Annotated in this window: 38 protein-coding genes and 1 tRNA gene (1 of these 39 running past the window's edge); 18 read left to right on the plus strand and 21 right to left on the minus strand. The window is 56.5% G+C overall.

What is annotated here, in order from left to right:
* Positions 1 to 576, minus strand: partial view of a cytochrome d ubiquinol oxidase subunit II gene (gene cydB / locus JIF53_RS01595; protein WP_014421447.1) — the 5' portion only. The gene continues 426 nt to the left of window position 1, outside the view; only the first 576 of its 1,002 coding nucleotides appear in the window; its start codon is at positions 574 to 576; its stop codon lies off the left edge, out of view.
* Between the two features lie 2 nt (positions 577 to 578).
* Complete coding sequence (locus JIF53_RS01600) at positions 579 to 2,018, minus strand: cytochrome ubiquinol oxidase subunit I (RefSeq protein ID WP_023010183.1); 1,440 nt, start codon at positions 2,016 to 2,018, stop codon at positions 579 to 581.
* Positions 2,019 to 2,202: 184 nt separating this feature from the next.
* Here JIF53_RS01600 and JIF53_RS01605 point away from each other — a divergent pair, with 184 nt between their 5' ends.
* Positions 2,203 to 2,832: a class I SAM-dependent methyltransferase gene (locus JIF53_RS01605; RefSeq protein WP_014421449.1), complete on the plus strand. Its 630-nt coding sequence runs from the start codon at positions 2,203 to 2,205 to the stop codon at positions 2,830 to 2,832.
* A gap of 89 nt (positions 2,833 to 2,921) precedes the next feature.
* Positions 2,922 to 3,008, plus strand: a tRNA-Leu gene (locus JIF53_RS01610).
* Positions 3,009 to 3,115: 107 nt separating this feature from the next.
* Here JIF53_RS01610 and JIF53_RS01615 read toward each other — a convergent pair.
* Positions 3,116 to 3,850 (minus strand): THxN family PEP-CTERM protein, encoded by a 735-nt coding sequence (locus tag JIF53_RS01615; RefSeq protein ID WP_199451686.1) that lies wholly within the window; start codon positions 3,848 to 3,850, stop codon positions 3,116 to 3,118.
* Between the two features lie 196 nt (positions 3,851 to 4,046).
* Complete coding sequence (locus JIF53_RS01620) at positions 4,047 to 4,196, minus strand: hypothetical protein (RefSeq protein ID WP_199451687.1); 150 nt, start codon at positions 4,194 to 4,196, stop codon at positions 4,047 to 4,049.
* A 148-nt stretch (positions 4,197 to 4,344) separates the two neighbouring features.
* Between JIF53_RS01620 and JIF53_RS01625 the strand changes: the two genes are divergently transcribed.
* Positions 4,345 to 5,136, plus strand: a complete 792-nt coding sequence (locus JIF53_RS01625; RefSeq protein ID WP_199451688.1) for an enoyl-CoA hydratase — start codon at positions 4,345 to 4,347, stop codon at positions 5,134 to 5,136.
* Here the strand turns inward: JIF53_RS01625 and JIF53_RS01630 are convergent, their stop codons facing one another.
* Genes JIF53_RS01630 through JIF53_RS01640 form a run of 3 tightly spaced genes read right to left on the minus strand, consistent with a single transcriptional unit; the run spans position 5,137 to position 7,343 of the window.
* Positions 5,137 to 5,631, minus strand: coding sequence for a DUF192 domain-containing protein (locus JIF53_RS01630; RefSeq protein ID WP_199451689.1), 495 nt, complete (start codon positions 5,629 to 5,631; stop codon positions 5,137 to 5,139).
* On the minus strand, positions 5,628 to 6,389 hold the full coding sequence (locus JIF53_RS01635) for an ABC transporter permease (RefSeq protein ID WP_153740053.1): 762 nt from the start codon (positions 6,387 to 6,389) through the stop codon (positions 5,628 to 5,630). Before JIF53_RS01635 ends, JIF53_RS01630 begins: the two co-directional genes overlap by 4 nt.
* A 33-nt stretch (positions 6,390 to 6,422) precedes the next feature.
* The gene (locus JIF53_RS01640) at positions 6,423 to 7,343 is read right to left on the minus strand and encodes an ABC transporter ATP-binding protein (RefSeq protein ID WP_011784939.1); all 921 of its coding nucleotides are present in this window, start codon (positions 7,341 to 7,343) and stop codon (positions 6,423 to 6,425) included.
* A 133-nt stretch (positions 7,344 to 7,476) separates the two neighbouring features.
* On the opposite strand from JIF53_RS01640, the gene JIF53_RS01645 reads away from it, so the two are divergent.
* Complete coding sequence (locus tag JIF53_RS01645) at positions 7,477 to 7,926, plus strand: hypothetical protein (protein WP_199451690.1); 450 nt, start codon at positions 7,477 to 7,479, stop codon at positions 7,924 to 7,926.
* A 40-nt stretch (positions 7,927 to 7,966) separates the two neighbouring features.
* Complete coding sequence (locus JIF53_RS01650) at positions 7,967 to 8,263, plus strand: hypothetical protein (protein WP_199451691.1); 297 nt, start codon at positions 7,967 to 7,969, stop codon at positions 8,261 to 8,263.
* On the opposite strand, the gene JIF53_RS01655 is transcribed toward JIF53_RS01650, so the two are convergent.
* The 4 genes from JIF53_RS01655 to JIF53_RS01670 all read right to left on the minus strand — a co-directional run bounded on the left by JIF53_RS01655 (position 8,256) and on the right by JIF53_RS01670 (position 12,014).
* On the minus strand, positions 8,256 to 8,855 hold the full coding sequence (locus JIF53_RS01655) for a hypothetical protein (RefSeq protein WP_199451692.1): 600 nt from the start codon (positions 8,853 to 8,855) through the stop codon (positions 8,256 to 8,258). The genes JIF53_RS01650 and JIF53_RS01655 overlap by 8 nt on opposite strands.
* A 145-nt stretch (positions 8,856 to 9,000) precedes the next feature.
* Positions 9,001 to 10,467: a PhnE/PtxC family ABC transporter permease gene (locus JIF53_RS01660; protein ID WP_199451693.1), complete on the minus strand. Its 1,467-nt coding sequence runs from the start codon at positions 10,465 to 10,467 to the stop codon at positions 9,001 to 9,003.
* Between the two features lie 18 nt (positions 10,468 to 10,485).
* A complete protein-coding gene (locus JIF53_RS01665) occupies positions 10,486 to 11,136 on the minus strand; it encodes a phosphonate ABC transporter ATP-binding protein (RefSeq protein WP_023010189.1) in 651 nt (216 codons plus the stop codon).
* Positions 11,136 to 12,014, minus strand: a complete 879-nt coding sequence (locus JIF53_RS01670; RefSeq protein ID WP_199451694.1) for a putative selenate ABC transporter substrate-binding protein — start codon at positions 12,012 to 12,014, stop codon at positions 11,136 to 11,138. The genes JIF53_RS01665 and JIF53_RS01670 overlap by 1 nt, the downstream gene beginning before the upstream one ends.
* A 170-nt stretch (positions 12,015 to 12,184) precedes the next feature.
* Here JIF53_RS01670 and senB point away from each other — a divergent pair, with 170 nt between their 5' ends.
* The gene (gene senB, locus JIF53_RS01675) at positions 12,185 to 13,150 is read left to right on the plus strand and encodes a selenoneine biosynthesis selenosugar synthase SenB (protein WP_153740057.1); all 966 of its coding nucleotides are present in this window, start codon (positions 12,185 to 12,187) and stop codon (positions 13,148 to 13,150) included.
* 52 nt (positions 13,151 to 13,202) lie between these two features.
* Here senB and JIF53_RS01680 read toward each other — a convergent pair whose 3' ends face one another.
* The 3 genes from JIF53_RS01680 to JIF53_RS01690 form a co-directional block, all read right to left on the minus strand.
* Positions 13,203 to 13,835 (minus strand): helix-hairpin-helix domain-containing protein, encoded by a 633-nt coding sequence (locus JIF53_RS01680; protein ID WP_199451695.1) that lies wholly within the window; start codon positions 13,833 to 13,835, stop codon positions 13,203 to 13,205.
* Between the two features lie 46 nt (positions 13,836 to 13,881).
* The gene (locus JIF53_RS01685; RefSeq protein ID WP_199451696.1) at positions 13,882 to 14,280 is read right to left on the minus strand and encodes a hypothetical protein; all 399 of its coding nucleotides are present in this window, start codon (positions 14,278 to 14,280) and stop codon (positions 13,882 to 13,884) included.
* A gap of 160 nt (positions 14,281 to 14,440) precedes the next feature.
* Positions 14,441 to 15,961, minus strand: a complete 1,521-nt coding sequence (locus JIF53_RS01690) for a bifunctional GNAT family N-acetyltransferase/carbon-nitrogen hydrolase family protein (protein ID WP_199451697.1) — start codon at positions 15,959 to 15,961, stop codon at positions 14,441 to 14,443.
* A gap of 156 nt (positions 15,962 to 16,117) precedes the next feature.
* On the opposite strand from JIF53_RS01690, the gene JIF53_RS01695 reads away from it, so the two are divergent.
* A complete protein-coding gene (locus JIF53_RS01695; RefSeq protein WP_014421464.1) occupies positions 16,118 to 18,004 on the plus strand; it encodes a methyl-accepting chemotaxis protein in 1,887 nt (628 codons plus the stop codon).
* Positions 18,005 to 18,028: 24 nt separating this feature from the next.
* Here the strand turns inward: JIF53_RS01695 and JIF53_RS01700 are convergent, their stop codons facing one another.
* On the minus strand, positions 18,029 to 18,970 hold the full coding sequence (locus tag JIF53_RS01700; protein ID WP_199451698.1) for a transporter substrate-binding domain-containing protein: 942 nt from the start codon (positions 18,968 to 18,970) through the stop codon (positions 18,029 to 18,031).
* A 198-nt stretch (positions 18,971 to 19,168) separates the two neighbouring features.
* Here JIF53_RS01700 and JIF53_RS01705 point away from each other — a divergent pair, with 198 nt between their 5' ends.
* On the plus strand, positions 19,169 to 19,723 hold the full coding sequence (locus JIF53_RS01705; RefSeq protein ID WP_199451699.1) for a PaaI family thioesterase: 555 nt from the start codon (positions 19,169 to 19,171) through the stop codon (positions 19,721 to 19,723).
* On the opposite strand, the gene recQ is transcribed toward JIF53_RS01705, so the two are convergent.
* Positions 19,707 to 21,584, minus strand: a complete 1,878-nt coding sequence (gene recQ, locus JIF53_RS01710; protein WP_199451700.1) for a DNA helicase RecQ — start codon at positions 21,582 to 21,584, stop codon at positions 19,707 to 19,709. The two genes, JIF53_RS01705 and recQ, sit on opposite strands and share 17 nt — an antisense overlap.
* A gap of 167 nt (positions 21,585 to 21,751) precedes the next feature.
* Here recQ and JIF53_RS01715 point away from each other — a divergent pair, with 167 nt between their 5' ends.
* The gene (locus JIF53_RS01715) at positions 21,752 to 22,957 is read left to right on the plus strand and encodes a 1-acyl-sn-glycerol-3-phosphate acyltransferase (RefSeq protein ID WP_199451701.1); all 1,206 of its coding nucleotides are present in this window, start codon (positions 21,752 to 21,754) and stop codon (positions 22,955 to 22,957) included.
* A gap of 3 nt (positions 22,958 to 22,960) precedes the next feature.
* Here JIF53_RS01715 and glgP (JIF53_RS01720) read toward each other — a convergent pair whose 3' ends face one another.
* The 3 genes from glgP (JIF53_RS01720) to glgB are packed head-to-tail and all read right to left on the minus strand — an operon-like array spanning position 22,961 to position 28,904.
* A complete protein-coding gene (gene glgP, locus JIF53_RS01720) occupies positions 22,961 to 25,513 on the minus strand; it encodes an alpha-glucan family phosphorylase (RefSeq protein WP_199451702.1) in 2,553 nt (850 codons plus the stop codon).
* A 32-nt stretch (positions 25,514 to 25,545) separates the two neighbouring features.
* Positions 25,546 to 27,012, minus strand: a complete 1,467-nt coding sequence (glgA, locus tag JIF53_RS01725) for a glycogen synthase GlgA (protein WP_153740066.1) — start codon at positions 27,010 to 27,012, stop codon at positions 25,546 to 25,548.
* Positions 27,009 to 28,904, minus strand: a complete 1,896-nt coding sequence (gene glgB / locus JIF53_RS01730; protein ID WP_199451703.1) for a 1,4-alpha-glucan branching protein GlgB — start codon at positions 28,902 to 28,904, stop codon at positions 27,009 to 27,011. Before glgB ends, glgA begins: the two co-directional genes overlap by 4 nt.
* A gap of 177 nt (positions 28,905 to 29,081) precedes the next feature.
* On the opposite strand from glgB, the gene glgC reads away from it, so the two are divergent.
* From glgC to glgP (JIF53_RS01760), 6 genes are all read left to right on the plus strand, one after another.
* Entirely contained in the window at positions 29,082 to 30,347 is a 1,266-nt protein-coding gene (gene glgC, locus JIF53_RS01735; protein ID WP_141066963.1) for a glucose-1-phosphate adenylyltransferase, read from the plus strand.
* The gene (locus tag JIF53_RS01740) at positions 30,337 to 32,046 is read left to right on the plus strand and encodes a glycoside hydrolase family 57 protein (RefSeq protein WP_199451704.1); all 1,710 of its coding nucleotides are present in this window, start codon (positions 30,337 to 30,339) and stop codon (positions 32,044 to 32,046) included. The genes glgC and JIF53_RS01740 overlap by 11 nt, the downstream gene beginning before the upstream one ends.
* Positions 32,043 to 33,515, plus strand: coding sequence for a 4-alpha-glucanotransferase (malQ, locus tag JIF53_RS01745; protein WP_199451705.1), 1,473 nt, complete (start codon positions 32,043 to 32,045; stop codon positions 33,513 to 33,515). The genes JIF53_RS01740 and malQ overlap by 4 nt, the downstream gene beginning before the upstream one ends.
* Before the next feature lie 105 nt (positions 33,516 to 33,620).
* The gene (locus tag JIF53_RS01750; protein WP_199451706.1) at positions 33,621 to 33,983 is read left to right on the plus strand and encodes a PilZ domain-containing protein; all 363 of its coding nucleotides are present in this window, start codon (positions 33,621 to 33,623) and stop codon (positions 33,981 to 33,983) included.
* Between the two features lie 42 nt (positions 33,984 to 34,025).
* Entirely contained in the window at positions 34,026 to 34,796 is a 771-nt protein-coding gene (locus JIF53_RS01755; RefSeq protein WP_199451707.1) for an SDR family NAD(P)-dependent oxidoreductase, read from the plus strand.
* Positions 34,797 to 34,809: 13 nt separating this feature from the next.
* Positions 34,810 to 37,314, plus strand: a complete 2,505-nt coding sequence (gene glgP, locus JIF53_RS01760; protein WP_199451708.1) for an alpha-glucan family phosphorylase — start codon at positions 34,810 to 34,812, stop codon at positions 37,312 to 37,314.
* On the opposite strand, the gene JIF53_RS01765 is transcribed toward glgP (JIF53_RS01760), so the two are convergent.
* Positions 37,315 to 38,733: a TrkH family potassium uptake protein gene (locus JIF53_RS01765; RefSeq protein WP_228285433.1), complete on the minus strand. Its 1,419-nt coding sequence runs from the start codon at positions 38,731 to 38,733 to the stop codon at positions 37,315 to 37,317.
* Positions 38,734 to 38,983: 250 nt separating this feature from the next.
* On the opposite strand from JIF53_RS01765, the gene JIF53_RS01770 reads away from it, so the two are divergent.
* On the plus strand, positions 38,984 to 39,523 hold the full coding sequence (locus JIF53_RS01770; RefSeq protein WP_199451710.1) for a porin family protein: 540 nt from the start codon (positions 38,984 to 38,986) through the stop codon (positions 39,521 to 39,523).
* A gap of 49 nt (positions 39,524 to 39,572) precedes the next feature.
* Here JIF53_RS01770 and nhaD read toward each other — a convergent pair whose 3' ends face one another.
* Positions 39,573 to 40,826: a sodium:proton antiporter NhaD gene (gene nhaD, locus JIF53_RS01775; RefSeq protein ID WP_113880063.1), complete on the minus strand. Its 1,254-nt coding sequence runs from the start codon at positions 40,824 to 40,826 to the stop codon at positions 39,573 to 39,575.
* A 171-nt stretch (positions 40,827 to 40,997) separates the two neighbouring features.
* Here nhaD and JIF53_RS01780 point away from each other — a divergent pair, with 171 nt between their 5' ends.
* Both JIF53_RS01780 and JIF53_RS01785 read left to right on the plus strand, forming a co-directional pair.
* Positions 40,998 to 41,525, plus strand: a complete 528-nt coding sequence (locus JIF53_RS01780; protein ID WP_199451711.1) for a hypothetical protein — start codon at positions 40,998 to 41,000, stop codon at positions 41,523 to 41,525.
* Between the two features lie 106 nt (positions 41,526 to 41,631).
* The gene (locus tag JIF53_RS01785) at positions 41,632 to 42,456 is read left to right on the plus strand and encodes a MipA/OmpV family protein (RefSeq protein ID WP_199451712.1); all 825 of its coding nucleotides are present in this window, start codon (positions 41,632 to 41,634) and stop codon (positions 42,454 to 42,456) included.
* Positions 42,457 to 42,704 lie beyond the last annotated feature (248 nt).

Genomic DNA, 42,704 nt, shown 5'->3' on the forward strand with positions numbered 1-42,704 from the left:
GTAGGCCCACTCTTGCAGGCGCCCTTCAGTTTTCATAATCAGCCAGGTAGAACCCAGCAGGGCATAACCGGCCAGCATCCCCAGGCCTGTCAGCACGGTGAACGGGGTCAGCCAGTCCAGCGCGCCGCCAACGTAGGCGCCATTCACGGTATTGAAACCCTGGATGTAAGCCCCGACCACAGCACCCTGAGCGAATGCGGCAATGGTAGAGCCACCGGCAAACGACCAGTTCCACAGGTACCTTGAGGTACGAGCCTTGAATCGGAATTCAAACGCCACACCCCGGAAGATGAGCCCTGCCAGCAGCAGGAACACACCAATGTAGAGTGCTGGCAGGAAGATGGAATACACCATCGGGAAGGCGGCCAACAGGCCGGCTCCGCCCAGCACCAGCCAGGTTTCGTTGCCGTCCCAGACCGGGGCCACCGAGTTCATCATGGTATCCCGGTCCTCTTCCGACGGAGCGAACGGAAACAGGATACCCACGCCCAGGTCGAAGCCGTCCATCAACACATACATGATGATGCCGAAGCCAATAATGAATGCCCAGATGAGGGCGAGATCAAACAGTTCCATGGTCAGTGCCCCCCTTCGTTAGCCGGTTTTGCCTGATGAACGCCGTGTGAGCCGGATTCAATCTCGAACGGCACATGGGCCGCAGAGAGCGGACGGGCAGGGCGATCAGAGGCATGTTCTTCATCGTCAGAATCTTCAAGACCAACGTAAAGCACCCGCATGAGGTAATACACGCCGGCACTGAACACCAGGGCATAGACAACGATATAGCCGATCAACGTGAACAGCGCCATGCCCCCGGTAAGCGAGGGCGTTACCGATTCGGCCTGGGTCATCATGCCGTACACCAGCCAGGGTGCCCGGCCAACCTCGGTCACAAACCAGCCGGTAAGCACGGCAAAGAAGGGCGCGATACTCATAAAGCGCATCCCCTGAAGATACCAGCGGGTCTTGTAAAGCCGGCCACCCGCGCGCAGAAACAGGCCTGCGAGCGCAAACAGAATCATCAGGACACCAATGCCGACCATGATCCGGAAGGACCAGAACACAATCGCCACCGGTGGTTGCTCTTCGACCGCCACTTCATTCAGACCCGGCACTTCGCCATCCCACTCGTGGGTAAGAATCAGGCTGGCCAGGCTGGGAATGCCAATCTCGAAATGGTTGGTCTGGTTTTCCTGGTCGGGAATGGCAAACAGCAACAGCGGCACATTGCGGGAGGTTTCCCAGTTGCCTTCCATAGCCGCGACTTTGGTGGGCTGATGTTCCAGAGTATTCAGGCCATGGAAGTCACCTACAACCGCCTGGGCCGGGGCAATGAACAGCAGCAACCAGAGGCACATGGAGAGTGCCTTGCGATTGGCTTCCACCTCACGCCCCCGCAACAGATACCAGGCACTGACACCCGCCACCACAAATCCACCGGTAAGGAAGGACGCCAGGGCCATGTGCATAAAGCGATACGGGAAGGACGGGTTGAAGATAGCCTCGCTCCAGGAGACCACATGGAACACGCCCTCACGGAATTCGACACCGGCCGGTGTCTGCATCCAGCTGTTGGCTGCGAGAATCCAGAAGGACGAGATAAAGGTGCCGGTGGCGACCATGATGGCGGCGAACAGATGAACGCCGGCGGGTACCTTGTCGCGGCCAAACAGCAGCACCCCCAGGAACGCCGCCTCCAGGAAGAATGCGGTGATCACCTCATAACTCAGGATGGGGCCGAGGAAGTTGGCCGAGGCCTGAGAGAACGCGCTCCAGTTGGTACCGAACTGGAATGACATCACAATGCCCGAGACCACGCCCATGCCAAAGACCACAGCGAAGACCTTGGTCCAGAAGCTCGACAGTTTGGTCCACACCGGATTACGGGTTTTGAAGGCGAGGCCCTCAAGTACCGCGATGTAGGAGGCTAGCCCGATGGTAAACACCGGAAAAATGGCGTGAAATGACACCACAAACGCGAACTGGATTCGCGATAGGATGAGAGGATCTAGTTCCATAGGAACCTCCGGTAACTCGCACAAGTCATAACAAACGGGTCAGCGAACCCGTTCAGCCGCTGCCATAGTTTATTTTGTTATGTTGTTATTACCGGCAGATGATTACGATGCTACGCAAATCGTAGCAGATTTCGATAGGGCAGTTTGTCGCACCCCTTGATATAAAACAATTATGGTGAGCCAGATGAGCTTTTACGAGGAACGAATTCTCCCCCACATCATAGACAAGGCCTGTTCCATGGGCCAGGTGATGAAGCTGCGCAGCCAGGTGGTTCCGCAGGCCCGGGGCCGGGTACTGGAAGTGGGCATGGGCTCTGGCATCAATCTGGAGTTCTACAACCAGGACCAGGTTGAGCTGGTTTACGGCCTGGAACCCTCAGAAGGCATGCGCCGAAAAGCGCTACCCAACCTGCAACGTTCCCCCATAAAAGTAGAGTGGCTGGATCTGCCGGGGGAGAAAATACCCCTGGAGGACAACAGCGTGGACACCGTGCTGCTGACCTTCACCCTATGCACCATCCCTGACTGGCACGCCGCGCTGCAGCAAATGAAACGCGTACTCAGGCCGGGTGGCAATCTGTTGTTCCTGGAGCATGGCGAATCCCCCCACGATGGCACCCGCAAATGGCAACATCGAATCACACCTGGCTGGCGCAAGCTGGCCGGTGGCTGCCACCTGAACCGCCATATAGCGGACCTGATCAGGGAAGCGGGTTTCGAAATCCTGGAGCTGGAAAACCTCTACATCCCCAAAGCGCCCAAAATCGCGGGTTACATCTACAAGGGCAGGGCGATCAAGCCGGTGGCGGCATAGAAAGCGTATTGAAGAGCGGCCGGGAAACAGAATTGCGTTACGCCACCGGCCCTTATACAATCCTGCCCTTCAAGAATCCCCCCTCCGATGCCCGGATGGTGAAATTGGTAGACACAAGAGACTTAAAATCTCTCGGCCGCAAGGCCGTGCCGGTTCGATTCCGGCTCCGGGCACCATTCTTTCGAGCGAAAAACGTAGTTTTAGCACTCGCCTTTTCGGTTCCCCAGAAAGAAGAAAACCGCGCCCGTCTCCAGCCGCGGTTTCTTAATCGTTGGCGTAGCTATCAAGCAGTCTTAGCCATCCGCTTCCTCACACCAAATCCCAGCAGGCCCAGGCCCAGCAAGGCAAGGGTAGAGGGTTCCGGCACGGAAACCGGCCGTGAGGTGATGACGCCTTTGAGTGTGGCCTCATTGTCCATCCGCTCCATGGTCCAGAATTCACTGGCCAGTGCACCGCTGTAGAAGAAACCTAAAATATCTACAAAGTAGTTAACGCCATCAATCAGGAAGGAATCCGAGGCGCCGACGTTGAGCGCAAAGGTCACTCTGTCTGCGCAGCCATTCTCGTTAACGCCTACACCATTTCTGCCGCCGTCTGCACAGGGCTGCTCATTGTTGGGTGTTTCCCAATGTTCGAACTCGAACACGGAATACACGGTTTCCGCCATTCCGTCGATGGTCAGCTTGGTTTCGACGGTTAGCTGGGCGGTATTCAGTGAGGGCTCGTAGATGGGCCAGTTGAAATGGGTGAAGGTCCCCAGGTCAAAGTCTGTGTTTTCAATTATGTTTGCTGGTAGGGGGGTGTAGCCGTCGAAACGGTAACCGCTTTGTTTGTTTTGCTGATTGGCCGGATTGCCCCAACGGATTTCATTGGTTCCACCACCGGATACGGCAGGGCCTCCGGGATTGGTGGCAGTCCAGATTCCGCTAACGCTGGTCAGCTGAATCGTCGCTGCCTGTACAGAGCCGGCGGCAAACAGGGCCACGGCTGCGCTGGCGATCAATAGTTTTTTATTCATGGGTGACACTCCCTGTGGGCTTCGTCATTTATCTATCGTCGCTCGAAGGTCTAATCCCTGAGCTACGAAAGGCAATCAGCAACCGGAATGCCCGATGCCAAAAACTGTCCGTTTAACAATATGAAGCGAGTGTCACCTTTGGTCCTGGCTGTTGTTTGATCAGGCGGATTGTAAAAAAAGCGGACAGGCCAGCAGATTAGCGATCCTGGCTGTCCTGTTCCGGCAGGGGCTCAATGCTGTTGATGTCGCCGGTAGGGGCGGCGGGCTCATCTTTCATAATCACGAAGATGCCGCCAAGAATAATTGCAACACCAACAATGGCTTTCAGCAATGTTGAGCGAGACATGCGTCACCTCCTGTGTCGGGACTGTGTTATTACCCTGAGGGCATTCTGTGGTTTGACAACCATACGCCGAAGGTCGGTTCGACAGGGAAGCCGGTGTTGGGAATACTGACGCAAGGTCATAACAAAACAGAACCAAGGGGAGTGCTGTATGACGGCTGTATCTGATGAACTGGTGCGCGTGCACACTGACAACGGTGTGGCCACGGTCACTCTGAACCAGCCTGAGCGACGTAACAGCCTTTCAATGGCACTGCTGGAAGCGCTTTCAGAGGTGCTTGAGCAGATTGCCGGGGACGGTAATGTGCGCGTGGTGGTACTTTCCGCGGCTGGCAAGGTGTTCTGTGCGGGGCACGATCTTCGGGAAATGCGGGATCAGTTCGACAGTCACGATTTCCAGCTGCGGCTGTTCCAGCAGTGCAGCAAGGTGATGCAGCAGATTGTGAACCTGCCCAAGCCGGTGATTGCCCGGGTTGCCGGTGTGGCGACGGCCGCTGGTTGTCAGCTGGTGGCCAGCTGCGATCTGGCGGTGGCTGAGAAGGGCGCCCGTTTTGCCACGCCCGGCGTGAACATTGGCCTTTTCTGCTCAACGCCTATGGTGGCCCTGTCCCGCAATGTCAGCCGCAAACACGCGATGGAGATGCTGCTGACCGGTGAGTTGATTGATGCGGCTCGAGCGGAACAGATTGGGCTGATTAACCGTGCAGTCGAGCCGGAAGCCCTGGATGAGACGGTGTACGTCATGGCCGCTACCATTGCCGGCAAATCCGGGCATACCCTGAAAATTGGTAAAGAGGCGTTCTACAAACAGCTGGAAATGCCGCTGGCCCAGGCCTATGACTACACGGCCAAGGTGATGGCGGAAAATATGCAGGCGAACGATGCCCAGGAAGGTATTTCTGCGTTTCTGGATAAGCGGGATCCGGACTGGCAGCACAGGTAATCAGCGATTGCAGGAGGTTGGCTGATCCCAGATCAGGCGGTCTCCGGCTTCAATTTGCCGGCTGCTGAAATAACCGGCGTTCATTTCCACGGCGTGCCAGTAGGAGGCGCCAGCGGGGTAGCTGGGACAATCGTTGCTGCGAGAGGATGCACAGGGGTGCATCTGGCGAATGCTGACGATAACGCCCTGGTTGTCCAGAAAGGCAATGTCCAGGGGCAGGAGAGTCTGGTACATCCAGAAGCCTTGCTCCGGGCTGCGCTCATAATCATAGCTGAACAGCATGCCGGCGTTTTCTGCCAGGGCTTCCCGGCCCATCAGGCCTTTCTGGCGGTCCTGGCTGTTGCTGGCCACTTCCAGCACCACCGGGTGTTGCGTTGTATCAGTGACGAAACAGGCCTGGGCCACCGGCAGGTGCGCGGAACCCTTGGCGTCTGCCGAGCCGCAACCTGCAAGCAGGGCGCTTAAAACCAGCAGGGAAAGATAGCGAGCGATCATGAGCGCAGACGGTAGCCGGTTTTGAAAATCCACCAGACGGCGGTCATGCACATGGTCAGGAATACCATGGTCATGCCCACACTGATGCCCACGTGCACATCAGAAACCCCATAGAAGGCCCAGCGGAACCCACTGATCAGGTACACCACCGGGTTGAACAGGCTGATGGTTTGCCAGATCTCGGGCAGCATGTCGATGGAATAGAAGGTGCCGCCCAGAAACACCAGTGGGGTCACAATCATCATCGGCACAATCTGCAGCTTCTCGAAGCCATCGGCCCATATGCCAATAATGAAGCCGAACAGACTGAAGGTCATGGCCGTGAGCACCAGAAACGAGAACATCCAGAACGGATGCAGAATCGAGTAGTCCACAAACAGCTTGGCGGTGGCCAGGATAATCAGGCCCAGTATCACGGCCTTGGTGGTGGCGGCACCCACATAACCCAGCACGATTTCCACGTAGGATACCGGGGCCGACAGCACCTCGTAGATGGTGCCGGAGAATTTCGGCATGTAGATGCCGAAGGAGGCGTTGGAGATGCTTTGCATCAGCAGTGACAGCATCACCAGGCCGGGAATGATGTAGGCGCCATAGCTGATGTTGTCGATGTCGCCCATGCGCGAGCCGATGGCCGAGCCAAACACCACAAAGTACAGGCAGGTGGAGATTACCGGCGAGAGCACGCTTTGCATGATCGTGCGTTTCATGCGCGCCATCTCGAATTTGTAGATTGCTTTTACACCGTAAAGATTCATTGTTCTCTCCGTGAGGACCGTTCGGGCGGGTGGTTACTCGTGCACCAGGCCCACGAATATCTCTTCCAGGGAACTCTCCCGGGTTTGCAGATCACGGTATTCAATGTCCAGATCGCCCAGGGTGCGAAGCAGTCGGGCCACGCCGGCTTGTTGTTGCTGAGAGTCGAAGGTATAGATCAGCTCGTAGCCGTCTTCCGAAAGTTCGATTGGCTCCAGGGTGAGTTCCCCGGGCAGCTTGTCCAGTTTTTGCTGTAGCTGCAGGCGCAGTTCTTTTTTGCCCAGCTTGGACATCAGGCGGTTTTTGTCTTCCACCAGAATGATCTCGCCCTGGCGGATAACGCCGATGCGGTCGGCCATTTCTTCCGCTTCTTCAATGTAGTGGGTGGTCAGAATGATGGTGGTGCCGTTCTCCCGGAGTTTGCGCACCATCTCCCACATATCCCGCCGCAGCTCCACATCCACCCCGGCAGTGGGTTCGTCCAGGAACAGGATGCGCGGTTCGTGGGACAGCGCCTTGGCAATCATCACCCGGCGTTTCATGCCGCCAGACAGCGACATGATCCGGTTGTTGCGCTTGTCCCAGAGGGACAGGTCTTTCAGGACTTTTTCGATATGAGCGGGCTTGGGCGCCTTGCCGAAGAGGCCGCGGCTGAAGGAGACCGCATCCCAGACGGTTTCAAAGGAGTCGGTATTGAGCTCCTGGGGCACCAGGCCGATGGCCTCTCGGGCTTTGCGGTATTGCTTGACGATGTCGTGGCCGGCGGCTTTCACCTCGCCATCGCTTTTGTTCACGATGCCGCAGATGATGGAGATCAGGGTGGTTTTGCCGGCACCGTTGGGGCCGAGCAGCGCGAAGATCTCGCCGGGGTAGATTTCCAGGTTAACGTCTTTGAGGGCCTGGAAGCCGTCTTCGTAGATCTTGTTCAGGTGCTTAACGGATATGTCCGGTTGCACGGGCGTGTCCTGTTCTGTTGGTGGTAGACCAGAAAGCCGCACATTTTCTCATGCTGGCAGCAGTTTAGAAACCTTTGCTATGTCGGGAATTATCCCCATAATGCCGGTTTAAGATCTGGTTGTGAGGCAGGGTATGGTACGAACCATCATGGTTCTGGGTTTAGTGTTGGCTGCAATTGTGGCGTTGGCGTTTGGCCCACAATGGCTGGAAACCGCCGGCACCGCTGAGGAACGGCCAGAATGCGACCTGCTTTCCCGTGCCTGCACCTGGGAGACCGACGAAGGCGCCTGGCGAGTGGAACTCAGCACGCTCGAAGAAGGCGATCAGGGCATGGAATACCGGCTGGCGATTACCGTACCGGAAGCGCCGGACCGCTTTCTGGCGGTACTGAGAGGGCAGTCCATGTATATGGGCGAATATCCGGTGCCCATGGAGCGTCAGGAGCCCCTGAGCTATCAGGCAACCTTTACGGCTCCGTTTTGCACTACGGGCGCGGAGATGATCTGGCGCATTGACCTGCAGGATGGCCAGAAAGTAATGGAAAATGTGCCCTGGGCACTGGTGTTCCGGGCTGAGAAATAGTTAAATCCCGTCAAATTTCGATGATTTCCAGGGAACAGTGATGGATTACGGGGAAAGTGTTCAGAAGGTGCTGTTGCGCAAAATCCGCAAGGCCGAGCAGGATCTCGTTCAGCTCAAGCTGGATTACTGCCGCTTCGTGTTTGGGCTGACCCACCGGGCTACCGTATCTGCCAATGGCCAGTCCTGGGTAGTGCGCGCTGTGGATGTGGAATCCATGGCTTACACCGATGATGGCGAATTCACCAAACCTGTAATTACCGGCACACCTGCCAACGATGAGGCCAGCCGGGAGACCGTTAACCTGGGCAGCGACTGGACTCTGGAAAGCGCTAAATAAACGCGTTACTGGTCACCGCCTCATAGAGGCTCGAGCTGGCAGGCACAAAATGGTTGGCCTGCCAGAATTCCGCACCTTCCAGCCCGGCACGGTAACACGCCATCAGTACGCTGCTACCGGTAAGCGTAGAAATGGCTTGCAGCGCCTCCGACTGCCGAATACCTGTCTTCCGGCTGACAATGCCCGCAACCATACCGGCCAACGCTTCTGAGTGGCGAACGGGTTTCGGGCTCAGGGCACAGCTGGCTCCGTAAAGCCAGGCAGCGGCATAAGTGCGCACCGCTTCTGGCGATTCTGACAGTACCAGCCCTTTCACCCGACAATCCCGCTCCTGCAGGCCAGCCAGTATGTGCAGCTGGGTGAACAGTTCTGTACGATCCGGCGTGCTCATGCCTTTGTAGCGACCGGCATCTTTGCCTGCACTGGCGATCCGGCGCGCCGGACTCCGGGAACTATCCGCTTGCGGATGGGCGCCTGCAGCGCCGGCCGGAACGAAGGATTCTGTCCGGGACAGGGTAATCATCCGTGCGGCTAACAGCGCCAGCAGGGCAATCAGCCCCAGTTCTGTCATTGTGACCAATCCATTGACCATCGTGATGTTCCTCTGAAAACGAAGCGACAAGCTGAGTAATCGGGATGATTGTAACGGTGTGTAACCAGCAGGGCAGCGGGCAAACCCGGAAAATGGCACTAAAGCCCGGTTTAGCTTCGAAAAATGTGATGGCAGTCCCAGGGGATCAGCAGGTGGGCATGGTCTGCAGGGCCAGTTTGCGGCGAATGAACCGGCCCAGGGCGTCGACACCAATGTTCAGCAGAGCGGTAATCAGGATCAGGACCATCGCACGATCAAACTGGATGTTCTGGATGGCGCTGTCGACGTAAAAGCCGAGGGTATAAATGCCAAGGATGCCCAGTATCGCCGTTTCGCGCATGATGATTTCCCAGCGGTAGAACAGGAATGCCAGGAATGAGCGGTAGATGCGAGGCACCAGTTCCCAGCTGTAGCGGGAAAAGCCCACCGGGGCGTCCGGGCGCAGGTGGATGGTGTTGGTCTGCCGGCCAATCAGGTGGCCAATAATGCCACCGTTATGCAGAGCCAGCGCCACCACCGCCGGCAGCATGGAAGGCCCCCACAGCTGCAGCAGAATGTAAGCAAGAATGTATTCCGGTGTGGACCGGGCGATCACCAGGAACACATGGCCGGAGGTGCGCCGCACAGGGCCACCGAAATGATTCGAGATCAGCGGGAACGCCAGCAGTGACAGAATGCCGGTGGCCACCAGCGCAATCTGGGTCAGTACCACCGTGTTCCAGATGCCTGGCAGCGCTTCCGTGACCATCACATCCGACAGCCAGGCCCAGATAGCCGCAAGCCCCTCGCCATCCCGGATGGGTGAAGGGATGATGTCCTGGGTGAAGAAACGCTCCACGTTGCCCCAGACAATGGGCAGGCCATCCCCCAGGAAAAACGGCGCCGCGAGAATGTAGAGCGGCAGCAGTTTCGGGCGAAGCCACAATGGCATGGTGGCGATCAGCACATAGAACAGAATCAGCATGGCGCCGGCATCTGAGTACAGCCCCTGGGAGAACGAGGATTCCAGGTAGAAGCCCAGCGTCGGTAGCCCCACAAAGCCCAGAATGGCAGAGGAACGCAGGCCACACTCCAGTCGGTAGGCCGTGTAGGTGCGCATCTGAACCCAGCAATCAGGGATACGGGCATACAGAAATGCGGCAATGGATGAGGTTCCCGGTGGCAGCAGACGGCCCGGTTCCTGGTCTGCCTCTTCCAGGATTTCCGAATAGACCTTGGCGAAGATGCCGGAATAGGGAATGGCAATGGCCAGCACACCGGTGAGCGGGTGGAAGCCGAAAAACTGAAGGAAGATCAGCGCCCAGAACAGCTCGTGGATGGCGCGGATAAAGGCGCAGAAGATTCGTACCGGCAGAAAACGGTACACCAGCGCCAGCAGGAAGCCGCAGATACTCCCGAGGGTCACGCCTACAAAGGCAAAAGCCACGGTCCGCAGCAGGGCGGTGAGTAAGCCTTCAGTGCTGAAGAAATTCGGTGTGGCGACGCCCAGAAAGAAGCGGCCGAGATCCTGCCAGGGGTTGGCAGTGGTAATGGCAATGTCCGCAACCAACAGCCCGAGCAGCGCAACGGCAAGAAAGATAAAGCTGGCTCGTACGGTCGGGTAGGCGAACATGCTGAGAGTCGGTGCCTGTCAGTAGAGAACGGAAATATCAGCGGCGGTCAGCTCGCTGGCCGGCTGGTCCAGAGCAATCTGGCCATCCTGAATACCGATGATGCGGGTGCAGTGCGCCAGCGCCATTTCGACATCGTGCAGCGCAACAATACTGGTGGTGAATTGATTGGTAAGCATGGTCATCACCTGCTGGGCCATTGGCCCGTCCAGGGCGGAAATGGGCTCATCCGCCAACAGCGTCGGTGCCTGCCGATAAAGCGCCCGCGCAATGGCCACCCGTTGCCGTTGCCCGCCAGACAATGCCGCCGCCGGAATCCAGAGTTTTTCCGGTATGCCCAGCTCGGTCAGTAGCGCCCGGATGGCGTCTTTGTCCCGCCGGAAGGGCCGGATCAGCGTGACGGTGTTGTACCAGGTGCCATGCTGGTCAAGTTGCCCCATAAACACATTGTGGAAGACGGGGAGCGCATTGACCAATCCCAGGCCCTGAGGCACCAGCGAAGCTTTGCCATCGAGCCGATCGTACAGCAGGCGAATTAGAGTGGATTTGCCGGCACCACTCTTGCCCACCAGGCCAACGTGTTCGCCTTCGTTGATTCGGAAGGAGAGCGGGCCGATAACCCGCTCTCCGTCGAAACTGGCAGTCAGGCCATTGAAATCAAAGCCTGACATCAATCGAGAATTCCGATGTTTTCCGCTGTCGCACGAATGGGCTCGTAGTCGTCATTGGATGCCGGAATGAAGCCTGAGCGGGGGAAGCTCTCCAGCAAGGCGGAATCGTCCAGGTTCAGCAGGGCTTCGGTCACCTTTTGCTTGAAGCCATCGCCGAAACGCTCGTCGACATCGCCGCGGATGGTCCACTGGTAATCCGGGTAGGTGGGGGTTTTCCAGATTACCTGAACGGCGTCGGTATCGATGTTGCCGTTTTCCAGTTCTTTTTCCCAAACCTGGAAGTTCAGGGCGCCCACTTCATAGGTTCCGGCCTCGACCAGGCGCAGAGTGCGGGTATGGTTGCCACTGAAGCCAACGCGGGAGAACAGGGAATCCGGCGCTTCGTTGAAGACATCCCGAATGTAGAATTCCGGCATCAGGCGGCCCGAGGTAGAGCCTTTGGAGCCAAAGGTAAAGGTTTTGCCGCGCAGCTCGTCTTCCAGCTCATCCAGGCTGTCGGCCGGCTGGATTCCAGTGCTGGTGTTGGCGATGAAGTAGGTCTCGAAGGCTTCATCTTCAACCCCCTGGGCAATAGCTTCGGAACCCGGAACCAGTCGGCGGGCCTGAACGCCAGACAAACCACCAAACCACGCCAGTTGTACCTGGTTATTGCGGAAGGCGGAGACCGCAGCGGCGTAGGATTTCACCGGAATGTAACGAACCTCAACATCCAGCTGCTCCTGAAGATAGTCAGCCACGCCACGAAAGCGCTCGACCAGTTTGGTTTCATCTTCATCCGGAATGGCGGTGAACACGAAAGTGTCTGCCTGAACGGTGGTTGCGGCTGCCAGGGAGAGCAAGCCCGTCGCCAGCCATTTTCTGAGGTTGCTGATTGCCATAATGAATCATTCCTTTGCGAGGTGGGGTTTGGTGAAAAACGTTGCCATGTACTTGAAAACCCAGTCAGGATACCGTGATTTCTATCAAGTCTGAACCGGTATACGAGGGAAGGCTTTACCTGGCGCAATGCCACATGCAGAATTTTTCAAAATCATAACAAGTGGGTGTCATGCGACTGACCATAGTAACTCCGGCCGGCCCGGACTCGAAAGCGGGCAATCGGGCCACCGCGCTGCGCTGGCAAAATCTTCTGGAATCGGCAGGTCATCAGGTGGAAGTGGTCACGCAATACGAGGGCCAGGAACCAGACTGCCTGATAGCCCTGCACGCCTGGCGAAGCGCTGAAGCCGTTAAGCAGTACCGGCAGGCGTGGCCGGAGAAACCCTTGATTGTGGTGTTGACTGGCACCGATATTTACCGCTTTCAGCACGAGTTTCCAGACATCACTCGGGCCTCCATGGACGCCGCCGATTTGTTGATTGGCCTGCATGACCTGGTGGCGGAGGATATTCCCGAACGCTACCACGACAAATTGCTGTGCCTGCGCCAATCCGCGCCCAAACCGTCAGTCGCTGGCAGTGCCCGGGCAGAGCGGGACCAATTCCACGTTTGCGTGATTGGCCATCTGCGTGATGAAAAGGATTCTTTGCGTGCAGCCTGGGCCTGCTACCACCTGCCGGAGGATTCCCGCGTCGTGGTTTCCTGCGCCGGCAAGGCCCACAATGAGGCCTGGCGAGAAAAGGCACTGGAAGAGAGCCGGTCCAACCCTCGGTTTCATTATCTGGGTGAGCTGGACAAGCCAAAACTGGAACACCTGATGGCCGTAAGCAATCTTATGGTGATCAGTTCAGTTATGGAGGGCGGGGCGAATGTGGTGTCGGAAGCCTGCCGGGCGGGTTTGCCAATTCTGGCGTCGGACATTCCCGGCAACCGTGGTTTGCTGGGCGATGACTATCCTGGCTATTTCCCGGTCAAAGACGATGAGGCTCTGGCGAGGCTGATGTTGCGTGCGGAAACTGACGTGGAATTTCTTGCGGAATTGCGGGCGAAGGTAACCGCTCTTGCGTCTACGTTTACCCCGGAGCGCGAACTGGAAAGCCTGGAACAGGCTCTGGCCAGATGTAAAAAAGGGTAGGCGCCAGGCCTACCCTTATTCTTACTTGGCTGCTTAGCTATCGAGATAGGTTTCAGAGCACCTTTTTCGCTTCGGCAGACAGTTCACTGAACCCTTTCAGGCTCTTGAATGCCTCCAGTTTCTGCTTGTCAGCATCACTGGGATTGGCAATCTGCTCAATGGAGGTAATACCAGCCTCTTTCATTTTCTTCGCGGTTGCCGGGCCAATGCCCTTCACACGAGTAAGATCAGACTTGTCTACCGGCTTGGCCGCTTTCTTCGGAGCTGCGGTTTTGGGCTTGGCGGTGCTCGCTTTCTTCGCGGCGGGCTTGGCAGCGGTGGTTTTCTTCGCCGGAGCTGCTTTTTTGGTGCCACTGGCCTTCTTGGTTGACGCGCTGGGCTTGGAAGCGGACTTGCCACTTTCCTTGGACGCGATACCCAGGCGCTCCAGCAACGCCGACTGCAGTTCATGGAACTCGTTCATGCGGCGTTCAAATTCGTCGTTAAAGCGCTTCATTTCACGATCACGCAGCTCATCCATGTCTTTCAGGAGCTTGCGTACTGGCTCCTGAACCTGGTTCTGCAGGTTGTCGAACTGCTTCAGTGCGTCGTTAATCAGCCCTTCGATCTGGGCGGATGTTTTCTCGAACTCTTTGTTTACTTTCTTGACGATCTTATCAACGCTTGGCTTGGCTTTCTTTGCCATGGAGTGTCTCCTTACGGAAGGGAAGTGCGGGTGAAGTGAACGGGCATCAGGCCATTTGTCGCATACCGGAAGCGGGGCTCGACCCACGCCGGGATTTCAGGCTCTGTTTCTTGAGAACAACTTCTCTTATGCGCCGCAGTTTGTCAGAGAGCGGCGATTCGTCTCGAGCGTTTAGCTCAACAAAATCAAGTGAGTAGAAGAAGTTGCTACAGTGTTTTCTCTTTTCGGTAACCAGGCCGGTCAGGCCTTCGGCACGGATTTCTTCAAACGGCATATCCATAACAAGGTCGACAACCACGGTATCCCCGGGTTCAAACAGCTTGTCCGTTTTCATCACGCAGCCGTAACTGTCGAGTTCATAAAGTCGCGCTTCCACGGTTTCCTTGCGAAAAATGCCGTGTCGGATTCGGAAACGCGCGACCAGGTCCGGTAGTTCTTCGTTCATGGAACGCTTGCTCTGCTATTGAGGTCGGCCAGATATATACTGAACATTAATTAAACAATAGACGGGCCAGAAACTTTTGGCAATGCCGTCAGCTATCTACCGCAGCCCGTTCATGGAAATAATCAGGATTTGGCCCCCTGTGCGGGGCCAAATCTGCCCATTACCGGGTTTTCAGCTCGTAAAGGTCAACACGTCGATCTTTCAGATTGGTGACAGAACCTTCGTTTCTGACCAGTTTGAGCTTTTCCAGATCCATGTCTGAAAACATGATCATTTCGGTGTTCGGTGTAGTTTCTGCCATCACTGCATCATGTGGAAATGCGAAATCCGACGGCGAGAATACCGAAGACTGGGCGTACTGAACATCCAGGTTTTCCACTTTCGGCAGGTTGCCCACGCTGCCGGTAATCACCACGTAGCACTCGTTTTCTATGGCCCGGGCCTGGGCACAATGGCGCACGCGCAAATAGCCGTTCTTGGTATCGGTCCAGAAGGGGACACAGATAATGTCCACATCCTGACTGGCGGCGATACGGCCCAGTTCCGGAAACTCAATGTCGTAGCAGATCATGATGGCGACACGACCGGCATCGGTATCGAATACCTGAAATTTATCACCACCCTCAATAACCCAGTCGCGACGTTCGTGAGGGGTAATGTGGACCTTGCGCTGCTCGTCTACACGACCGTCACGGTGGCACAGGTATGAGACGTTGTAGACCCGGTCATCTTCAATCAGCGGCATGGAGCCGGTGATAATGTTGATGTTGTAACTGACGGCCATTTCCGACATTTCGTTGCGGAACTGTTCGGTAAAGCCGGCGAGGAACCGAATGGCACGGGTCTGATCCATCTGGTCGGTCAGCCCCATCAGCGGCGCGTTGAAAAATTCCGGGAACAGGGCAAAGTCGCTTTTATAATCCGACAGTGCGTCCACGAAGTACTCAACCTGCTTAAGCACTTCCTCCACCGAGGTGAATTCCCGCATCTGCCACTGCACCGCCCCCATGCGCACCTGGGTTTTTTTGACGTTGAGTACCGATGAGGGGGGCGTATAGAGAATGTTTCTCCATTCCAGCAACGTCGCATATCCGAGGGATTTCTGGTCCTCCGGCAGGTATTTGTGCATCAGCCGGGTAACCTGGAAATCGTTGGAAAGCTGGAACGTCAGGATCGGGTCGTAGATTTCCTTGCGATCAACGCGCTGAATGTATTCTTCCGGAGTGTATTGCTCAGCGTACTTGAAGTAGCTTGGAATCCGCCCGCCGGCGAGGATGGCCCGCAGGTTCATGGAACGACAGAGCTCTTTTCGTGCTTCATACAAGCGACGCCCCAGTCGATAGCCCCGGTATTCGGGGTCTATAAACACATCCAGGCCGTAAAGCGAATCGCCGTTGGGGTTGTGCCAGATTTTTTCGTTACGCAGAATCAGGTCGTCGTAGGCGTGAGGGTTGCTGAATCTTTCGTATTTCACGCATACCGTGAGCGCCACCGCCACCAACTGGCCGTTGTCTTCGATACAGATCTGGCCATCCGGGAACTGTTCTACCAGCGCCTTGATGGTGTCTTTTGGCCACGCGCCACCAATGTCGTCGTAAACCCGATCCATCAACTCTTGCAACTGGCCGTAGTCATCAAGGGTCAGGTTACGCAGATTCAGGTGGAGCTCTTCATGGGCCATAGGGTTCTCCCTGTCGTGTCTGGCGAATGTGCTGTGATCTCAGCATTCTAGCAAAGAGTGTTCAAGACTTCGCAGGATCTGCCGTTAGTGAGTATGTTTCGACTACACTAAATGATAAATGCAATTTGTTTTTGACCCTGATTGGAGGCCGTCAGCTTGAACCTATCATTCGCCCAGAAATTGCTGATCGCAATTGGCTCCCTGATCGTGTTGATTATGGGCGCCCTGACAATTTCCAACGATATTCGGCTCCGCTCAACGACTGATCGCTACGTTAGCGCGCTGATGAGCGATGCAGTGGCCCAGAGTACGTCGAGTATTGCCGATTGGCTCAATACGCGCCTGGATATGGCGGAAGCGACGGCGAAGGCGCTGGAACGGACTCGCAACGACGATAACGCCCGCGTTCTTATGGAAGCCATGACCGAAGGTGGCAACATCAAGGACGTGTACGCCGGCACCGAAGATGGCCGCATGCTGATGCGAAGTGCCGAAGTAGAGGCCACGCTTCCACCCGATTATGACCCCCGGGTACGCCCCTGGTACCAGAAAGCCCAGCGTTTGGGGCAGGCGTCGTTTACCGATCCGTACCTGGACGCAACCTCGGACGAGACCATTATTTCCGCCATGGCGCCAATCAAGCGGGGCAATTATGTTGGCGTGGCCGGTATGGATATCAGTCTCAACACAATCGATCAGATGCTATCGACCATTACCCTGGCAGAGACGGGCTATGCGGCGTTAATTAACAATTCCGGCACGGTCCTGTTTCACCCCAACAGCGAGATTGTTGGCAAGAACATCAGCGGCATGATCGGTCAGCAGCCGGTTCTGGACGGTTCTCTGCAGGGATTTGAGAGCGAGGGTGCCGAGTGGAGTGTCAGCTTTCACCCCATCAGCGAAGCCCGGGCCGTGGACTGGTACCTAGCTACGTTCGTGAATGAAAACCTGATCAGTGCTCCCATCGTCGAGGCTCGGACTATGGGCCTGATCATCGCCGGGGTAGGGCTGATTGTTGCGCTTGTCTTGCTCTACTTTGCGATTAGCTTCCTTCTTGCGCCGGTTCGCAGGCTTAATGGCGCCATGTCTCGCATCGCTTCCGGAGATGCGGATCTTACCAAGCGTCTTGATGACTCTGCGTCTGATGAGTTTGGGCAGTTGGCGCGCAGCTTCAATAGCTTTGTTGAGAACATCCAGCAGGTTGTAAAAGAAGTAAAAGAGGGCAGCGACGAACTGGAGGAGAACGTAAAGTCGCTCCGACAGACGTCCAGCGACAGTCGCTCCAGTGTTGAAAACCAGCAGCATGAGATCGATATGATCGCGACGGCAATTAACGAAATGTCCGCGGCGGCGGGTGAGATTGCCCAGAATGCCCAGCAAACTGCGGAAGCCGCAGAGAATGCAGACCAGGAAAGCCGGGGTTCCCTGGAGACCGTCACCGCCTCGCGGGATGCGGTGCAGAAGCTGGTGGGTGAGATAAACGCCGCCGCCGAGGTTATCGACACCCTTGGTAAGGATGTTTCGTCGATTACGACTGTACTTGAAGTCATTCAGGGCATTGCGGAACAAACCAATCTGCTGGCACTGAACGCGGCCATTGAAGCGGCGCGGGCAGGGGATGCGGGACGCGGATTTGCGGTGGTGGCCGATGAGGTTCGGAATCTCGCTCAGCGTACCCAGTCTTCCACCGAAGAAATCAACAACATGATCGAGCGGCTGCAGAAAGGCGCCAACGATGCGGTAGACGTTATGAAAGCCTCTACGGCGGTATCCAACGTGAGTATGGAAAAAGCGCAGGATGCGATGGAGTCTCTGAACCGGATTGTGGAGGCGATTACCGCCATCAGTCAGATGACCTCACAGATCGCCACGGCCTCCGAGGAGCAGACATCGGTGACCGAAGAGTTGAATGCGTCCATCACCCGCATTGCTGACCAGGGCCAGGAAGCGGCCAAGGCGGCCAGCGAGAACGATGTTTACAGTGGCCACATCGAGACTATCGGCAGTGTGCTGAATGACAAGGTAACCCGTTTCCGGGTGTAATTCGTGGCGGCCAGGGATGGCCCGCTAGTCTCCGACACTCAGTAGCTCAACGCGGCGCTCCAGGTTTTCCAGGGTTCGACGCCCGACATATCTGGATTCTTCACTAAGATACGGATTCTCCAACGTGATTACTGTGCGCCGTTCAAGGCCCAGTGATGATACCGCTCTGCCAAACCAGTTTTTCAGATACACCGCGAAGCTGCCGTCCAGGATCGCTCGCTCCAGACCCAGTTGCAGGCGTTGCGCGGTTTCGTGATCGTCCGGGGCCACAAAAAGGTAGGATGGCATGGCGTAGGCCAGCAGGATGTTTGGCTCGATTACCAGGTCGTCGGCTTTGTTATGTTCGAGGTCGAACAGCACTTCGCTCACACCGCGGGCGTAACAGTCGAAGCGTTTATTGCGAAGCATACCAAAGAGTATTTCATAGCGGGTGTGGGTGATCACGGTAATGCCGTTAGCTTCGAGAATCGGGGTGTCTGGCCAGTGTGCGCCCTGGCCAATACGGATATCTCGCTGGCGCAGGTCGTCCAGGCTGGATACCCCCTCAAACAGACTGAGCTGTTCCGGCAACACCAGGCATACCCTGAATCCGAGCAGTCCGCCGTCCACAGGTACCGGAATGGCGTTCAGAAATGTTTCCCGCTCTTCTGATGTCGCCACGTTCGCAATATCCAGAATCCGGCTCTGAGGGTTAGCCAGTTCCCGAAGGGCGCGCCCCTGGCTTATTTCTTCACTGCGGATAATCTGGAACTCACCGTACTCCGAGGTTTTGCGCAATGCGAGTTCAACCAGATTGCGAATCGCCGGGTTATCGTAGTTGCGATACCAGAGTATGTAGTCTCGTGTGGGAGCCGATTTGGATTCGGATTCGGACGCAGCCGTTGGCTGAACGTGAATGCACGCCGCAAGCGCCAGAACGTGAATGCACGCCGCAAGCGCCAGAACTGGCCAGAGGCGCGTTATCATTTTATTGAATGTGTACAACTGCGTGCCCTTTCCCTGTTATCCGGCTGCAAGCAACGGTAACGTTACAGACATTGGCTACAGCTTAGATCAGAAAGCATTATTCGAAACGTACAGGTTTCAAAAAAACTGTAAAAGATTCTTGAAGTAGCCGTATCTGACTGTAAAGATCGCCTTTTCTGTACTTCAGGATATGGCTTTATGGCTCTTATTGATTCTCTGATTGGCACCGCCGGCCAATGGGTAAGCTCCAGTGACCCCAAGGCGACGCTGCTGCAACCGCTGGAATGGCTCAAGAAGACCGGCAGTTATGCCGCGGTTAACCGCATTATTGGTATGGCGATACCGTTCGCGCCACGTAATCACTTCAGCGTTGAGGAGCTTCGCCCGGGCTACGTCAAAGCCCGCGTGCGCCTCAAGGGCAATAAAAACCACTTTGGTAGCCTGTATGCTGGCGCCTATTTCCTGGTGGCGGAGATTCCCGGTGGGGTGTTGACCCTCTTCGACCTTGGCCCTGCCTATACGCCAATTCTGAAGGAAATGACACTGGAGTTTCTGCAGCCGGCCAATTCAGATGTGACCGTGGAATTTGAACTACCACTTGAGGCGGTGGCTGCCATCCTTGCCGATGCAGACGCCACCGGTAGGGCTAAATTTACTCTGGAAGGCATTCTGAGAGATGAAGAAGGCAACCACGTTGCCACCTCCATCGCCCATTACCGGGTGCGCAAGAAGGGGTTCAAGCCTCAGGATTGATAGAGCGTAGCGCCTGCAGGAAAACATCGCCATACTTTTCCAGCTTGGCGGCGCCCACGCCGCTGACCTCGGCCAGCTCCTCCAGGGTGGAAGGGCGGCGTTCAAGCATGTCGAACAGGGTTGTGTCGTGGAAGATCACGTAGGGCGGCACGCCCTGCTTGTCCGCCAGCTCTTTGCGGCAGGCCCGCAACGCATCCCACCCGGCGTGGTCGGTAATCTGGTCCCGCACGTTCTGGCCGCTCCGGCGGCTCGTTGATGACTTACCACCAGCGGTGTTGCGGGCAACCGGGTCTTTCCGGAGTTCAATCGCCTGTGCGCCCTTGAGCAGGGGGCGGCAGCGCTCGGTTAGCTGAAGCGCGCCATAGCCCTCAGGGTCTGCCCGCAGGTAGCCGTTCGCCACCAGTTGCCGGAATACCGACTTCCATTCGTTCGCTGACAGTTCCTGACCGATGCCATAGGTGGTGATCGCCTGGTGGCCGGATTGCAGGATTCGTTCATTCTCTGACCCGCGAAGTACATCAATGACGTAGTTAACGCCAAAACGCTGGCCGGTGCGGTACACGCAGGAGAGGGCCTTCTGCACCGCCACCGTGCCATCCCAGGTTTCCGGAGGGTTCAGGCAGGTATCGCAGTTTCCGCAGGGAGTCTCCAGATTGTCTCCGAAATAATGCAACAACACTTGTCGCCGGCACTGGGTCACTTCGCACAGCCCAAGCATGGCATCCAGTTTCTGTCGCTCAACCCGCTTGAACTGATCGTTACCCTGAGAGGCCTCCAGCATCTGCCGGAGTTTGATGACATCCTGCAGGCCATACACCATCCACGCGGTGGACGGCTTGCCATCCCGGCCCGCCCGGCCCGTTTCCTGGTAATAGGCTTCCAGGCTTTTGGGGAGGTCCATATGGGCGACAAAACGCACATCAGGTTTATCGATGCCCATGCCAAAGGCAATGGTTGCCACCACAATAACGCCGTCTTCCCTGAGAAAGCGCTCCTGATTGCGGGCGCGGTCTTCGGCGCTCAGCCCGGCATGGTAGGGCAGTGCGGTATAGCCCTTGCTGCTCAGTAATCGGGCGGTGGCATCGACCTTGTTTCGGGACAAGCAATAGACAATACCGCAATCACCTTCATGCTCTGCTTTAATAAAATCCAACAACTGTTTGTTTGCGTTGGTCTTTGGTGTAATCCGATACTGAATGTTCGGGCGATCAAAGCCACTGATGAAATGCCGGGCCTTTGTCAGCGACAGCCGTTCAGCAATCTCTTTTCGCGTGCGCTCATCAGCGGTCGCTGTCAGTGCGATACGGGGGATGCCGGGAAATTCCTGGGCCAGCATGCTCAGTTGAAGGTAGTCGGACCGGAAATCGTGCCCCCACTGGGAGACGCAGTGAGCCTCGTCTATGGCAAACAACGACAGGGAGGCGTTATGCAGCAGCTCAATGGTTCGCGGCTGAATCAGCCGTTCCGGCGCGCAATAGAGCAGGTCCAGCTCGCCGGTCGCCAGGGCGTATTCGGTGGCACGGGCCTGTTCGAAATCCATGGTGGAATTCAGGAACGCCGCTCTCACTCCAAGCTCGCGTAGCGCCGCCACCTGATCCTGCATAAGCGCGATCAGCGGTGAGATTACAATGGCGGTGCCGGGCCGGACCAGAGCGGGCACCTGGTAACACAGGGATTTACCGCCCCCGGTGGGCATCAATACAAGGGCATCACCGCCGTTGACCACTTCCCGGACAATATCCCCCTGCAGGGGCCGAAAACTCTCGTAACCAAAGACCTCGTGCAGAACCTGCTCCGGATTTCGGCCCGCAGCGGTGGGTGGTTCAGTGGCGAGTTGGTCGAAGTCCTGGTCCATGTACATTCAGTGGTCGGCCCGTGGCGGAGTGATTAAGCAGCGCGATTCTACCAGATCCTTCCGGATGTTTGGTCAACTGGCCATTCGGGTGGAGGCAAACCGGCAAGAGAAAGGATACAATAGCGCCCCTTTCGTACACTGTGATCAACGCTGCGAACAACAACAGGGCTTGCATGCAGGAATTTGACGCAATCCGTCCCTATTCGGATGAAGAAACCGCGCCAACCATCCAGAGGTTGGTTAACGACCGGGAATTCCTGGATATGGTTGGGCGGTTCAAGTCGCCAACCGTTGCAAAATGGGCGCCGGGCGTTCTGAGGATGTTTGTTCGCCGCTGGCTGGTCGGCCATTTCGGGCATTACACCCGGGTAGATGATATGCAGGCCGGGGTTTCGAAATACGTCGGAGAACTGGTGGAAAATACCACCACCCGCGTCACCCACAGTGGCCTGGAAAATCTCAGCAAGAACAGCGCCCATCTATTTATTTCCAATCACCGGGACATTGTTTTTGACCCGATGGTGGTCAACTACCTGCTGTTCCAGAACGGCTTCCACACAACCCGGATTGCCATTGGCGACAACCTGCTCTCCAATCGGGTGTTTGCGGAAATGATGCGGCTGAACAAGAGTTTTGTGGTGCGCCGTAACATGACCAGCCCAAGGGAAATGCGTGATGCCTACCTCACGCTTTCCGGCTTCATCAATCACAGCATTGATACCAATCACAGCATCTGGATTGCTCAGCGCGAAGGCCGCGCGAAAGACGGCATTGACGCTACCGACCCGGCGATCATCAAGATGTTCTACATGAGCCGGAAAAAATCCGGGCTGGCGTTCGATGAAGCCATGAACCGTCTTCACATCGTGCCGGTATCCATTGCCTACGAATACGACCCCTGCGATGCCGACAAGGCCAAAGAACTGGAAGTGCGGGGCCGGACCGGCGCCTATCAGAAGACGGAAGGCGAAGACACAGACCAGATCGTTAAAGGGCTGACGGGCTTTAAAGGCCACGTTCATGTCCATTTCGGGGCCCCGATTGCCGATTCACCGGACAACCCGAAAGCACTGGCCGCACGCATTGACCATGAAATGCACGCCAATTACCACCTGCACGCCTCCAATCTGGTGGCGTACCAGATGCGGGGAGTTCACCCGGATGCCCATGAGACTCCGGGCAGTGTGAGTGAGAGCGTGGTAACCGCCGAGACCTGGTCTCCGGCCGATATGGACGCTGCCACGGCAGAAATGGAGCGCCGGCTGGAGGCCTGTGACCCGGCGATCCGCCCTTATTTGCTGGATATGTATGCCAACCCGGTGGTCAACGCACTGGCCGCGAATAACCACGAGCAACCGCTGAACCCGACTACCGACTAAGTGTCATGCCCAGAGCATGGCCCCCATCTCCAGCGGGTGGGATAACGCCGTGTGGTGCGGATAGATGCGCAATCGCAGCGTTTGTAACCCCGGGTAGGGAGGCTGGACCCGGGTTTTGAACAGGGTTTTACCGTCTTTCTCTCCGCTGGCTTCCAGCACAAATGCGTCTGGCCCGGGGCCAGTGTGAGTGCCGGTGCATTCAGGCTCAACCAGGCATTCCACCCGTACATCATCGGGCGCCAGACCATTCAGAGCCACCGACACTTTCAGCTCCACGGATTCATCCCAGTGACAGCGATCTGACACGCAGCCGTCCACATGGATGGACACGCCGCTCCAGGCCTCTTGCACCCGGGCTTTCCACTCTGCCAGCTCCTGCGCCAGTGCGGCATTGTTGTCTCTCAACCGCGCGCCCTGCCGGGTGGCTGGCTGATAATAGTTGCGAACATAGTCCATCACCATGCGCTGGGCGTTGAACCGGGGCGTAATGGTTTTCATGGACGCTTTCGAGCGCGTTACCCAGCCCTGCGAGTAGCCCTGGGAGGCTCGGTTGTAATAGAGCGGAATGACTTCCTGCTCCAACAGGTCCAACAGGTCCCGGGCTTCCTCGCGGTTGCGAAACTCCACATCCAGTTCGATGTCCCGCGGCGTAATCGCCCAGCCATTGGTTTCGTCATAGCCTTCACCCCACCAGCCGTCCAGCACGCTCAGATTCAGGGCACCATTAACGGCCGCTTTTTCGCCAGAGGTGCCGCTGGCTTCCTTGGGGTATTCCGGCGTGTTGAGCCAGACATCAACACCGCTCAATAACCGGCGCGCCATGGCCTGATCATAATCCTCCAACAGGATAATGTGCCCCATCAGGTTGGGCTGCATGGAGAGGTCGTGTATGACCTTGATCAGTTGTTGCCCGGGTTTGTCCTGGGGATGGGCCTTGCCAGCAAATACCAGTACAACCGGCTGCTCAGGATTGGTGAGTAGCCGTTCCAGGCGGGCCAGATCGGAGAAAATCAGCGTAGCTCGCTTGTAGGTAGCAAAGCGGCGGGCGAAGCCGACCACCAGTGCGTCATTTTCCGGCGATACCAGCTTGCGGGCCATCCGCTCAGTGACTGAATGGCCCGTGCCATTGCGCTTGTGCTGGCGTTTCAGGCGCCGCACGATGAACTCGGCCATCTGCTGTTTCAGGGCCTTGTGAACGCTCCAGTAATGGTAGTCCGGGATCTTGTCGATGAACTGCCAGAATGTCGGGTTTCTCAGTTCACTTTTCCAGGTCGGTGCCTGGATATCGAACAGACTTGCCCATTCCGGCGCCAGGAACGTTGGTACATGGACACCATTGGTAATGTAGCCAAGAGGGTTCTCGGCCGCCGGTATCTGAGGCCAGATATCGCCTTCCATCCGAGCGGCTACACCGCCGTGAATCCGGCTTACGCCGTTATGAAACCGGGAGCCCCGAAGGCCCAGACTCGTCATGTTGAAGCTTTGATCACCGTTTTTGCTGCCCAGCCCGAAAACCGCATCGAATTCCAGCCCGGAGTGGTCCAGGAAAGGCGACAGGAAGTGCTCCACCAGGTCCCGGGGGAAGATATCGTGGCCCGCCGGCACCGGAGTATGGGTGGTAAACAAGGTGCATCCGGCTACCGACTCGAGGGCGGCACCAAAAGACAGCCCTTCGGCCATGGCCATACGGCACCGTTCCAGTATCTGGAAGGCTGCGTGGCCCTCGTTGATATGCCACACCGTAGGCTGAACACCCAGTGCGGTCAGAACCCGGGTGCCTCCAATGCCCAGCAGCATTTCCTGGCTGATGCGGGTAGCGGAGTCGCCGCCATAAAGCTGTAAGGTAAGTTCCCGGTCTTCATCTGTGTTTTCCGCGGTGTTGGTGTCCAGCAGGTACAGGGAAATATGCCCGACCCTGGCCAGCCAGACCCGTGCATGCACTTCGCGCCCCGGGAAGGGCACAGAGACGGTCAGTGCCTTGTCATCTACCTCTACCGGCGTGATTGGCAGCTCATCGCTGGAGTGGCACTGATAACGGGCAATCTGGTGCCCCTGGGCATCAATGGTCTGAATGAAATAGCCCTGCTGATACAGTAGCCCGACGGCGACAAAGGGTAACCCCAGGTCACTGGCCGCCTTGCAATGGTCACCAGCCAGTATGCCAAGGCCCCCGGAGTAGATCGGGAAACTCTCGTGAAACCCGAACTCGGCGCAAAAGTAGGCCACAAGGCTATCTTCAGGGTTCAGTGCCTCCAGCACTTCGGTGCCGGGTTCGGATTCAAGATAAGCGTCGTAAGCGGATAATACTCGACGGTATTCGGCGAGAAAGGCGCGGTCTTCCGATGCCTGATCGAGCCGGGCCTGGGCCACCCGTCGCAGGAACAGTTTCGGGTTGTGCTCCACTTTTTGCCAGAGACGGAGATCAATCCGCGCGAACAGACTGCGCACGCCATGATCCCAGCTGTAGAAAAGGTCATTGGCCAGCGCATCAAGTCGCTCCAGTGCTTCTGGTAGTCTGGGGCGGGCTTCCAGCCGGAATTCAGTTGCGGTGTGCATGGTGATGACCTCCTTGGGCCAGGGGCACCGTGTCAGTCTTCATATATCCGGTCGTTGACGGTAATGAGGTTCCGGTACAGGGCCGCGTATTCGCCGGCCCGGTTCTTCCAGGAATAGTCGCCTTTCATGCCGTTTTCCTGCAGTTTGCGCCAGGTTTTCCGGTCCTCCCGCGCTGCCAGCGCACGGGTAATGGCGGCATGTAATGCATCTGGCGTCGCCTCACGAAACACAAAACCATTGGCTTGTTCCGGTGTTTCCTCATTGGGGTCAAACACCGTATCGTTAAGGCCGCCGACGCCGTGCACCACCGGTACGGTGCCGTATCTTAGGCTGTACATCTGGTTCAGTCCGCAGGGTTCAAACCGGGAAGGCATCAGGAAAATATCGGCCCCGGCGGTTATCCGGTGCGCCAGGCCTTCGTTGTAACCGAGGGTGAGTGAACATTGCCCGGGCCATTCACGAACCATGGTTTTCAGGCTTTCCTGGTAGTGGTGTTCGCCGGAGCCGAGCAGGGCAAACTGACATCCTCGTTCCAGCAACGGCTTGATGACCCCAAGCAGCCAGTCCAGCCCTTTCTGTTCCACCAGGCGCCCGACGAACCCCAGCAATGGAGCCCCGCAAACCTCCAGCCCGAGTTCCTGCTGCAGCCTTGCCTGGCATTGTGATTTGTTGGCGGGATAGTCCGCGCCATAGTGGAACTCCAGGTGTGGATCCGCTTCCGGGTTCCATTGGCGGGTATCAATGCCATTGAGAATGCCGTGAAGCCTGGATGACTTGTGGCGCAGCAAACCGTCCAGACCGTTACCGAACCAGGGTGTCTGAATTTCATCTGCGTAGCTGGGGCTGACGGTGGTGATGGCATCGCTGAATACCAGTCCGCCTTTGATAAAGGACAGTTGGCCGTGAAACTCCAGGAACTCGTATCGCCAAAGTGAGTCCGGCAGGCCCAGGGCACGAAAGGTTTCGTGGGAAAACAGCCCCTGGTAAGCGAGATTGTGGATGGTGAACACAGTTTTCGGGGCGTCCTGACTATCTGCCAGAAACACCGGGATCAGTGCGGATTGCCAGTCGTTACAGTGCACGATGTCCGGCCGCCAGGCCAGGCCCAGTTGCCCGAGCGCCAACATGGCACCGATTCGTCCGAACAGGTGAAACCGGTGAGCGTTGTCCCACCAGTCCTCGCCTTCTTCGTTCTGATAGGGGCTGTCGCCAGCACGGTCGAACAGGGCTGGGCAATCCACCAGCCAGAGGGTAACGGCGGTGCCCGGCAATCGGGTTTGCCACAGGGATACATCGTACTGGCCGTAGCGAAATCGGGTTTTACGGCGGGATCCGGACTCTCGCGCAGCCTTCAGCGCTGCAGGGTAGCCGGGGAGCAGGATCTGACAGTCGTAGCCCAGGCGGCAGAGAGCTTCAGGAAGGCTTGCCGAAACATCCGCAAGACCTCCGGTTTTTACCAGAGGAAAGACTTCGCTCGTGGCAAACAGTACCCGGGTCATGTCGCTGGCCTCAGCATAACCAGGCCCAGGGGCGGTACCGTAAGCTCCACGGAACACGGGCGGGCCATCCAGGGTGTGGGCTCAGCTTGCAAGAGTAGAGGATTGCCGAGGTTACTGCCGCCATACCAGGTGGAGTCTGAATTAAAAATTTCCTGCCAGTTACCTCCTGTTGGCACGCCAATGCGATAGTGATGCCTGGGTATAGGAGTAAAGTTGGCAACAATCACCAGCGGCCCATGCTCGGGCGTTCCCGGGTTGCGCAGAAAACTGATCACAGACTGGGTGGAATCGTGGCAATCAATCCACTCGAAGCCTTCGCCGGTGAAGCTCTTGCGGTGCAGAGCCGGGTAGCGGCGATAGAGCCCATTGAGATCCTGAACAAGTTTACGCAGCCCCTGGTGCTCGGGGTATTGCAGCAGGTACCAGTCCAGTTCGCGACGTTCGCTCCACTCCTGGCGCTGGCCAAATTCACCACCCATGAACAGCAGCTTCGCACCGGGGTAGGAGAACATGTAACTGAACAATAGGCGCAGGGAGGCTCTTTGTTGCCAGTCATCCCCCGGCATTTTCTGAATCAGGCTGGATTTGCCGTGTACGACTTCGTCGTGGGAGAGCGGCAGCACGAAATTTTCCGAAAAGGCATAAAGCAAACCAAAGGTGAGCTTGTCGTGGTGATACTGGCGATACACGGGGTCCTGTTGCAGGTAGTGCAGGGTGTCGTGCATCCATCCCATGTTCCATTTCAGATTGAATCCAAGACCGCCAATCTCCGGCGGCCGCGTCACCCGGGGCCAGGACGTGGACTCTTCCGCCATCATCAGCACGCCGGGAAACCGGCTCTGGCATACCCGGTTCAGATCCTGAAGGAACCGGATCGCGTCCAGATTCTCATGGCCGCCATGTTCGTTCGGCAGCCATTCTCCCTCATTCCGGGAGTAGTTCAGGTACAGCATGGAAGCAACCGCATCCACCCGCAGCCCGTCCATGTGAAAGGTATCCAGCCAGAAAAGCGCACTGCCTATGAGAAAGTTCCGGACTTCGTGGCGACCGTAGTTGTAGATGAGTGTGCCCCAATCCTGGTGACGCCCGCGGCGGGGATCTTCATGTTCATAGAGTGCCGTGCCATCAAATTCGGCGAGGGCGAAGTCGTCATCGGGGAAATGCCCCGGCACCCAATCGAGAATCACGCCGATGTTGTTCTGATGGCACAGGTCGACCAGATATCTAAGATCATCCGGGCTGCCATAACGGCTGGTGGGGGCGTAATAGCCGGTAGTCTGGTAACCCCAGGATTCGTCCAGCGGGTGCTCGGTAATCGGGAGCAGCTCAATATGCGTAAAGCCGGTTTCCAACACGTAGGGCACCAACTGATCGGCCAGCTCCCGATAGGTCAGCCAGCGCCCGGAACCGTGATGGCGCCAGGAGCCCGGATGCACCTCATAGACAGAAATCGGGCTCCGCTGCCAGTCGAACCGGTTTCTGCACTCAAGCCAGTCTCCGTCGCTCCAGGCGTATTGCCCCCGCTCGGTCACCACTGCGGCATTGGAAGGCCGGTGCTCAAAGGCCTGCCCATACGGATCGGTTTTGGTGATGTGGTGGCCGTTTCGGGTTGTGATGGCAAACTTGTAAAGGTCTCCCGGCTTTACTCCCCCAATGAATACCGACCAGACACCATAATCTTTGTTAACCGCCATGGGATGACGGCCGCTGTCCCAGTCGTTGAAGTCGCCGATCACACTCACGGCCTGGGCATTGGGTGCCCAAACGGCAAAACGGGCGCCTTCGATACCTCGGCGATTCCCAAGGTGGGCACCCAGAACATTATAGATATGCCAGTGCCTGCCTTCGGCAAACAGGTGCAGGTCGAACTCACTCAGGGCGGGGCTTTCCATAGACCACAGATTCCTGAATAAAAGTGGAAACCAGAGGTTAGACCATCAATCGTTTTTGCGTTTGTACAAAATATGACCTAAGACAATTGTACGTCATAATTCAATGATAGTGTTTTTCTACAAGAGCAAACGTCAAATTTGTGTCGGCGCGTATCCGGTTTAAACAGGGAAGCTGCTATGCAAACCGCCAAGCGTTTCGTCAGTCGTCTTACTCGTCAAACCCTGGCCCTGGTGCTGGCTGGCGGCAGGGGCTCACGGCTTCACGACCTCACAAAATGGCGAGCCAAGCCCGCCGTTCCCTTCGGGGGTAAGTTCAGGATTATCGATTTCCCGTTGTCCAACTGCATCAACTCCGGCATTGGCCAGGTAGGCGTCATCACCCAGTACAAATCCCACTCACTGATACGTCACATTCAGCGCGGCTGGGGATTCCTGAGGGGGGAGCTGGATGAATTTGTGGAACTGTTGCCAGCCCAGCAGCGCATTGAAACCTCCTGGTACGAGGGCACAGCCGATGCGGTGCTACAGAACCTGGACATTATTCGCAGCCACCGGCCGGAGTACGTGCTGATTCTGGCCGGGGACCACGTCTACAAAATGGATTACGGCACCATGCTGGCAGCCCATGTGGAGCAGGAGGCGGATATTACCGTGGGCTGTATTGAGGTACCCCTTGAAGAAGCCTCGGCATTCGGGGTGATGTCGGTGGATGAAGATTTCCGCATTACCGAGTTTGAGGAAAAGCCGGCCAATCCCAAGGCTATGCCGGGCAAACCCGGTACAGCATTGGTCTCGATGGGTATTTACGTATTCAGCACGGCGGTTCTGTTTGACGAGCTGCTGCGGGATCATAAGATGGACGGCAATTCCTCCCACGACTTCGGCAAGGATATTATTCCCTCGGTAATCAAGCGCCACCGGGTTGCTGCTTTCCCATTCCGGGATCCGATCAACAACAAGGTTGCTTACTGGCGCGATGTCGGCACCATCGACTCTCTGTGGCAGGCAAATCTGGAGCTGATCGACATCAGCCCGGAACTGAACCTTTACGATTCGGACTGGCCTATCTGGACTTATCAGGAGCAGCTGCCTCCTGCCAAATTTGTCTTCGACGACGACAATCGCCGGGGCACAGCGGTGGATTCCATGGTGGCCGGCGGTTGCATCGTTTCCGGCGCCCGCGTTCGCCACTCGTTGTTATTCTCCCAGGTCAGGGTGCATTCATTCAGCGATATCCAGGATACGGTGGTTTTTCCGGATGTAGACATCGGTCGGGATTGCCATATTCGAAAAGCAGTGATTGATCGCGGATGCCGTATTCCGGAAGGCACCCGGATCGGCTTCGACCGGAAGGCAGACGAGAAACGCTTTCACGTGTCGTCAAAAGGTGTAGTGCTGGTTACCCCCGAGATGCTCGGGCAGGATTATCCCCATGGCCTCTGACAACCGTACGCCGGTGGTGCTGTGCTGGCACATGCACCAACCGGATTATCAGGATCACAGCAACGGGCAATTTCTTTTTCCCTGGGTCTACCTCCACTGCATTAAGGATTACGTGGACATGGCCGCGCACCTGGAAGCCCACCCTGATGCCAGGGCGGTGGTAAACTTCGCGCCGGTGCTGCTGGAGCAGATTGAGACCTATCTGTACCACATTGAGCGATGGCGCCATGGCGGGCAAACCATCGGCGATCCTCTGCTTGCGGCTCTGGTTAATCCGGCGCTGCCGGAACCCGGCTCACCGGCATTCCTGGATTTGATGGAGAAGTGCCTGAGAGCCAATGCCGAACGCATCATCAAACGTTTTCCTGCCTACGCCCGGTTGGCGGAAGTAGCCGATCTTTACCGAACCCGGCCAGACATTCAGCGCTATCTTTCCACCCAGTTCCTGGCAGACCTGCTGGTGTGGTACCACCTGGGCTGGATGGCGGAAACCGTGCGCCGCAAGCATGGAGTGGTGCGAAGCCTTCAGGAAAAGGCCCATCAGTACACACTGGACGATCGCAAGGCATTGCTGGATGTGATTGCCGAATTGATGGCCAGTATTGGCCCGCGTTACCGGCACCTGGCTCAGACCGGGCAGGTGGAGCTGGCCATGAGCCCCTGGGCCCATCCCATCGTGCCCCTGTTGCTGGATTTCGGTTCTGCCAGAGAGGCGATGCCAGAGATCGCGCTTCCGGAGCATGGCCACTATCCTGGCGGGAAAGAGCGGGCCATCTGGCATCTGGCCGAAGGCAGGCGCTCCTTTAAGCGGTTCTTTGGCACTGAACCGGGAGGTTGCTGGTCCTCTGAAGGCGGGTTGAGCCAGGCGACACTCGTGTTGCTTGGCGAACAAGGTTTTCGGTGGACCGCTTCCGGCGATTCTGTCATCAACAACAGTATTAACAAGGCCAGGGCGAACAAATCCTTGCCGGAAGGCGCCACCATTCATCAGCCGTACCGATTTAACGATACCGGAGTAACGGCCTTTTTTCGGGATGATGGCTTGTCGGATCTGATCGGATTCACCTATGCCGACTGGCACGCCAAGGATGCGGTGGGCGACCTGGTGCACCATATGGAGAACATTGCCAGAGCAGGGAAGCCCGTAATTTCGGTAATCCTGGACGGCGAGAATGCCTGGGAATATTACCCGGAGAATGGTTTCCATTTTCTCGATGAGCTTTACCGGGTACTCGAGAAACACCCGAAACTTCGGCTGACCACCTATTCAACCCTTCAGGACGAGCATTACACAGAGCCAGTGCATCTACCGGAACTGGTGGCCGGAAGCTGGATCTACGGAACCTTTTCCACCTGGATTGGCGACCCCGACAAAAACCGCGCCTGGGATTTGCTGTGCGAGGCCAAGCAGCATTTTGACCGGGCAATGGATAATGGCTCCCTCAGCACCGACCAGAAAACGGCGGCCACACACCAGCTCGGATTATGTGAAGGCTCGGACTGGTTCTGGTGGTTTGGCGATTACAACCCGGCGTCTGTGGTTCGGGATTTCGAGCAGCTGTATCGCCGGCACCTGGCCAACCTGTATGAGCGTATTGGCTACCCGGCGCCGTCCAGCCTGTTCCAGCCGCTGAGCCAGGGTGGTGGAGAACCCGCCAAGGGCGGTGCCATGCGGCCGGGACATGAGGCCGGCTCATGACTGTGGATATGCCACCCAATCCGGTTTTGGCAAGGCGTCGTGCCGGTGTGTTATTGCACCCGACCGCACTACCCGGTGCCTCCGGCAAGCTGGGCGCTGCCGCCAGGCAGTTTGTGGATGTTCTTGCAGAGGCGGGCATCACGGTGTGGCAAACCCTGCCGCTGGGCCCCACCCATGCAGACCTGTCACCGTATCAGTCGCTCTCGGCCCATGCCGGCAGTCCGGCACTGATCGATCTGGCGGAACTGGTGGCCCCCGGGCTGCTTGATAGTCAGGAACTCGCTACGTTCACCCGTACCGAGGCCCTGGAACATGCCAGCCAGCGATTCCACGCCGGCCGTTATCGTGAGTCTGAAATCTTCAATCCACAGGCCTATCAGAATTTTCTGGAACACCATCAATGGCTGGATGATTTCGCCCTGTTCATGACTGCCAGAGAAGCATTTCCGGGCGTGAACTGGCTGGACTGGCCGGAAGACCTGCGCGATCACAAACCGACCGCCCTGGAAGCCCTGAGAGAATCCCACCAAAGCACACTGGAACGGGTTTGCCTGGAGCAGTACCTGTTTTTCGAACAGTGGACAGCGTTGCGCCATTATGCGGCCGAGCGGAGAATCTGGTTGTTTGGGGACATTCCCATCTTTGTGGCCCACGACAGCGCCGATGTCTGGGCTGCTCCCCATCTCTACAAGCTTGATAGTGAAGGTAAGCCCAGGGTAATCGCCGGGGTACCCCCGGATTATTTCTCTCCAGAGGGTCAGCACTGGGGGAACCCGCTATTCGACTGGAAGCGAATGGCGGAGGATGGATACCGTTGGTGGGTGCAGCGCCTGGCAAGCCAGCAGGAACGGTTCGATCTGCTGAGAATTGACCATTTCCGGGGACTGCAGGCGTATTGGGAGATTCCGGCGGACGACCCGCGCCCGGCCCACGGCTACTGGGTACCGGGCCCGGCCGATGATTTTCTGGAAACCTGCTTCCGGGAATTACCTCGCTTGCCGCTGATTGCCGAGAACCTGGGCATTATTGGCGAGGACGTGGAAGCCCTGCGACACCGTTTCCGGTTACCGGGTATGACGGTGATGCAATTCGGTTTTGATGGCAGTGCCACCAACCCCCATCTTTTGCACAACCACAAGGAATGGGACCTGGTCTATACCGGCACCCACGACAACGACACGACGCTGGGCTGGTACCAGAGCCTGGATGAACGAACGCGAGAGCATGTTAACCGGTATCTGAGATTAAGCAGCCCGGATATGCCATGGCCGGTGATACAGGCTGCCATGGGGTCGGTATCACGAATGGTGATCGTGCCGATACAGGATCTTCTGGCCCTTGGCTCAGAGGCGCGCTTCAACACGCCCGGCACGATTCAGGGGAACTGGATATGGACCTTGCCCGAGGATTATCGAGCCAGGATCGACATACCGGGGCTGAGAACTATTGTGAATTTATACGGTCGATAGCCGAGTGGTCACCCTCTTGATCAGAATCAAGATGATCACTATTTGATCAGGTGTAGAGTGGAAGAGTAGCAATATCCACTCGGCGAGCTGACAGGAGGAAACGGCATGGAACATCGGCTAAGCCAACGGGTAGAAGGCGGGTTGCTCATTCTGGTCTACAAACGCGGCATGCCAGTAGCGACAGGCATGATCCGGGACGCATCTAGGCGTGGACTGTTTATAGCCACCGATTATTCGGATGTGCGGCTGAACCAGACCATTGAACTGGCGTTTCGCTTTCCGGAGCGGTCCACAAAAGGCCATTGCACTCTGAGCGCTCACGTTGTGCGCACTGACGATGGCGGACTAGGTGTGGATTTTGAAGGTGTCGACAACGATGGACTGACCATTGCCGAATTGGTTGCTTGCCTGCAGGAACAGGCTTCGACTGATTTCCTGGCGGGGCGTTTTCGCGAACACACGCATTGATAACAACTCCAAGAAACACTCACTCTGGAAAGGAAAACTGGGATGGCACGACTCGAAGGAAAGGTAGCTGCAGTAACCGGGGGCGCACTGGGCATTGGTAAGGCGACGGTGGAGCGAATGGCAGAAGAGGGCGCCGCAGTCGGCATTCTTGATTGCCTGGATAGTGAAGGTGAGGCGCTAGCCAAGAGTCTTACTGAAAAAGGCTTCAGAGTTGGGTATTGGCATTGTGATGTTACCAGCGAACAGCAAGTGAAAGCGGCGCTGGACGGCGTGGCCAAACAATTTGGAAAACTGAACGTTCTAGTGAGTAATGCTGGTATTGCAGGGGCTAACAAACCTACTCATGAACTGACTGAAGAAGAATGGGATAAAGTTCAGGCGGTTAACGTAAAAGGCGTTTTCTTCTGCACCAAACATGCCATCCCCCACATGAGAAAGGCTGGTGGTGGCAGTGTAGTTAATCTGTCATCCATTTATGGCTTGGTCAGTGCGCCCGACATACCGCCCTATCATGCCTCCAAGGGTGCCGTTCGGTTGATGACCAAAACGGACGCGATGCTCTATGCCAGCGATAAAATTCGCTTTAATTCCGTCCACCCCGGCTTTATTTGGACCCCTTTGGTGGAAACCCACCTGCAAACCACCGGCCTGGATCTGGAAGCCGCAAAACAGGCGACAGATTCCTTACATCCTCTTGGCCATATGGGCGAACCGGACGACATTGCCTGGGGCATTGTCTTCCTCGCATCCGATGAATCCAAATTCATGACCGGGAGCGAACTGGTTATCGACGGCGGTTATACCGCGCATTAACGGCTGACGCCCCATGACTCTGGCCGCGTATACCATGAGGGCCCTGCCAGCACAGCTGTCAGGGCTGATGGCCATTGCACTGGATTTGCAGTGGAGCTGGCACCATGGATGTGATCAGTTGTGGCGACAGCTGGATGAAGAAATCTGGGAGGCAACGCATAATGCCTGGCTGGTGTTGAACAGCGCCTCGGCAGAACGGCTGCAACAACTGGCCGAAGACCCGGAGTTTCTGACCCAATACCAGCAGCAGCTGAACCGCCATGAGGCATTCAACCAGTGCCCGACCTGGTATTCCGAAAATTGCAACAACCAGCTGGCCGGCGGCGTCGCCTGGTTTTGCATGGAGTACGGGGTGTCGGAATCCCTGCCGCTATACAGCGGCGGCCTGGGGGTGCTGGCCGGAGACTTCCTCAAAGCTTCCAGCGACCTTGGCGTACCTGTCACCGCCGTGGGTTTGCTCTACCAACAGGGTTATTTCCGCCAGGCCTTGAATGCCGAGGGCGAACAACTGGAATTTCACCCCTATAACGATCCGACCATGCTGCCGGTTACCCCGCTACGGGACAACGCTGGAGAATGGGCGAGGGTAAACGTGCCGTTTCCCGGCCGCACGGTTCGCCTGAGAGCCTGGAAAGGCCAGGTCGGGCGCTGTGAATTGTTGCTGCTCGACAGCAACGACCCCCGTAATGAGCCCGGAGACAGGGGTATTACCAGTGAACTCTACAGCGGCGACCCGGAAAAGCGCCTGCAACAGGAAATGGTGCTTGGAATCGGCGGCTGGCGCCTGCTGGAACTGTTGGGGCGCGAACCTGCTCTATGCCATATCAATGAAGGCCACAGTGCGTTGGCGCTGGTTGAGCGTGCTGTACACTGGCAACACCAGAATCAGACCAGCTTTGAGGTGGCGCGGCTGGCAACCCGGGCTACCAACCTGTTCACCACCCACACTTCTGTAGCTGCTGGCTTTGACCGATTCCCGACCAAACTCGCGCGTCTGTATCTGGAACCCTGGCTACAGGAAATTGGCCACTCTCTGGAGACAATACTGAGCGTTGCCAATGGTGGCGAATGCGATCTGAACATGTCTGGCCTTGCGTTGGGCATGAGCGGGCGTTTCAACGGGGTCAGCCAGATTCACAAACAGGTTACCCAATCGATTTTCCAACCGTGGTTCGGGCGCTGGCCGGCCGCTGATGTGCCAGCGGAATACGTGACCAACGGCGTGCATACCCCCAGTTGGGACTCCCCGGAAGCGGACGAATTATGGACGTCGGCTTGTGGCCAGGACCGGTGGCGACAGCCCATGACGGACCTGTGCCCACTGCGAGATACCAAGGACCACGATCTCTGGCAGATGCGCAGAAACCAGAGGCATCGGCTGGTTTATTACCTGCGAGAGCGACTGCAGAGCCAGCACTGCGAACACAACTACGGCAACAGCCGGGAAGCAGCCTGTGGCTTACTGCTGGATACAGAATCCCTGACCCTGGGCTTTGCCCGCCGCTTTACGGATTACAAACGCCCGGACTTGCTGCTGACAGATCCGGAACGACTGATTCGACTCCTCAGCAACCGGGACCGGCCGCTGCAGATTGTATTGGCGGGCAAGGCCCACCCCCACGACAGCGAAGGCAAGGCCATCATCAAGCGTTGGAAGCAGTTCACCCGGTTGCCAGAGGTGGAAGGGCGAGTGGTGTTCATTGAAGACTACGATATGGCCGTTGCCAGTGAACTTATTCAGGGCGTGGATGTGTGGCTGAATTGCCCGCGCCATCCCTGGGAAGCCTGCGGTACCAGCGGCATGAAGGTGCTGGTTAATGGTGGTTTGAACCTGTCGCAATACGATGGCTGGTGGGCCGAAGCCTGGCAGCCGGAGCTGGGGTGGGCCATTCGGCCGGGCGCCACTTTTGAGGAATTGAGCCAGACGGATAAACACGACGAGGCGGATGCCGAAGAACTCTATCAGTTGCTGGAAAATCAGGTTGTACCGGAGTTCTACCAGCGCAATGAACAGGGATTACCGGCCAACTGGCTGGCGAGAATCCGAGCCAGCATGAACGAATTAACCGCACAATACTCAGCCAATCGCATGGTGAGGGAGTATGTCACGGAATTCTATCTGCCCATGGTAGCCCAGGGCGCTGAGCGCACCGCGGAAGGGGCCGGCAAACTTGTATCAGTGAAAGAAACCATAGCCCGACACTGGCCTCGCCTGAGATTTGGTGCAATGGACGCCCGGGAGGAAGGGCAAGAGCTGCGTGTTGATCTGGATGTGTATCTGGATGGCCTGAGCCCGGAACTGGTTGCCGTGGAACTGGTGGCAGAGGCCTCAACCTTCGGCCCACGCCTGGTGCAGCCTATGGCACTTACCGGGCCGCTACCGGAAGCCGAACAGACTTACCGTTACTACTGCTCTGTGCCAGCGCGCCCCCGTGAACACTACACACCTCGCATCCGCAGTCAGGAGCCAAGGCTGAACCTGCCCCTGGAAGACGCTCACATTCTCTGGCTGCGCTGATCAGCCACGCCAGAAGCCCGGTGAGAGCACAATCACCACGCTCAGGATTTCCAGTCGACCCATCAACATGCCTACGGACAGAATCCACTTGGCGGCATCGGGCAATGGGCCGAAGTTTCCGGCAGGACCAATAATATCGCCGAGCCCCGGTCCGACGTTGGTCAACGCCGTCAGAGCACCTGATAGTGAGGTGACAAAGTCCAATTGGAGCGAAGCCAACAGAACAGTAATGACCAGCAGAGACAAAAGGAAAATGAAGGTGTAGGCAATCATTGACGAGATGATTTCGTCGCTGACGGCACGGCCGTTGTAATTACGGGTGAAAACAGCCCGAGGGTGCAACAGCCGCATCAACTGCTCGCGCAGGATAATCAACGAAAGCTGGAATCGGAAAATCTTCATGCCTCCCGCTGTGGAACCCGAACAGCCACCCACAAACATCAAAAAGAAAAACACCACAAAGGCCAGTGGGCCCCAGGCGGAATAGTCTTCAGATGCATAACCTGAGGTACTCACAACCGACGTAACGTTGAACAGGGTGGCAGCATAATTGTGGAGCGGATCGAACGGAACCGGCGATACCCACCAACGATACAAGGTCAGCAATGCGGGAACGAAAAGGAGCAGTGCCAGAAACAGTCGTACCTGTTGATCCCGAAACAGAACCCCGCGCTGGCCGTGCATCTCTCTGACAAAAAGAAAGAAGGGAAGACTGCCAAGAATCATGAACAGAGAGGCTTCCATCAATATAAGATCGCTGAACTTGCCCATCGACTGATCTGACGTTGAGAAGCCCCCGGTAGCGATACTGGTCAACCCGTGATTAAAGGCATCGAATAACGACATACCGGATAGCCAATAGGTCACGACCGCCGTAACGGAAAACACTAAATAAACGAAGAGCAGGCCACGGCTCAAGGTTTTCATCCTTGGGAGGGCTTTGTCAGTCCATTCAGACGATTCCGTGGCGAACAGTCTCATCCCGCCCACTCGCAGGAAAGGCAGTACGGCAACGAACATGCCGATAATCCCGATACCGCCCAGCCACTGAAGGATCGAGCGCCAGAGCAGCAGATCCTTGTCCATCGTGTCCAGGCCGGTGAACACCGTCGCCCCCGTGGTGGTGATGCCAGAGGTGCCTTCAAAAAACGCATCGGCCGCCGAGATGTCGTTATCGCTCAGGTAAAAGGGAAGGGCCGACAGAAGGGCGATGACAAACCAGCTGGAGACCGTGAGCACGAACATATAGCGAGGTTTCAGTTCGCGGGGTTCACGGTAGGTCAGCAGCAGGCCCAGGACGCCAAGCACGCAGACAATGGCCGCCGATTCGGCAAACGCAATGGCATTGGGTGCACCGGAAGGGGTGGCAGCCAACAGTAGTACCGGTAACGTCATGAAAACACTCAAAAGTATAAACATGACGCTGACAATAAAAACGACAGGGGCTAGGTTTCTCAAGGCACGCTCAAGCCAGCTGACAAAAGACGGCGTCAGCATACCCGCGGGCTTTCTCAACCGCAAGGAAACAGGCCCCGGACAGAAGTATTAACCCGGAATTAAATCGACGTAAAAAACGGGTAAATACGGAACGCACCTATGGCAGTAATCGTCGGACTGGTGCACGTTTACTGTCAGGCCGTGCAGGCCTGTATGAACAGGGAGAAAGATTATGAAGACCACAAGAAAGGTTCTTATTATCGCAACAGCCACAGCCGGGCTGACCCTTGGCGGGCTGGCATCTGCCCAGGACATGTATAAATCCGGTGTTGGCGGGCTCTACGCCGGCCTGAATTACACCTTTATGGAAACCGATTTCGATGGCCTGGCAGAAGCCGACACCGGCACCTTGTCTGGCAAGGTCGGCGTTATGGCTACGGACTATTTCGGTGTTGAGGCCCGAGCGGGCTTTGGTGTGGATGACGATCGGATTGCCGGCGTTGACGTTAAAATCGACAACTTCTTCGGTGGTTACGGCACGGTGAACGTGGTGAACGAGAGCCCGGTAACACCCTACGCTGTTTTCGGTTTCACTCGTATTGAAGCTGAGGCAGGCTCAGTGGAAGACGATGATTCCGATTTCTCGTACGGTGCCGGCCTGAACGTGAAGTTCGCCAAGAACCTGTCAGGCAACCTCGAATACATGCGTTACTACGATGACGATGATATTACCGTAGATGGCATCGGCCTGGGCGTTCAGGTCAACTTCTGACGATGAGATAACCAATGCCTGCGGGGCGGGACCTCGCAGGCATTCGACGTTAGCCGTTCATCACAGAGCCAAGCAGAATGACCCCGGCATAGCCCACTGTGTACGCGGCCAGAAGGTGTAGCGCGTACTTCAGGTAAGCCACAAACGTGAGCCCCTCAATTTTGCTCATGGCTACAATTCCCGCCGCAGAACCGATTACCAGCAACGAACCACCGACGCCAACGGCATAGGTTAGCCCCATCCATTCCCCGGGGCTCATGTCGATACCGGACTTCAGCAGTGCGGCCGTTAAAGGCACGTTATCGATGACCGCGGAGAAAATGCCCATCAGATAGTTGGCGTACACCGGGGGCATGACATCATAGATTGCCACCAGTGAATCCAGAGCATGAATTTCTTTTAGCATACCCACCAGAAGCAGGATCCCCAGGAAGAACAGCAGGGTTTCAAACTCGATAACCCGGATGTATTCGAGAATCGGGTCCAGATCCGAGTCGTCGCTCATGAAGCGGGACACCAGGAACATGATGGAAAGACCAAAAAGGAAGGTCAGCACTGGCGGAATACTGAATAACGCGTTGCCAGTAATGGTGGCAATGATTGTAACCAGAAACAGGCCCGCGATTACCGCGTCTACGGTTCGGACTTCATTGGAACTGGCTTTCAGGGTAACGGTGCCGGACAGACCGCCAGAAAGAAGCACGGCCAGCAAAAACACCGTGATTGAAGCGGGAATGGCCAGTGTCAGCAGCGTCAGGATTTCCACTTTGTCTGCCAGGAAGATCATCAGCGTGGTGACATCGCCGGTGATCAGTGAAACGCCGCCGGAGTTCACTGCAAATACAACCAAAACAATAAATTGTAACCGCTTCTTCAGATCCAGGTTTAAAGAGAGAATCAGGGAGCAGGAAACCAGTGTTGCTGTGATGTTATCGGCCAGGGAAGAAAACACGAAGCAGAACAGACCGGTCAGAAACAGCAATCGCCGCTCGGTGACCTGACGAGGCATGATCAGGTAGATCATGTTTTCGATCATGCCTTTCTTGTTCAGGTAGGCCACAAATGTCATCGCCGCCACCAGAAATAGCCATAACCCGGCGATCTCGGCAATGCTTTCCGAAAGGCCAGAGGAAACTGCAGCGGTTTCGTCTACACCGGAACTGAACAGAAACAGGAGAACCCAGCTGAGCGTGCCAAAGAACAGTGTGGTTTTCGCCTTGTTGACGTGAATGACTTCTTCAAAGATGACGCCGAGCAGCGCCAAGATGGCAACAGCAATCAGAACAGCTTCAAGAATCGGCATTTTGGAACCCTGAACACCGGGGGAGATAAGGCAGCGATTCTAAACCCATTAGTCGCAGCCTCCAAGGTTAGTAAACTACTGGGCACTGGCTATACTCAAATCTGACGCACATCAAAAGGGCATTCGCTCTTTCTGTTATTGATGGAAAGGTCACAACGGGGAGAGAAAGTCATGAAACACAGTTTGAGAACGCTGGTCTGTGCCACCCTGATTTCGCTGCCACTCGCTACCTTTGCCCAGGGTGGATCCGGGCAGGGCAGTCAGGCAGGAATGATCAACCAGGAACGGATTCAGCAAATGCAGCAGAACATGGATCGAATGAACCAGACCATGCAGCAGATGCAGAATGCGACGACCAGAGAAGAACGCCAACGCATGCGGCTGGAACATATGGAGCACATGCAGGAACACCTGCAGATTATGCGAGAGTCCGGAATGGGTCCAGGCATGATGGGCCAGGGCGCGGGAATGATGGGGCAAGGCATGGGAATGAACGGCCAGGGCCCCGGCATGGGCAACCGAAATCCTGGTCAGGGCCAGATGAAGAATCAGGGGCCCGGCAACAGCGGTCAGGGAATGCGGCAAGGCAACCCGGCCATGAGCGAAGATCAGCGGCTGCAGCGCATGGAACAACGGATGGACCAGATGCAGTTGATGATGGAACAAATGCTTCAGAATCAGCGCCAGGGAAACCAGTAACGCCGAAAACCAATCAAACCGGGCCTTCTTCCTCTTGGTCGCTGCACAATCATCCATTGCGATGAGTAAGTCGTAATATTGATGACTGTTTGATAGAGGAAGAAGCATGAAGAAAGCAGCCCTTCAAGTCGCCACCGTTTTTGGCGCTTTCACGTTTCTCGGTGTCGCTAATGCGACAGAGATCAGAACTCCTCTCGTTCCACTTCCTTCTATCGACGATTTCACCAATGGTGACGGCTGGGGCTTTGGTCTTGGGCTGGCCGTTGAATATGAGACCGCTTACGAGGGCTCGGATGAGTACGAGTTTGAAGCAGACCCAGCTGGTGGTGTTCAGTGGCGAACCGGAGAAAACATTTTTTTCTGGGCGGGCGAAGCCGTTGGGTGGCGAACGCTGGTGAAGGATTCCTGGTTATTTCAGACATCTATAGGGTATGAGGAAGGCCGGGAAGAGAGTGACTCTGAAGATGGAAGGCTGGATGGTTTAGGTGAGTCGGATTCCGGCGTAGCAGTACTGCTGGAAGCACGTTACGCGCTTACAGACGACTGGCGTTACTTTTTGGATGGGCGCGTATCAGCAGGAGAAATTGGTACGCTCGGAATTTTCGGCGCAGGAACGTGCTTGGCGTGCCAGGCTGATGGTACTGGCTGGGAAGTGGGTGCTGCCGTGACTTTCCACGATAGTAAGCTCGCAAACCGGGACTTTGGCGTAACCACACAACAATCCATCGATTCGGGGCTGCCGGAAACTGATGTTGATAGTGGGTATAGATCAACAGGGGTTAATGTCAGCTACCGCAATTACCTGGGCCAGAACTGGCAGATCTTCGGAGAAGCTCTGTACGAAGCGTTCGGGAGTGATGTATCCGACAGCCCAATCACTCGAAATGATTATGAGGCGGAAATAGGCGTTGGCTTCATTTATGTTTTTTAGGTTTGGCTGGCGCACGCAGGGATGCGCACAACGTCTGTACCGAAGAGGTGGGAGTGACAGCTTCCATAACGTGAGCTCTACGCATCAGAGCATTCGATTTAACATAATATACATTATGCGCACTTGTGGATAACTGCGCAGGGGGCGTGCTGGGCTTGCGTCCGGTCAATCTGTCGCCTTATTTTACTCTTTTTTACTACTTTCATTCATAACGGCAATTACCTTTCCCGCTGTTCAGTTCTAAAAAC

Source organism: Marinobacter sp. bablab_jr008 (genome assembly GCF_016464145.1).
Lineage (GTDB): Bacteria > Pseudomonadota > Gammaproteobacteria > Pseudomonadales > Oleiphilaceae > Marinobacter > Marinobacter nauticus.

Excerpts from the sequence above, each read along its gene's own strand:
- JIF53_RS01660 (WP_199451693.1), bottom strand. The coding sequence starts at position 10,467 with ATGTTCGCCTACCCGACCGTACGAGCCAGCTTTATCTTTCTTGCCGTT.
- JIF53_RS01650 (WP_199451691.1), top strand. The coding sequence starts at position 7,967 with ATGGATTACGGGGAAAGTGTTCAGAAGGTGCTGTTGCGCAAAATCCGC.
- JIF53_RS01670 (WP_199451694.1), bottom strand. The coding sequence starts at position 12,014 with ATGGCAATCAGCAACCTCAGAAAATGGCTGGCGACGGGCTTGCTCTCC.
- JIF53_RS01685 (WP_199451696.1), bottom strand. The coding sequence starts at position 14,280 with ATGAACGAAGAACTACCGGACCTGGTCGCGCGTTTCCGAATCCGACAC.
- senB (WP_153740057.1), top strand. The coding sequence starts at position 12,185 with ATGCGACTGACCATAGTAACTCCGGCCGGCCCGGACTCGAAAGCGGGC.
- glgP (WP_199451708.1), top strand. The coding sequence starts at position 34,810 with ATGACTCTGGCCGCGTATACCATGAGGGCCCTGCCAGCACAGCTGTCA.
- JIF53_RS01770 (WP_199451710.1), top strand. The coding sequence starts at position 38,984 with ATGAAGACCACAAGAAAGGTTCTTATTATCGCAACAGCCACAGCCGGG.
- JIF53_RS01715 (WP_199451701.1), top strand. The coding sequence starts at position 21,752 with ATGCAGGAATTTGACGCAATCCGTCCCTATTCGGATGAAGAAACCGCG.
- JIF53_RS01645 (WP_199451690.1), top strand. The coding sequence starts at position 7,477 with ATGGTACGAACCATCATGGTTCTGGGTTTAGTGTTGGCTGCAATTGTG.
- malQ (WP_199451705.1), top strand. The coding sequence starts at position 32,043 with ATGACTGTGGATATGCCACCCAATCCGGTTTTGGCAAGGCGTCGTGCC.
- JIF53_RS01605 (WP_014421449.1), top strand. The coding sequence starts at position 2,203 with ATGAGCTTTTACGAGGAACGAATTCTCCCCCACATCATAGACAAGGCC.
- nhaD (WP_113880063.1), bottom strand. The coding sequence starts at position 40,826 with ATGCCGATTCTTGAAGCTGTTCTGATTGCTGTTGCCATCTTGGCGCTG.
- JIF53_RS01615 (WP_199451686.1), bottom strand. The coding sequence starts at position 3,850 with ATGAATAAAAAACTATTGATCGCCAGCGCAGCCGTGGCCCTGTTTGCC.
- JIF53_RS01655 (WP_199451692.1), bottom strand. The coding sequence starts at position 8,855 with ATGGTCAATGGATTGGTCACAATGACAGAACTGGGGCTGATTGCCCTG.
- JIF53_RS01635 (WP_153740053.1), bottom strand. The coding sequence starts at position 6,389 with ATGAATCTTTACGGTGTAAAAGCAATCTACAAATTCGAGATGGCGCGC.
- JIF53_RS01625 (WP_199451688.1), top strand. The coding sequence starts at position 4,345 with ATGACGGCTGTATCTGATGAACTGGTGCGCGTGCACACTGACAACGGT.
- JIF53_RS01740 (WP_199451704.1), top strand. The coding sequence starts at position 30,337 with ATGGCCTCTGACAACCGTACGCCGGTGGTGCTGTGCTGGCACATGCAC.
- JIF53_RS01780 (WP_199451711.1), top strand. The coding sequence starts at position 40,998 with ATGAAACACAGTTTGAGAACGCTGGTCTGTGCCACCCTGATTTCGCTG.
- glgC (WP_141066963.1), top strand. The coding sequence starts at position 29,082 with ATGCAAACCGCCAAGCGTTTCGTCAGTCGTCTTACTCGTCAAACCCTG.
- JIF53_RS01785 (WP_199451712.1), top strand. The coding sequence starts at position 41,632 with ATGAAGAAAGCAGCCCTTCAAGTCGCCACCGTTTTTGGCGCTTTCACG.
- JIF53_RS01765 (WP_228285433.1), bottom strand. The coding sequence starts at position 38,733 with ATGTTTATACTTTTGAGTGTTTTCATGACGTTACCGGTACTACTGTTG.
- JIF53_RS01755 (WP_199451707.1), top strand. The coding sequence starts at position 34,026 with ATGGCACGACTCGAAGGAAAGGTAGCTGCAGTAACCGGGGGCGCACTG.
- JIF53_RS01665 (WP_023010189.1), bottom strand. The coding sequence starts at position 11,136 with ATGTCAGGCTTTGATTTCAATGGCCTGACTGCCAGTTTCGACGGAGAG.
- JIF53_RS01630 (WP_199451689.1), bottom strand. The coding sequence starts at position 5,631 with ATGATCGCTCGCTATCTTTCCCTGCTGGTTTTAAGCGCCCTGCTTGCA.
- JIF53_RS01700 (WP_199451698.1), bottom strand. The coding sequence starts at position 18,970 with ATGATAACGCGCCTCTGGCCAGTTCTGGCGCTTGCGGCGTGCATTCAC.
- JIF53_RS01705 (WP_199451699.1), top strand. The coding sequence starts at position 19,169 with ATGGCTCTTATTGATTCTCTGATTGGCACCGCCGGCCAATGGGTAAGC.
- JIF53_RS01690 (WP_199451697.1), bottom strand. The coding sequence starts at position 15,961 with ATGGCCCATGAAGAGCTCCACCTGAATCTGCGTAACCTGACCCTTGAT.
- recQ (WP_199451700.1), bottom strand. The coding sequence starts at position 21,584 with ATGTACATGGACCAGGACTTCGACCAACTCGCCACTGAACCACCCACC.
- glgA (WP_153740066.1), bottom strand. The coding sequence starts at position 27,012 with ATGACCCGGGTACTGTTTGCCACGAGCGAAGTCTTTCCTCTGGTAAAA.
- glgB (WP_199451703.1), bottom strand. The coding sequence starts at position 28,904 with ATGGAAAGCCCCGCCCTGAGTGAGTTCGACCTGCACCTGTTTGCCGAA.
- JIF53_RS01750 (WP_199451706.1), top strand. The coding sequence starts at position 33,621 with ATGGAACATCGGCTAAGCCAACGGGTAGAAGGCGGGTTGCTCATTCTG.
- JIF53_RS01600 (WP_023010183.1), bottom strand. The coding sequence starts at position 2,018 with ATGGAACTAGATCCTCTCATCCTATCGCGAATCCAGTTCGCGTTTGTG.
- glgP (WP_199451702.1), bottom strand. The coding sequence starts at position 25,513 with ATGCACACCGCAACTGAATTCCGGCTGGAAGCCCGCCCCAGACTACCA.
- JIF53_RS01680 (WP_199451695.1), bottom strand. The coding sequence starts at position 13,835 with ATGGCAAAGAAAGCCAAGCCAAGCGTTGATAAGATCGTCAAGAAAGTA.
- JIF53_RS01620 (WP_199451687.1), bottom strand. The coding sequence starts at position 4,196 with ATGTCTCGCTCAACATTGCTGAAAGCCATTGTTGGTGTTGCAATTATT.